Annotated in this window: 37 protein-coding genes and 1 tRNA gene; 13 read left to right on the top strand and 25 right to left on the bottom strand. The window is 40.8% G+C overall.

Annotated features, from left to right (window positions below; all coding sequences use genetic code 11):
• Nucleotides 1-195 precede the first annotated feature (195 nt).
• The 5 genes from BM291_RS11790 to BM291_RS11770 form a co-directional block, all read right to left on the bottom strand.
• Nucleotides 196-783: a T9SS type A sorting domain-containing protein gene (locus BM291_RS11790; protein ID WP_092897622.1), complete on the bottom strand. Its 588-nt coding sequence runs from the start codon at nucleotides 781-783 to the stop codon at nucleotides 196-198.
• Between the two features lie 374 nt (nucleotides 784-1,157).
• A complete protein-coding gene (locus BM291_RS11785) occupies nucleotides 1,158-1,673 on the bottom strand; it encodes an acyl-CoA thioesterase (RefSeq protein ID WP_092897620.1) in 516 nt (171 codons plus the stop codon).
• Between the two features lie 2 nt (nucleotides 1,674-1,675).
• Nucleotides 1,676-2,311 (bottom strand): bifunctional nicotinamidase/pyrazinamidase, encoded by a 636-nt coding sequence (gene pncA / locus BM291_RS11780; protein WP_092897618.1) that lies wholly within the window; start codon nucleotides 2,309-2,311, stop codon nucleotides 1,676-1,678.
• Nucleotides 2,289-3,785, bottom strand: coding sequence for a nicotinate phosphoribosyltransferase (locus tag BM291_RS11775; protein ID WP_092897616.1), 1,497 nt, complete (start codon nucleotides 3,783-3,785; stop codon nucleotides 2,289-2,291). Before BM291_RS11775 ends, pncA begins: the two co-directional genes overlap by 23 nt.
• A 56-nt stretch (nucleotides 3,786-3,841) precedes the next feature.
• The gene (locus BM291_RS11770; RefSeq protein WP_092897614.1) at nucleotides 3,842-4,654 is read right to left on the bottom strand and encodes a DMT family transporter; all 813 of its coding nucleotides are present in this window, start codon (nucleotides 4,652-4,654) and stop codon (nucleotides 3,842-3,844) included.
• 142 nt (nucleotides 4,655-4,796) lie between these two features.
• Here BM291_RS11770 and BM291_RS11765 point away from each other — a divergent pair, with 142 nt between their 5' ends.
• Nucleotides 4,797-5,246, top strand: coding sequence for a peroxiredoxin (locus BM291_RS11765; protein WP_092897612.1), 450 nt, complete (start codon nucleotides 4,797-4,799; stop codon nucleotides 5,244-5,246).
• 236 nt (nucleotides 5,247-5,482) lie between these two features.
• Here the strand turns inward: BM291_RS11765 and BM291_RS11760 are convergent, their stop codons facing one another.
• Nucleotides 5,483-6,133: an ABC transporter ATP-binding protein gene (locus BM291_RS11760; protein ID WP_092897610.1), complete on the bottom strand. Its 651-nt coding sequence runs from the start codon at nucleotides 6,131-6,133 to the stop codon at nucleotides 5,483-5,485.
• 230 nt (nucleotides 6,134-6,363) lie between these two features.
• Here BM291_RS11760 and sucC point away from each other — a divergent pair, with 230 nt between their 5' ends.
• The 4 genes from sucC (at nucleotide 6,364) to rhuM (ending at nucleotide 10,323) form a co-directional block, all read left to right on the top strand.
• A complete protein-coding gene (sucC, locus tag BM291_RS11755) occupies nucleotides 6,364-7,578 on the top strand; it encodes an ADP-forming succinate--CoA ligase subunit beta (protein WP_092897608.1) in 1,215 nt (404 codons plus the stop codon).
• Nucleotides 7,579-7,616: 38 nt separating this feature from the next.
• Nucleotides 7,617-7,690: transfer RNA gene (locus BM291_RS11750), tRNA-Arg, on the top strand.
• A 376-nt stretch (nucleotides 7,691-8,066) separates the two neighbouring features.
• Complete coding sequence (locus tag BM291_RS11745) at nucleotides 8,067-9,281, top strand: site-specific integrase (protein WP_092897606.1); 1,215 nt, start codon at nucleotides 8,067-8,069, stop codon at nucleotides 9,279-9,281.
• Nucleotides 9,282-9,351: 70 nt separating this feature from the next.
• Nucleotides 9,352-10,323 (top strand): virulence RhuM family protein/type II toxin-antitoxin system death-on-curing family toxin, encoded by a 972-nt coding sequence (gene rhuM / locus BM291_RS11740; protein ID WP_092897604.1) that lies wholly within the window; start codon nucleotides 9,352-9,354, stop codon nucleotides 10,321-10,323.
• 334 nt (nucleotides 10,324-10,657) lie between these two features.
• On the opposite strand, the gene BM291_RS22410 is transcribed toward rhuM, so the two are convergent.
• Complete coding sequence (locus BM291_RS22410) at nucleotides 10,658-10,780, bottom strand: hypothetical protein (RefSeq protein ID WP_262481218.1); 123 nt, start codon at nucleotides 10,778-10,780, stop codon at nucleotides 10,658-10,660.
• Between the two features lie 332 nt (nucleotides 10,781-11,112).
• Between BM291_RS22410 and BM291_RS11730 the strand changes: the two genes are divergently transcribed.
• The 4 genes from BM291_RS11730 to BM291_RS11715 are packed head-to-tail and all read left to right on the top strand — an operon-like array spanning nucleotide 11,113 to nucleotide 17,182.
• On the top strand, nucleotides 11,113-12,297 hold the full coding sequence (locus BM291_RS11730) for a TolC family protein (RefSeq protein WP_092897600.1): 1,185 nt from the start codon (nucleotides 11,113-11,115) through the stop codon (nucleotides 12,295-12,297).
• 19 nt (nucleotides 12,298-12,316) lie between these two features.
• Nucleotides 12,317-12,538 (top strand): hypothetical protein, encoded by a 222-nt coding sequence (locus BM291_RS11725; protein WP_092897598.1) that lies wholly within the window; start codon nucleotides 12,317-12,319, stop codon nucleotides 12,536-12,538.
• Nucleotides 12,539-12,577: 39 nt separating this feature from the next.
• Nucleotides 12,578-14,071, top strand: a complete 1,494-nt coding sequence (locus tag BM291_RS11720) for an efflux RND transporter periplasmic adaptor subunit (protein WP_245786849.1) — start codon at nucleotides 12,578-12,580, stop codon at nucleotides 14,069-14,071.
• Nucleotides 14,072-14,083: 12 nt separating this feature from the next.
• Nucleotides 14,084-17,182: an efflux RND transporter permease subunit gene (locus BM291_RS11715; RefSeq protein ID WP_092897594.1), complete on the top strand. Its 3,099-nt coding sequence runs from the start codon at nucleotides 14,084-14,086 to the stop codon at nucleotides 17,180-17,182.
• Between the two features lie 166 nt (nucleotides 17,183-17,348).
• Here BM291_RS11715 and mobC read toward each other — a convergent pair whose 3' ends face one another.
• Genes mobC through BM291_RS11700 form a run of 3 tightly spaced genes read right to left on the bottom strand, consistent with a single transcriptional unit; the run spans nucleotide 17,349 to nucleotide 21,015 of the window.
• Nucleotides 17,349-19,334 (bottom strand): conjugal transfer protein MobC, encoded by a 1,986-nt coding sequence (mobC, locus tag BM291_RS11710; RefSeq protein WP_092897933.1) that lies wholly within the window; start codon nucleotides 19,332-19,334, stop codon nucleotides 17,349-17,351.
• A gap of 26 nt (nucleotides 19,335-19,360) precedes the next feature.
• Nucleotides 19,361-20,644, bottom strand: a complete 1,284-nt coding sequence (locus BM291_RS11705) for a relaxase/mobilization nuclease domain-containing protein (RefSeq protein ID WP_092897592.1) — start codon at nucleotides 20,642-20,644, stop codon at nucleotides 19,361-19,363.
• Entirely contained in the window at nucleotides 20,629-21,015 is a 387-nt protein-coding gene (locus BM291_RS11700) for a plasmid mobilization protein (RefSeq protein WP_092897590.1), read from the bottom strand. The genes BM291_RS11705 and BM291_RS11700 overlap by 16 nt, the downstream gene beginning before the upstream one ends.
• Nucleotides 21,016-21,331: 316 nt before the next feature.
• On the opposite strand from BM291_RS11700, the gene BM291_RS11695 reads away from it, so the two are divergent.
• Both BM291_RS11695 and BM291_RS11690 read left to right on the top strand, forming a co-directional pair.
• On the top strand, nucleotides 21,332-21,613 hold the full coding sequence (locus tag BM291_RS11695; RefSeq protein ID WP_092897588.1) for a hypothetical protein: 282 nt from the start codon (nucleotides 21,332-21,334) through the stop codon (nucleotides 21,611-21,613).
• A 25-nt stretch (nucleotides 21,614-21,638) separates the two neighbouring features.
• Entirely contained in the window at nucleotides 21,639-21,899 is a 261-nt protein-coding gene (locus BM291_RS11690; protein WP_092897586.1) for a hypothetical protein, read from the top strand.
• Between the two features lie 258 nt (nucleotides 21,900-22,157).
• Here the strand turns inward: BM291_RS11690 and BM291_RS11685 are convergent, their stop codons facing one another.
• From BM291_RS11685 to BM291_RS11635, 12 genes are all read right to left on the bottom strand, one after another.
• Complete coding sequence (locus tag BM291_RS11685; RefSeq protein ID WP_217647313.1) at nucleotides 22,158-23,129, bottom strand: bifunctional metallophosphatase/5'-nucleotidase; 972 nt, start codon at nucleotides 23,127-23,129, stop codon at nucleotides 22,158-22,160.
• Entirely contained in the window at nucleotides 23,122-23,583 is a 462-nt protein-coding gene (locus BM291_RS22150; RefSeq protein ID WP_217647312.1) for a metallophosphoesterase, read from the bottom strand. The genes BM291_RS11685 and BM291_RS22150 overlap by 8 nt, the downstream gene beginning before the upstream one ends.
• Before the next feature lie 80 nt (nucleotides 23,584-23,663).
• A complete protein-coding gene (locus BM291_RS11680) occupies nucleotides 23,664-24,287 on the bottom strand; it encodes a TlpA family protein disulfide reductase (RefSeq protein ID WP_092897584.1) in 624 nt (207 codons plus the stop codon).
• A 37-nt stretch (nucleotides 24,288-24,324) separates the two neighbouring features.
• Nucleotides 24,325-24,750 carry a DsrE family protein gene (locus BM291_RS11675; RefSeq protein WP_092897582.1) on the bottom strand — a complete coding sequence of 142 codons (426 nt, stop codon included), beginning with the start codon at nucleotides 24,748-24,750 and terminating at the stop codon, nucleotides 24,325-24,327.
• A 35-nt stretch (nucleotides 24,751-24,785) separates the two neighbouring features.
• On the bottom strand, nucleotides 24,786-25,892 hold the full coding sequence (locus BM291_RS11670) for an efflux RND transporter periplasmic adaptor subunit (protein ID WP_092897580.1): 1,107 nt from the start codon (nucleotides 25,890-25,892) through the stop codon (nucleotides 24,786-24,788).
• Between the two features lie 15 nt (nucleotides 25,893-25,907).
• Complete coding sequence (locus BM291_RS11665) at nucleotides 25,908-29,087, bottom strand: efflux RND transporter permease subunit (RefSeq protein WP_092897578.1); 3,180 nt, start codon at nucleotides 29,085-29,087, stop codon at nucleotides 25,908-25,910.
• A 10-nt stretch (nucleotides 29,088-29,097) separates the two neighbouring features.
• On the bottom strand, nucleotides 29,098-30,474 hold the full coding sequence (locus tag BM291_RS11660) for a TolC family protein (protein ID WP_092897576.1): 1,377 nt from the start codon (nucleotides 30,472-30,474) through the stop codon (nucleotides 29,098-29,100).
• Nucleotides 30,475-30,576: 102 nt separating this feature from the next.
• Nucleotides 30,577-30,996 (bottom strand): hypothetical protein, encoded by a 420-nt coding sequence (locus BM291_RS11655; protein WP_092897574.1) that lies wholly within the window; start codon nucleotides 30,994-30,996, stop codon nucleotides 30,577-30,579.
• A gap of 426 nt (nucleotides 30,997-31,422) precedes the next feature.
• The gene (locus tag BM291_RS11650; RefSeq protein ID WP_139229086.1) at nucleotides 31,423-31,830 is read right to left on the bottom strand and encodes a hypothetical protein; all 408 of its coding nucleotides are present in this window, start codon (nucleotides 31,828-31,830) and stop codon (nucleotides 31,423-31,425) included.
• 17 nt (nucleotides 31,831-31,847) lie between these two features.
• Nucleotides 31,848-32,687 (bottom strand): RteC domain-containing protein, encoded by an 840-nt coding sequence (locus BM291_RS11645; protein ID WP_092897570.1) that lies wholly within the window; start codon nucleotides 32,685-32,687, stop codon nucleotides 31,848-31,850.
• Nucleotides 32,688-32,782: 95 nt separating this feature from the next.
• Nucleotides 32,783-33,631, bottom strand: a complete 849-nt coding sequence (locus BM291_RS11640; RefSeq protein ID WP_092897568.1) for an RteC domain-containing protein — start codon at nucleotides 33,629-33,631, stop codon at nucleotides 32,783-32,785.
• Nucleotides 33,632-33,654: 23 nt separating this feature from the next.
• Nucleotides 33,655-35,301 carry a terpene synthase family protein gene (locus tag BM291_RS11635; protein WP_139229085.1) on the bottom strand — a complete coding sequence of 549 codons (1,647 nt, stop codon included), beginning with the start codon at nucleotides 35,299-35,301 and terminating at the stop codon, nucleotides 33,655-33,657.
• Between the two features lie 202 nt (nucleotides 35,302-35,503).
• Between BM291_RS11635 and BM291_RS11630 the strand changes: the two genes are divergently transcribed.
• Entirely contained in the window at nucleotides 35,504-35,932 is a 429-nt protein-coding gene (locus tag BM291_RS11630) for a MauE/DoxX family redox-associated membrane protein (protein WP_092897564.1), read from the top strand.
• A 382-nt stretch (nucleotides 35,933-36,314) separates the two neighbouring features.
• The gene (locus tag BM291_RS11625; protein ID WP_092897562.1) at nucleotides 36,315-36,596 is read left to right on the top strand and encodes a DUF6520 family protein; all 282 of its coding nucleotides are present in this window, start codon (nucleotides 36,315-36,317) and stop codon (nucleotides 36,594-36,596) included.
• A gap of 38 nt (nucleotides 36,597-36,634) precedes the next feature.
• On the opposite strand, the gene BM291_RS11620 is transcribed toward BM291_RS11625, so the two are convergent.
• From BM291_RS11620 to BM291_RS11610, 3 genes are all read right to left on the bottom strand, one after another.
• The gene (locus BM291_RS11620; RefSeq protein ID WP_092897560.1) at nucleotides 36,635-37,960 is read right to left on the bottom strand and encodes a RagB/SusD family nutrient uptake outer membrane protein; all 1,326 of its coding nucleotides are present in this window, start codon (nucleotides 37,958-37,960) and stop codon (nucleotides 36,635-36,637) included.
• A gap of 96 nt (nucleotides 37,961-38,056) precedes the next feature.
• On the bottom strand, nucleotides 38,057-41,251 hold the full coding sequence (locus BM291_RS11615) for a SusC/RagA family TonB-linked outer membrane protein (RefSeq protein ID WP_175499691.1): 3,195 nt from the start codon (nucleotides 41,249-41,251) through the stop codon (nucleotides 38,057-38,059).
• A gap of 4 nt (nucleotides 41,252-41,255) precedes the next feature.
• On the bottom strand, nucleotides 41,256-41,639 hold the full coding sequence (locus BM291_RS11610) for a thioredoxin-like domain-containing protein (protein WP_245786857.1): 384 nt from the start codon (nucleotides 41,637-41,639) through the stop codon (nucleotides 41,256-41,258).
• Between the last annotated feature and the right edge of the window lie 182 nt (nucleotides 41,640-41,821).

Below are 41,821 nucleotides of genomic sequence, written 5' to 3'. Positions count from 1 at the left end.
TCTCTTTATGCCTTTTGTGGTAGCTTTTTTTAACCATAAAGAAACAAAGAGAACAAAGCTCAACTTGAGAATTGACCACCCATAAATAACACCAGCTCTATGTTTTTCTATGTGTCTATGTGGTTTAAAAATTTCTAACGAAAAAACCCCAAATCAATCGATCCAGGGTTCTAGCGCAAGAGGTTGGTTTAGAATTCAAATGTAAATCTTGCGAGTTCTTCCTTTTACGTCAGTTACTTCGAAATAGACATCCTCCGCATGGACTCCGTTCAGTCTATAATCTTTACGGAAACCTTCTGGTTGATCTACCATTTCCTCATGTACAATTCGGTCATCACTGACTTTTTTGATTTTAACTTCGACTCCAGCTTCCTCTAGGCCTATTACTAGTAAGTTGATAGTGAAATCATTTACTTTTTTGCCATAGGCCATCAAAGGATACACTATAGGAGCTGGATCAACTTTCTCCACGGTTTCTACGGTATAGGTCACTTGCTCATCTTCTGTTGTAATCATCACTTGATACTCCCCACATGGTAGGTCATTCAAATCATAAGGAACACGTAGATCCTCATTTGCTTTTACAGTACGTCTGTGTAGTCTTTTGCCAGACATATCATAAATGGCAATTTTTGCTTTGCCTACACCTTCTTTAAGGTGTACATCTATTTTTTTGTAAACAGCATGTACAGTTGATAATTCTTTCAAATCTTCTGGCCCATTGGCTGCAAAAGAACTGGTCGCTAAAAGTCCAGCTAGTGCGAATGTGAATAAGGTTTTCATAACATTGTTGGTTTAGAGTTATGCTTCACCCTGTTGCGAACCATGTACCAACTGTGCCATAAAGGCCTTTTCTAGCCATTTTGAAAGCTTAAATGCTTTTCAAAAATTAACACTTTCACAAAATATAATTTGGCTAAGCCTGCTTTGTTATCATAAGATGTGTTGTGAAAGTGATCGTTTTACCTGGAAATTGTATTGCGCCCGAACAGTTTATGACCTAACCGGTAAAAATACGGGTTACACTTTATTGCGAATGTTAGCAAAAATTAATTTTAAAAAAATTGTAAGTGCCTGAAATTAAATTGTTTAAAAAATAAAAACCTGTACGGTCGTGTACATGTCTTGTTCGCTGAGATACATAAATTTGATTTATGTCAAACCTTTTTCAACTCTAGGGAAAGTGCTTTCACCCGTTGTTTTATCTCAATACCAGCGATATCTAAGTTCATGGACGTCGCGGCAAGAAATTCATTGACTGCTCCAGTATGAATAGTAGACTTCCCTTCAGCTAGTGTCACATAGCGCATGGTTGTCCATAGAAGCGTTTTCAGTTGTGTCTCAGAATCATCAGTCATATAATACTCTAACACCACTGTATTATCGTTATGCCAGATGATCCGACTTTTGATACGTACCCACTCTCCTACCATGGCTGGTTTTACATAGGATATATTATGGTTATAGATCACCCAAGCAGCTTGGTATTTTTTGATGAAATCCATCATCTCCACTCCATATAACTTAGGAACCTGATCCTCCCGAGCATTGAAAAAGTAATCGAAGTACTTGGCATTGTTCAGGTGGCGCAGAGGATCACAATCCTGAAATCTGATCAAGACTCTGCTTTCTGTTTCCTTAGGGTAATGTTTCTCTGGGTTATATTCAAACATGATTAATCTAGTATAGCTGAACTTTCTATTAATATCACTCCTGCTTTTTTCATTTCTTCCAAGGCTTTATCTCCATCATCCTTAGCAAGATTTACTGCTTTGGTTGCATCGGAAATCAGGTATGTTTTGAAGCCCAAACTCACTGAATCCAATGCGGTGAACTTGACACAGTAATCCTGAGCAAGTCCGGTCACAAATACGTTCATTATTCCTTCGTTCTGCAAGAAATCTCCAAGCCCAGTATCTTCTCTTCGGGCATTATCGAAGAAACCTGAGTAGGAATCCACTTCAGGGTTTTTGCCTTTTTGGAAAATCGCTGTCCATCTGATGGGATTCAATTCCTCATGAAACTCCGCCCCTTCCGATCCCTGCACGCAGTGAACTGGCCAGAGAATTTGCGGCAAATCAGCTAACACAATCATTTCGCCTGGACTTTTCCCCTCATGATTTACGGCAAAACTCCCATGATCTGTTGGATGAAAATCCTGCGTGGCAACTATAAAATTGAATTTCTCCTGCAATGCATTGATCACAGGAATGATCTCATCACCATGCCTAACTGCCAAAGAGCCTTCGGGTAAAAAGTCATTTTGTACATCTACGATGAGAAGTGCACTATTTTTCAGATTCATTGCCATTGTCTACTTGTTTTGCTTTCATCACCAATTCCATCCTCAATTGATGCAGATTTTCCTCCAGACCAATTGGATACAAATGTGGATTCACCAATCTCTTGTGTGTCTTATCGAGCGATTCGAGCTGATTTTGCACTCTATCTCTGATCTGACTGATTGTAGGAAGCTTATATGTAAGCTTGCCTTTGGTGAAGATGGGTTTTAATAATATTTCCTCCTGATAGAATGCTGGCATCATACGCTTCCTCCTGGTAGGATCATTCGGATCTATAATCAATGCCGCCTGTGGATTCAGTTCTTGGTCTTCTAGATAAATCATATCAGCGACTGCTTTTCCTTTAGAGAAGAAACGCTTGACCGTATGTAATCCAGGTATGTTGATTTTTATGGATTGCTGTGAAAGTTTGATTTTAGGAACCCAAGTCCCCTTTTCATCACGGATAGCAGAGAGTTTGTATACTCCCCCAAGCGCTGGCTGGTCGAATGCAGTGACCAATTTCGTCCCTACACCCCACACATTGATTGAGGATTCTTGTCCTTTCAAGGAAGTAATAATATTCTCATCCAGATCATTGGAAGCGACAATTTTAGCATCAGGAAAACCAGCTTCATCGAGCATTTCTCGCGCTACATTGCTGAAATAAGCCAAGTCACCGGAGTCTATACGGATACCGACCATTTCTTTTCCTTTGCTTCGCAAAGCTTTCCCAACTTTGATGGCATTCTTGATTCCATTCACCGTGTCGTAAGTATCTACAAGGAAAATAGATTGATCGGGAAAGGCATCCGCATAGGCTTCAAAAGCTTCCATTTCTGTCTCAAAGGACATAATCCAGCTATGAGCATGCGTACCTGATACAGGAATTCCAAAAAGCTTCCCCGCCATCACATTACTTGTGGACGTGCATCCGCCTATATAAGCAGCTCTGGAAGCAGCTAGACCACCATCTATACCTTGAGCTCGGCGCAGTCCGAATTCCAACACAGGCTCACCCTGAGCGGCCAAGTTGATTCGTGCTGCCTTGGTAGCAATTAGACTTTGAAAGTTGATAATATTCAAAAGTGGGGTTTCCAATAATTGACATTGGATCAAGGGCCCTTTCACACGTATTAAAGGAGTATTAGGAAACACGACAGTTCCTTCTTCCACAGCATCAATATCACAGCTGAATTTCATTTTTCTGAGGTAATCCAGAAAACCAGTTTCAAACAAAACCTGATCATCCTTCCCTTTCATCGTAGCCAGATAACTCAAGTCTTCCTCACTGAACTTGAAGTTGTTGCAGTAATCAACTATGTAATCCAAGCCGGCAGCTACGGTGAATCCACCCTGAAATGGATGTTTTCGAAAGAAAAGGTTGAACACTGCTTCCTGCTCTGCTTTGCCAGACTTCCAGTACGCGTAAGCCATGGTGAGCTGATAAAAATCTGTCAGAAGCGCCAGAGAGCCTTGATATAGGTCTTTCGTGATTTTCATTTTTCGTTTTTAGCTTGATTCAAAAATAACCCTCATTCCCTTCATGTCCAATACATTTAAGAAACTTGCTTCACCCGCATATTCAGTAAAATTCCTAATAATACAAGCCCCATACCCACGTAAGCCAGTGCATTGAAAGTCTCCTCAAAGAAGAAGAAACCGAATATCAATGCATACACAATTCCAATATAGGTAAGGCTTGCCACCTTAGACACGTTGGCGTTTTGGTAAGCAATGGTCAAGAAATACTGCGCTGTCTGGGTGCAAATGCCTATGAAAAGTAAGATTGCCCAATCCCAGCCCACTGGATTGACCCAGCCAAACGCTGATACAATCAACGCAAATGGTAAAGTCACTAAGGGGAAATAGAAAATGATCACCAAGGGATGCTCGGTATTCTTCAACTTGCGGATGACATTATAGGCTAAGCCAGAAAATATCGCGGAAATAATCCCTACTACTGCCCAAAAGGTATCTACTCTCGCATCAACTCCTTGAATCACCAGAACTCCAGCAAAAGATATGGTAAAGAATAAGAACTGAATGGGCTTTACTTTTTCTTTCAGTAAGAAAATGCCAAATACTGTGGTGAATATTGGTGACAAATATTGTATGGTCACTGCACTGGCTAGCGGTATATTTTGTAGCGTATAGAAGAAGGAAATCAAACCTATTGAGCCAACTATTCCACGGATAATCAGCCATTTTTTATTATTACCAAAGACATTTATCTTTTGCTTTTTCAGCACTAAATAACTGAACACCAGCGAGAAAATAGATCTGAAGACAATGATTTCTATGGCGGGAATATGTGGAATGTACTTGACAGAGACATTCATCAGAGCGAAAAATATACCAGCCAATAGCATGGACTGGACACTGTTAATCTTCAAAATAGTAACTTTTCAGAGTGATGTTTTTCTAAGGAATTTAGCTTGTTAATAGTTCAAAATATTTCACAAAAACCAAATCCCTTACGAACCATTCTTCGCGACTTGGGTTTTACTGTCTATGGCATTGAAAAAAGGAGAAACTGCACCGGAATTTAATTTGAAATCTACGGGCGCTAAATCAATCGATTCCTCCAAGGATTTGAAAGGAAAAGCATTTGTACTTTATGTTTATCCGAAGGATTTCACAAAAGTGTGTACGGCGGAGGCTTGTGAATTCAGAGATCAATTTGAAGCTTTTCGAGATCTGGACATTCCTGTTCTAGGCATCAGCAAGGATGATATAGCGACACACGAGCGATTTAAAAAGGAGCACAAACTTCCTTTTGACTTGCTTTCTGATCCTACTGGCGAAGTTTGCAAATCTTACGATGCACTCATTCCCCTGATCAAAATGCCCAAGCGTATTACTTACCTCATTGATAAAGATCATAAGATTGAAGCTGCATTTTCTGATATGTTTGAGTCAAAAGGACATATCGAAGAGATGCTGAAGAATCTACAGAAGTAGAGAAAGTCTCCCGCAAGGGCACTCCCGATAGCTATCGGGAGGCGCAGTTTTTTTTCTCGCAGCGACGCGGCGGCGCAACGTTTAAAATCCTTTTATTTGTCACCCTGAGCGAAGTAAAACCCTGACTACTTCAGGGAGGTCTAAAGACTTAAGTTAAAATGGGAAAAATCTCCAATCTCTTTTCTCTCCAATCTTCCGTCCTCAATCTAAAATCTTGTGTCTAAAATCTAACGTCTTCAAAGAATCAACCCATCCTGCATTACAACTTTTCTATCAGCCATGGCAGCTAACTCTTCATTATGAGTTACGATCACGAAAGCTTGACCCAGTTCTTTGCGTAGCGTGAAAAACAATTCATGAAGTCCTTTGGCATTTTGAGTATCCAAGTTCCCACTGGGCTCATCTGCAAACACTACCGCCGGGCTATTTATTAAAGCTCTTGCCACAGCTACTCGTTGCTGCTCACCTCCTGAAAGTGTGGATGGCTTATGATCCAAACGATGGGAGATTCCTAGCAATTCTGCGAGTTCGCCTGATTTTTTGGTCAGTGAATCGGTAGATGCCTGACCTATCAGTCCAGGAATCATAATATTTTCTTGAGCTGTAAATTCCGGAAGCAGGTTATGAAATTGAAAAATAAAGCCAATCCGCTCATTTCTGAATTTCGCCAACTCCTCTCCTTTTAGATTGAGAAGTTTTTTTCCATCCATCTCCAACGTACCCTGATCCGGATGATCCAACGTCCCTAGAATATGGAGTAAAGTGCTTTTCCCAGCTCCAGAAGAACCGACTATGGAAACTATTTCAGAAGTTAAAATTTCTAGATCTACCCCTTTTAATACTTGAAGGCTTCCATAGGATTTATGGATTCCATTGGCTTTCAGCATGCTAACATTTTTAATCAGTTCAAAAATAGGACAAATGCCTTTCTCAGTAGGGAATTAACGGCTTTTTTTATCAAAAAAGGAAAAAGGCAGGTTGATTTATAGATGGCTAGACCTTAACTTCGCACAAAAATTTCCAAAGGATGAAATCGAGCATGACTGAAAAGTCACAGGGGTAAAACACCCAAGTATGCGAGATTCCATGTGACATTTGAGAAAAAAATCATACACACATGAATATTCACGAATATCAGGCTAAAGAAGTATTAAAAGGTTACGGAGTCCGTATTCAGGAAGGTATAGTCGCCGACACACCTGAAGCAGCTCATGCAGCAGCGGTTAAGTTGAACGAGCAAACTGGTACTAGCTGGTTTGTGATCAAAGCTCAGATTCACGCAGGTGGTCGTGGAAAAGGCAAAGTCAATGAGACTGGTTCTAACGGTGTGGTTCTAGCCAAGAAATTGGAAGACGTCGCTGAAAAGGCTAAAAACATCCTTGGTGGTACATTGGTAACTCACCAGACTGGCCCAGAAGGAAAAGTTGTAAATAAGGTTTTGGTAGCTGAGGATGTGTATTATCCAGGTGCTTCCGAGCCAAAAGAATATTACCTATCTATCCTTTTGGATAGAGCTACGGGTAGCAATGTAATCATGGCCTCTACTGAAGGTGGAATGGACATCGAGGAAGTTGCTGAGAACTCTCCTGAGAAAATCATGAAAGAGTGGATCGACCCTAAAGTTGGTCTTCAGCCTTTCCAAGCTAGAAAAGTAGCTTTTGCTCTTGGTCTATCTGGTAATGCTTTCAAAGAAATGGTGAAATTTATCACTGCTCTTTACAATGCATACGAAGGAACTGATTCTTCTCAGTTTGAAATCAACCCAGTATTGAAAACGTCTGATGATAAGATCTTGGCAGTAGATGCTAAAGTGAACATCGACGACAATGCACTTTACAGACAAAAAGGTTTGGCAGCATTGAGAGATGTGGCTGAAGAAGATCCATTAGAAGTAGAAGCTGGAGAATCAGGTTTGAACTATGTGAAACTTGACGGAAACGTAGGTTGCATGGTCAATGGCGCTGGTCTTGCGATGGCTACTATGGATATGATCAAATTGGTAGGTGGCGAACCTGCTAACTTCCTTGACGTGGGTGGAGGGGCAAATGCCACTACTGTAGAGGCTGGTTTCAGAATCATCCTTCAGGACCCTAATGTAAAAGCGATCTTGATCAACGTATTCGGTGGTATCGTAAGATGCGACAGAATTGCTAGCGGTGTAGTAGAAGCTTACAAAACTATCGGAGACATCAGAGTTCCTATCATCGTAAGATTACAAGGAACAAATGCTGCTGAAGGCGCTAAAATCATTGATGATTCAGGATTGAAAGTATTCTCTGCCATCACTTTGAAAGAAGCTGCTGACAAAGTACAGGCTGTACTCGAAGCATAATTAATAAGTGTATTGAGGAGCAATCCTCAATACATCATGCACTCGTAGTTCAACTGGATAGAATATCAGATTTCGGCTCTGAGGGTTGAGGGTTCGAATCCTTCCGAGTGCACAAAAGCCCTAGATTTCGGTCTAGGGCATACTATAATTAGATCCTTGAAATTGAAAAATTCAAGCGATAATCTTAGAAAAATTAATTTAGATATTGATTTAAAAGACTGATAACCAACATATTAACTATCAGATCGGTTAATATCAACAACTTCATAAAAAACCTGTAAAGAAATTCTTTACAGGTTTTTTTTATGATCAATACCCCCAAAATCTTTATAATTACCTGTAATTCCATTGCGTCAATCGTGTAGTTCACCTACACGAAAAAAAGACGCACTGGCGAGAACTTAGTCAATTGATTACCAACATGTTCAATAAGTGAACCTCTTGCGATTTAGAGCTTGTATTCCGACATTTATTTCACTAAACTAATCATGTTAGAAAAAAGCTTCGGATTGCTCTTCTTCTTGAAACAATCCAAAAAAAATCAAAATGGCGAAAGGTATATCTACCTTCGAATCACTGTCGATAGAATATCCAAAGAACTCTCTACTAAGAGATTATGGAAGACTTCACGATGGAATGCGGCTGCCGGGAGAGCTGAGGGCAATAATCAGGACAGCAAAACCCTCAACGTTTATCTTGAAACACTTTATTTTAAAGCATTACAGGCTAAAAAGCACCTGATCGATACAGATAGAGAAGTTTCTTCCGAAGCCATTAAAAACTTTTTATTAGGGATCGGCGAAAAGAAGAGGATGATTATTGAAATTTTTCATGATCATAATAGTCAAGTAAAATCCCTGATTGGCAAAGAATATACCCCCGCTACCTTGCAACGCTATCTTACTACTTTGGATCATACACTATGCTTTATCCGCTGGAAATACGATAAGGAAGATATGGATATACAGCTTTTGGATTACGATTTTATTTCCTCTTTCTCTTTCTGGTTAAAGACAGTCAAAAACTGTAATCATAACACTACAATGAAATATCTGACCAATTTCAAGAAGATCGTATTGATTTGCGTAAAAAATGGATGGTTAATCAGAAATCCATTTCTCCAATTTAAAATGGTAAAAAAAGAAGTAATCAGATCAATTCTGACAGAGGGAGAAATCCAAAAAATTTCTGAAAAAATCTTCGTAACAGACCGTCTGAATCATGTTCGTGATATTTTTCTATTCAGTTGTTATACTGGCCTCGCATACATTGATGTTAAAAATTTGGGAAAAAATCAGATAGTTATTGGAATTGATGGAGAACTCTGGATACATACTCATCGCCAAAAAACGAATTCTCCCACTCGATTACCACTTCTCCCTAAAGCACTTCAACTGATCAATAAGTACAAAACACATGAGATGTGTATTAGTGGGAAGCATGTACTACCTGTACTAAGTAACCAGAAAATGAATTCCTATTTAAAGGAAATAGCAGATGTCTGTGGCATCAATAAGCCCCTAACTTTTCATATTGCTCGCCATACTTTTGCTACGACCATTACATTAGGTAATGGAGTACCTATCGAAACAGTATCGAAAATGCTAGGGCACAAATCCATAACGCAAACCCAGCATTATGCAAAAATCCTGGATACAAAGATAAGTTTTGACATGCAGGCACTCAGGGAAAAATTACAATGAAATCGAGACTGACCTCTTTTATAGTTAGAAATCTGAAACTCGAAAATGAATCTTAAATTGAACAACAACAATGGAAAATCTAATCGAAATATATCAGGGAAGTGATGGACAGACTCAAATTGAGGTGAAATTTGAGGAGGAAACTGTTTGGCTATCTCAAGTTCAAATGGCCACTTTATTCAACCAAAGCAAACAAAATATCAGTTTGCACATCAATAACTGCTATAAAGAAGGTGAATTGGAACAAGAGGCAACTGTCAAGGATTCCTTGACAGTTCAGAATGAAGGCAAAAGAAAAGTTGAGCGTAAAATAAACTATTACAATTTAGACGTCATCATTTCTGTTGGTTATCGGGTCAAATCACAACATGGCACTCAATTCCGCCAATGGGCAACCCAACGACTCAAAGATTTCCTTGTTCAGGGCTATGCAATCAATGAAATTAGGCTTTCTCAAAAGCAACAAGAAGTCAGGACCCTGAAAGACGGAATCCGGATCCTAAGCCGTGCAATTGAACAAAAAGCACAAGATCAAAACTTGGACTGGCTTATTCACTTTGCAAAAGGGCTTGAGTTACTGGATGATTATGATCATGAGAACCTTGATAAAAAAGGATTAACTAAAAGACAGGCAAACTATCCTGAGTTAGCTCACTACCAAGAAGTGATCTTCGCTATGAGATCAGATTTTGAATCCGGAGTATTTGGGAAGGAAAAAGACGGAAGCTTTGAGAGCGCAGTTGCACAGATTAGCAAGGGTTTTGGTGAAGAGGATTTCTACCCAACACTTGAGGAAAAAGCCGCTACCCTTCTCTACCTGATCGTCAAAAATCACGGATTCGTTGATGGCAACAAACGGATAGCCGCAGCGTGTTTTCTTCTCTTTTTGCAGTCAAATGAGCTATTGCATAATGAGGAAGGTGTTTCGATAATCAGCAATGATGCACTAGCCTGCTTAACCTTGTTCATTGCTTCAAGTAAACCAGAGGAAATGGTGACCGTCAAGAAATTAGTGATCAGCGTATTGAATAGGAATAACTAATTTCTCAAGAGTTTAAAGATATCGAGTAGTAAAATGAGTATATACATTACTTTTCGGTAAAAAAATTCATCAGTAGACACTTCACTATTCATCAGGTAAAATCAAGAACTAGAAGCTTCAAAAAACGGTGGTCCCAAGTTTTTGAGACTATTTTTGTAATACTCCAGTATGGGTATAAGCTATTTAGCCGTACTTTCTATACGAGTCATTTTTTCATTTCTCCTCCATAGGAAAAGAAAACATTTGATTTGAAGTATAAATTAAATTCCTTTGCAAGCGGTGCGCACTTTCTCCAAGATAATAGCTCGATTTCTACTCAGCATGTTCTGCTTGTTCATGTTGCATCAATTGGCGCCCCATTCTCATCACCAGCATGAAGTAGAAGTTCTCTCAGATCATCATGCTCACGACCATGAAAAAACTGCGCATGAGCATCATTCAGACGAGAAAAGTCCATTAGACTTTCTTTCCATACTTTTTTCTAATCATGCCCATTCACAGCAGCTAGTTGATCATTCTCCTTCACAAGCACAGTCTATCGAAAATAACGTAGACAAAAGCAAAGTTCAGAGAACGATCCCAGAACTTTTTCGAGTACCAGTTATTGAGATTAGGCCAGCTTTAGAAAAGAATGTTCCTGAATCGTTAAGGATACCTAAGAACACCTACTTTGTTTCGATTGCCCTTCGAGGGCCCCCTTCATTAGGATAAATCAATCTTTGATGACTTATCAAAGTCAATGAAATAAGCTTTCATTGAGAACTATTGATTCATTCTAAATTCAACTTCATGTTAAAAAATAATGTACTCGCTTTTTGCGTGTGCTTATTTTCGTTTGTTGCTGTAGCTCAGTCTCCCAGTACAAAGGATGCTTTACAGCAAATCGAACAGAATAATGCCACCCTAAAGGCTTTTTCTTCCTTCTTGGAAAGTAGAAAGCTATCGCAAAAAGCATCAAATAACCTTCCAGATCCACAGGCCGGCGCATATTACCTACCCTTTGGAAATCATGCATCAGGAGATTATTCGGAGTTTCAAATTACCCAGTCCTTTGAATTCCCAACGGTATACAGCTCTCGAGGTAACCTCATTGAGATGCAAGAAGCACAGAGTGCCATGGAATACCAGTTGAAGCGGCAAGAGGTATTACTTCCTGCTGTCAACCTCTTAAATGAACTGATTTTCTTGGCCAAAAAGGAGAAGGTTGAGCAAGTCAGAGTATTGCAGTCGAAGAAGCTATTTGATCAGACTAATGAGCTCTTTGAGCTAGAGCAAGCCGGTATTCTGGAACTCAATAAGGCTAAAATCGCCTGGATTCAAGAACAGTTCAAGCTGGATATTTTGGATGCTGATCGAAAAAAGATCATGCTTCAAATTCAAAACCTGAATGGAGGAAATGAGCTGCAATTTGCTCAAAATGATTACTCGAGCTCTCTGACTATTGATGATTCAGAAAGTTTATGGCTAGAAAAAATGCAGGTAGACCCTGAATTGAAAGTCCTTTTGGAGCAAGAAAAAGTCGCTCAACAGCGAATCAAACTTTCTAAAAGTAAGTCACTTCCTAATCTAACTGCAGGATATAACTACCAAGGAGTTTCTGGGTCTAACTACTCAGGTATTTATGGAGGAGTTTCTATTCCCTTGTGGAGTAGCCGAAATACCGTCAAGGCCGCTGAGGCAAACTATGATTACCAAAAGTCTTTTACACAAGTCCAAACAGATGAGATGCATACTGCTTTTCTGGGTGAATATGAAGTGTATCAGGCGATGCTAAATAAATATCAGGAATACCAGTCCACTCTTCAGTCCTTGGACAGTGAAGCATTATTGCTTCAGGCATTTGAATTGGGTGAACTTTCTTATATGCAGTATTACCTCGAATTGCAATTTTATCAGCAGGCAATCGACTCCATGTTGGAAATGGAAAAACAATTAAATCAAACCAAAGCTGAGCTATTAAAACATCAATTATAACATACAAAACTAAGAAAATATGAAAATCTCAAATATTCTATTCGCACTTCTATTGATCGTTTCTGTCTCATGTGGCAACAAAAAAACAGATGACGATCACGGTCACGAACATGCCACTGAAGAAGAACACGGTCATGCACATGAAGAAGAGGATGCCGATCATCATCAGGAAGAATTCAAGGTAGAAAAAGATTCTGCGGTGCATACCCATGAAGATGGAGCTACTCACAGTGATCATTAATCTATTCAAAGGATATTGATTATGCGATATGTAATTCTAATGATTACACTCCTCCTTGCCTCATGTCAGGCAAAGGAAGAGGATGATCATGCTCATGATGCAAATGGCGGTCATGAAGTAGAAGCAGCGGAAATTCCTACTGTGGATGCTACGGTATGGACGGATAAAACAGAGTTGTTTGTTGAATATCCCGCTTTGGTGGTTGGAGCTACTAGTCGATTTGCTGCTCACTTTACCATCATGGACAAGCATCAACCTGTCCGTGAGGGCACATTGACGGTAAGTCTAATCAAAGGTGAAACTGGAATTCGTAATACTGCTGAAGCACCGGATTCTCCGGGTATTTTCAAGCCCTCTTTGCAGCCAAAGGAAGCAGGGGTTTATCAATTGGTATTTGAGCTAAAAACACCTACTGTAACAGATCGAGTTGTAATTAATCAGGTTACAGTTTATGCTACTTTGGAAGATGCGATAAAAGCATTAGGCACAGAGGAAGTTGATGACGGCTCCATTACTTTTCTGAAAGAGCAGGCATGGAAAATAGATTTTCAAACTGCAAAAGTTGTAGAAAAGGAAATCTATGAGACTATCCCTACTTCAGGAAGATGGAAAGTATCTCCTTCGGATTATCAGACGCTTATCGCGACAACCAGTGGGAAAGTGACTTTCAACAGCAATAATCTCAACGAAGGGATGAAAGTACAAAAAGGCCAATTACTGATGTCTGTAAGCAGTTCCGGATTGACTTCAAATAATCTTTCAGCAGAAATACGAAAAGCGAAAGCTGATTTTGATCAGGCAAGTCTAGAATATGAGCGTAAGAAACAGCTGTTTGAATCCAAGATAGTTCCCAAGTCCGAATTTGAGCTGGTGGAGCAGAAGTACCTGGTTGCCAAGTCAACCTATGAAACGCTCAGCGCTGGCTATACATCCAGTGGCAAGCAAATCGTTGCACCATTTGAGGGCTATGTGAAATCCATTGCCGTAAATAATGGCGCATATGTTTCTGAAGGCGCAAGTTTGGTGACCATTACCAGTCATAAAACCAGTCTCTTGGAAGTCCAAGTGAGCCCATCCTATGCAACTCAGCTACAGAATATTCATGATATCTACTATCAAACTAGACCTGACCATTGGTCAAGCCTGAAGACAACCCAAGGTAAAGTGTTATCCGTGGGTAAAGAAGTGGAACGTGATCAACCCTTGCTGTCGGTATTTGCAGAAATCAATGATGTGGTGGAAATGCCTGAAGGTAGCTTCACTGAGGTTCAAATAGCTTTTGGCTTGTCCAAATCGGCATCAGTTATTCCTGAATCCGCATTGCTGGAAGACTACGGGAATTATTCTGTGATCGTAGAACTGTCGGGAGAAAGCTTTGAAAGAAGAGCTGTACGGATAGGCAGAAGAAATGGGAAAGAAGTTGAAATTTTAGATGGAGTGAAGGTTGGTGAAGTGGTCGTTACACGTGGAGCATATCAGGTGAAGATGGCTTCTATGTCAGGACAGGCACCAGCGCATGGCCATGAACATTAATGTATCGAAGCTATGCTAAATAAAATCTTATCTATTTCACTTCACAATAGATTGTTAGTGCTTTTTGGTGCTGTTGTACTCAGTATAACAGGACTGTTTTTGGCACGAACGATGAATGTGGATGTGTTTCCTGATCTGACAGCACCGACTGTTACGATCTTGACAGAAGCACATGGGATGGAATCAGAAGAAGTAGAAAAACTGGTTACATACCAGTTGGAGACAGCAATGAACGGTTCTCCCAATGTCAGAAGAATTCGTTCTTCATCGGCTGCGGGAATATCGATTGTGTGGATAGAATTTGACTGGGGCACTGATATTTATCGTGCCCGGCAAATTGTGAGTGAGCGAATTCCTATGGTTCAGGAAAATTTACCTGATGGAGTAAGTACTCCCACGATGGCACCTATCTCATCTATCATGGGTGAAATCATGCTTTTGGGAGTAACCTCGGATAGTCTTTCTCCCATGGAATTACGCACCCTGGCAGATTGGACCATTCGCCCACGAATCAAATCCATAGGTGGAATTGCAAATGTGGTGGTGATCGGAGGTGACTTCAAGCAATACCAAGTTTTTGCCAATCCTGAAAAACTGAAATACTACGATGTCACGCTTGGAGAATTGTTGGAAAAAGTAACCGAGTCCAATATAAATGTTCCTGGAGGTGTATTGAATGAATTTGGAAATCAATACATCATCAAAGGAAGTGGCAGAGCGTATGCAGTGGAAGATTTGCAAGAGGCAGTATTGAAGCAGATAAATGGACAATCCATAAAAATAAAAGATGTAGCCACCGTGCAGATCGGAGCAGCAGACAAAATCGGAGATGGATCTCTGAATGCATCCCCAGCTGTGATTCTGACTGTTTCTAAGCAACCTGATGTCAACACTTTGGAACTTACTGAAAGTCTTGATCTGGCAATTGCAGATTTGCAAAATACGCTGCCAGCTGGTGTGGAAATTAAAAGTCACATCTTCAGGCAGTCTGATTTCATCGAGTCTTCTATTTCGAATTTGAACCAAACTTTACTTGAGGGAGCATTTTTCGTGGTGCTTGTCCTTTTCATCTTCTTGATGAATTGGCGAACTACGGTAATCTCTTTAGTTGCAATTCCAATTTCGTTGTTGGTATCCGTGATCGTTTTAAACCTTTTGGGATATACGATCAATACCATGAGTTTAGGAGGGATGGCCATTGCGATAGGTGCATTGGTGGATGATGCGATAATAGATGTTGAGAATGTATTCAAAAGATTGAGAGAGAACGTTCGGAAGCCTATTGAACAGCGTCAGTCAGTGCTAAAAGTAGTTCGGGATGCTTCGGTTGAGATCCGTAGTTCGATCATAATTGCCACGCTGATTATCATTGTTTCTTTTATTCCGCTTTTCTTTTTAAGTGGTATGGAAGGACGATTATTACAGCCTTTGGGAATTGCATTTATCACCTCAGTTTTGACTTCATTGATCGTAGCAGTGACGGTAACTCCCGTTCTTTGTTCCTATTTGTTGAAAAATGAAAAGGTACTTGAAAAACAAGCGGAAGGAACCAAAGTAGAACGATGGTTACAAAAGCACTATTCCGCAGTCTTACGCAGAGCCCTGGAAATTCCCAAATGGATCATAGGTCTGACTACTGCTGCATTTATAGTAAGCTTAATCCTTTTCTCACAGCTCGGACGAAGCTTTCTTCCTGAGTTCAATGAGGGATCGCTAGTGATCAGTGTAGTGGGTATTCCTGGAATGTCATTGGAAGAAAGTAACAAAACCGGTCTTTTGGTAGAGCAAATACTCTTAGACATGCCTGAGGTGAATGTGGTTACCAGAAGAACAGGACGGGCAGAGTTGGATGAGCATGCTCAGGGGGTAAACGCCGCTGAAATCGATGTTCCGTTTGTGCTTTCAGATAAAACCAAAGAAGAGTTTTTCGAAGAAGTGCGAACTAAACTGAGTTTGGTTCCTGGTGCAAGTATCACCCTTGGGCAACCAATTGCACACCGGATTGACCATATGCTTTCTGGTACACGCGCTAATATTGCCATCAAAGTCTTTGGCTCTGATCTACAGCGCTTGTTTGAGGTGGGGAAGAATATCGAAACGAGCATCAAGTCAATTGAGGGTATTGCCGATGTGGCAGTAGATCAGCAAGTAGAAGTTCCTCAACTCAGGATTACTCCGAATCGGCAATTACTGGCAGCAAACGGAATGACAGTGTCTGATTTGATGGAGCAGGTTGATATTGCTTTTGCAGGCGAAAAGGCAGGCGAGATTTATGAAGGTCAAAAGTACTTTGATCTGGTAGTAAGATTTAGACCTGAATCCAGAAATACTAAAGCTAGTATTGACAAAGCTTTGATTTCCTTGCCTAATGGAGGTCAAATCCCCTTAAATCAGCTTGCAAGTATAGCGTCTGTAAGTAGTCCAAATACCATAAGCCGAGAAAATGTTCAACGGAAAATTGTGGTTGCTGCCAATGTGCAAGGCAGGGACCTTCGATCTGTCGTCAATGAGATCCAACAAATCATTGGAGATCAAATTCAGCTTCCAGAAGGATATCGTGTCGAGTATGATGGGCAGTTTGAGAGTGAGGCCAAAGCTTCTCAGCTTCTATTAATCACTGCAGGTATGGCAGTCTTGGTTATTTTCCTTTTGTTGTATTACGAGTTTCAGGATATTAAACTTTCCTTGGTGGTGCTACTCAATTTGCCTTTAGCGCTGATTGGAGGAATCTTGATTGTGTATTTCACTTCCGGAGTTGTCAGTATTGCCGCTACTATTGGTTTTATCAGCTTGTTTGGTATTGCGACAAGAAATGGAATCCTACTTGTATCAAGGTATGAAGACCTGAGAAAGGAAGGGAAAGGTGGATCTGAACTGTTGCTTGAAGGTGCATTGGATCGTCTCAATCCAATTCTAATGACAGCCTTAACTACAGGGTTGGCACTCATTCCTTTGGCACTAAAAGGTAATGAAGCTGGAAATGAGATTCAAAGCCCAATGGCTATCGTTATTTTGGGAGGATTGCTTACTGCCACCTTACTTAATCTATTTGTGATTCCGTGTGTTTACGAACTGGTTCTGAAAAAGGAAAACAGGCAATTAGATAACTAGAATAAATGCCCCGTTGCTTTTGCTGCGGGGCATTTCTAGTATAGCACAATTGTAATTGAGTGTTGAAATGATCAATTCAACATAAGTAGTTTTTGCCTACTTTATTGCACCCTTCAATCACTGCACCGCTCCAGTTAGCCCATAAATAATAAGATTTGAAAACTTTTTAACCCTCCTTCCTAATCACCAAATGCATCTGCCCTGGATCATTCAATAGTCTACCCATCTCAGCCTGAATAATATCTCTGACATCCTGCTTGATCTGAAGGTAATTTCTCTGTACAATAGTACTATCCAGCTTTCGGATTTCAGGGATAGGCTGATAGTTTTCCTGTTCCTTTTTCAGCGTCTGATGATCGTTGATTATTTCAGCATGAAAGGCTTTTAACCTCAGTTTACACTCAGGTTTATCTGCCACCATCCCCACAAATTCACCTGATGAAAGTGAGGATATCGTGGAAGGTGGAACAGCTGATTCCAATTGCTTTGACTTACTAATAGAAGTATCGCCACTGTTAATCGACAGGCTCTGTCTGTCTTGCATGATCTTCCCAATTCGGTCGGACAATTGTCTGGCTGAATCTCCATTCACTTGTCCCGAAACGATGTTTCCAACTATACCCATAATCACATCTGCAAGCTCTCTCCCATAGTCTTTTCTAAGCTGACTAAGATCCTGAACTCCCAATGTCGTAGCAACTTTATTACTCCTTGCCGTGGCAATCAAACTGTCCATGCCGTTCAAATAGATGGTCGGAAACTCATCGAAAATCAAGCTACTTTTTAGCTTTCCTTTTTGGTTTACCAGCTTCACCAGTCGGTTTACATACAATGATAAAACTGCTCCATAGATCTGGATCTTCTGAGGATTGTTTCCCATACAGACTAGCTTTGGCTCTTCGGGATTATTGATATCCAGCGTGAAATCATTTCCTGAAAGCACATAATACAACTGCGCTGAGGACAGCCTAGCCATGGAGATTTTGGCCGATGCAATTTGTCCTTCCAACTGCTCCATCACATCATTTAGATAGGCATTCACGAATGGATTGATCAGCACATCAATATCCTTTTCGGTACGTAAAACCGTAAATAATTCATCGTAATCAGCCTGCATCAACTCAATCACATGAGGCAGTGTACAGAATTCTCCACCGTTGTATTTTCGCAAAAACCAGATGATGGCAGTCAGGAAATTGATCGGTGACTCCACAAAAAAGTCTCCCTGCTTTTTGATCCATTCCCTGTTCAAACCCATCAAAATAGTACGTGCTGATTCCGCTGCATCAGTAATATCCAGCATTGTTTCCGGTGCCAAAGGATTGCATCGATGACTTCGTGTAAGGTCATCAAAATTGATCACGTAGAACTCCGGGACTACCCGATATAGATGCTTGTTTTTAAGCCAGGTATTGTAAACTATGGAGGACAGATCATCGAATTTGAAGTCATACACAAACATGGAAAAGCCCTTTTTGATGTGCTGGGTGATCACATGACGGATCACAAAATAGCTCTTCCCCGATCCCGGTGTTCCCAATACCATCAATCCACGAAAAGGATTGATGATATTAATCCAGCTGTCTCTAACCTTTCCTTTCAGGCTATATTTTGCAGGTAAATTGACTGAGAATTCATTCTCAGTCAGTCGTTCTTCCTGAGGAAATGTTTCATTTTCTGAATTGAAAACATCACTACTGAGCTGGTCATGAATAATTCTCGAGAGCTTTGTTCCTCCCGAAAGTATAAGCAAAAAACCTAGGGAGGTGAGCGTCATGTAGGCAATCGAAATCCATTCTATATGAGCTTTCCAATGCATTACGATGTAACTGCCGAAGTAAAATCCCAGACCCAGCAGGCCATAGACCGAAGCCGTTTTGGCGTTCATACTTTCACTCTTCCTACCCTTGATTCCCAAAAGAGAGATGGCCAGCAAGGCAATCGCAATAAGCTTGGAAGTGTAAAAATTCTCAAACAGACCCGTATTAAAAATGTTCTCTAAAACTCCATCTGTCAGATCCGAAACCAGCCCCCAATCTTTAAATGTAGCATAGCAATAGTAATAAAAATGCAGTCCCAAAACCCCAACCCCCATTAGGCGAGTCATATCCAAAATCTTGCGTAATCCCTGTTCATTTTCTCCGGTTTGCATCCCCATCCCCTCTTAGTTTATCCCTATTATTTTACTTGTTTTCTTTTCTTACGCTTCTTCTTTCTCCATTCCAATGGCAGATAACTATACGTCTCCTCTGGAGTTATTACTGTGTCCAACATACCTCTTGAAGAGCTATTGGAACTTCTGGTTTCCTTATCAGTAACCGGTAGAATTAGTCTCTGATCTCTTAGGTTTTCCTGCGCTTGACTTGGTGATTTGATGTATGATTTGGGAGTGACCGTGTCATTTTTCTGATTATTTCCTATTCGATCCAACAGTCCATTCGCACTGTATTTCTTACCTAATGCACTTCCATTAAACACACATTTGGTTCGATGGTCCACAAAAGTGACCCCATACAATCGACCCTCTTGATTCTCCCGTTTGACCGTGACAATTCCCTGCTTCTCCATGCTTTTTATTACCTCATCCAAACTACCTTTAGGCATCTTCAAAACAGTTAGATCAATTGCTGATCGAATTGATTTGATATGTTTCTTGCGTTCCAAAGCATTAGTCTCAAACTTGGATTCAATCGCATTCAGTGTAGCTCGAAAGTGAAAACTGCTTGCCTTTATCGGTACTCCAATCTTATTTCCTTCACCATCTAATACCCGGTAAACCAGTCCTCTATTTTTAAAAATCCGTGATTCTTCAGTCCCACGGTCAGCCACTATTCGATAGCCTTTCAATACCGCATTTAGCTCAGGCAAGGAGGTGTAGCTATAGTTTTTTAACACATGTTGCAACACATTTCCAATGGCTCGTTTAGTCTCAGATTTACCATAGTCTAGTCTGGAAATTGAAACAGGCTTTGCTATAAAAAGCCCTTGCTTTTGGGACTCTGCTGGCACGAGATCAAACTGTTTTTCGATAGACTTTCGGGTTGGTTCAGACTTGAGTTTACCGATATTATGCAGAGCAATCCGCTTTCCATCCAACCCAATATTCGTCGTCACGATATGCAGATGTGGGTGGCCAGCATCGGTGTGTTTATACACCAGATAGGGTTGGTTTTCAAAGCCAATCCCGCGCATGTATTCTTTGGCTATATCTTGTAATTTCTTGGTTTCAAAGTCCTCTCCCGGAGCAAAGTTCAATGAAATATGGACTGTATTCACTGAAGTTCTGGAGTTTAATTCAGTCAGTTTAAGCATATATTTCAGACGAATATCTGCAGACTGGGACGCTTCCTCAACCGGATAGTTTTGAGTAAAAAGTAATTCAGCCACTCCTTGTTCTACCTTATTTTCATTGTAGTGGAATGGTCGTCTCAAAGAAGCGCTAGTCTTTATGATTGCAACCATTTCGCTGCCGTTTGATTGATAAATCGGTTCACCAAATCAAGTGAATTCAGGATTTCTTTCTGCAATTGCTGACCTTGAGCAAGATCGGAATCCCGCTCATTTTCACCCCTTGAATTCAACTTTTTTGCTATCTGATTGTAGTTACCGGCAAGACCGTGCAAGTCCCTTCTCATTGCAGTTAACTCAGCAAGTAGGTCCTGCATTCCGGTATCCCGATACCTGCCGATAACAGGCTTTTTCAGCAACAATTGTCTGGCATAATCACTCAGACTATTCTGAACAGTTTGTCCAAAATTCTCTTGAATACTCTCATATTCCTTAAAAGTCAATCTGACATGAAGCCATTTGTTTCTCTTGTTGTTTTCCTTCATCACGTTTCTTTTTTACAGTTCAACATCCTTACAGATTCCAACCCCACGACTTCGGAGTTAGGGGTTCAAGATCCGGTTGTGATACAACCGTACATCTTGCCGATTTCGGAGGACACAGGAAATCCCGTTAGCTTTTTAAGGTTTTTGAAGCTTTGGAAAAATCTCTGGCCATTTCATAACCCGAGTCGGTAGGTGATACAAGTATAAAAAGTGAAGGGATCATTTACCTATCCTGATCAATCTCTAAATAAGCTCATTTCATTGATAGACAGTAGATTTAGCAAATCAAAATTTCTAACTCAAAACCAATGAAGACATGGCTATCTCATCACTTGAAACTATTTACGATACTTTACTTGCCGTTCCAGGTATGCATGACACGGTAAAGATCGATCTGAAAATTCCCCGCAAAACCGTGTTGTTGCTGACTGAAGTAATCACCCGTGGAATGGAACAAAAATCTGAATCCGGAAAAAACCCTATTCACATCTCAAAAGAATCAGAAGAAGAACTGAATACCATTATCTCCGATAGCCTGGAAAAAGCGGGACTTACTACCCTAAACTCCAAACTAAAAGCCTTAACAAATCAAGGTTGACTTAAACTTTAAAACCAATCAGTGTATGAAACGGGAAGAGACGGATAAACTAAACAGGGATGAAAGAATAGACCCAGATGCAAATCCCCTAATCTCATTTGGCCGGGACGATGATTTTACCGAAGAACTTATCAAAGGCATCTGTGAAAAAAATGATTCAGAATTAAAGACACCTAAAGAAAAAGTCCTTCCATCAGGACACCTAAAAACTGCACAAAGTCAAGAAGGGAAAATAACAACCCGAAATCAGCGAACCTCCAGAAAAAAGAGAAAGGGTATCACTTGAATGGGTGCGCATTTAAATTGAAAAAAAAACTAGCATGCGGCTGAAATATAACAGATCGGAAAAGGACCTGGGAGGGAGTTTTCAGAATAATTGTAGTATTGTTTAACCGTAAAACCTGACTGACCGAGCTTAGCCTACGGCTCAAAAAATAATGGAAGATTAAATGAAACCAGGTTAGTTTCTTAATAAAAATATTTTCTGGCTTTTACTATTTCAAGTAATGATATTTTTAATTTTTCGGTCCATACTTCATTTTAATTAAACAAGACGAAAGCTCCCTATTTTATCTGGACTAAATTCTGTATTCTCAATTAAATAAGCTTTCATAGCCTCAACAGCGTTGTGACTATGTTTTTTTCGGTTCTTGCCATATTTCTTTGCGACACCTTGAGTAGTCACAAAGCTAACTTTATAGGTTTTAATCAAATCAAGGTGAGAACCTTTATAGTAAATTTCCTGAATGCGATGTCCTTTCGGATTTTCTATTCGCATATTTATTTGCAATCCTAAAACACGTTTTATATAGCCTCCCATTTGACCAAACGGTTTGCTACAGAAAGTACGTTCCAGATTTTCCTCCAGCATTTCTTTAATCTCTACACCAGTTAATTCCACCGTTGAAACGGGTGGATTCATAGGAGTGATATTATAAATATCATTTTCTGTAATATTCCCCACTGCTATTGGCGCACCATAACGCCATCCATTTGAAAATGCAATGTCTGTATTGGTAATGTAAGTAATGGCCTTTAGTAGAAAATTGTCCATTGTGGAATTAGTCGTGTTATAGCGATGCAAAACCTCATTGGTATGGCCTATAACTTTGTTGATAATCTCGTGATAGGGCTTTAAGGCTTTCTCAACTAAATTATCTACCTCAGGATTTATCGGCACCGAACTATCTACTTTTATAAGCTCGTAATTACAGCTTTTGATTTCATTTTCCTGAAAATCAATGGTGAAATTACCAATAAATGCTCCGTGACATCCACATTGCACAACACGAGCTCCATTGACTTCAACTGGGCTATAAATCCTGTTATGAGTATGGGCACTCAAACAAATGTCGATACCGTTTACTGCTTTCAATAATTCCACATCTTGAGGAAAACCGTTATGCGATAGTAGCACAATTATATGTGCTCCATCAGCTTTCAATTTTTTAATACATTTTGGAAGTTCGTCAATTCCTGAAGTAAACTTCAGACCCTTACTCATCTTCTCAGGCATCACTTTGTCCACTATCATAGCGCAGATACCGATCACCAATTTTTACACCCCCTTTTTCCAATAACTCAGTTGGTTGTAAAAAATTGGAACCATCTACTTTAAACACATTGCAACCCAGGATTGGGAAATTCAACTGCTTATTTATTTTTTGTAACTGTTCTGGTCCATAACCAAAATCCCAATGCCCTACCAGCGCATCGAGTTTTAGTGCATTTAAGATGGGGATGATAGCCTCGCCTTTCGAATCCACAAGGGGTTTAGTTCCATGTAGCGTATCGCCACCATCAAACAGTAACGTATTCGGATTATCTTTTCGGATATCCTCCACTAAACCTGCAATATGGGCATACCCCCCCACAGTCTCAACTACCTCACCCGTTTCATTATAAAACAATTCAGGATGAGGAGCGAGATACCCGTGCACGTCGTTTATAAATACTATATTCAGTTTCATAATTTTCAATTTTAAATGAAAATATAAATTTGATAATCTATTATAGCCAAAGTTGAACCGCCAACACAGCTGCGAAAACACTACTTTAAACTATTCAGGAATTTTTTAAATTCTGGATCGCTATAATCGGCCATTCCTTTGTGTGTCAATGCCAAGTTTCCTGCGGCATCAATAACATAGGTGGTTGGTATGGCCGACGATTCATACATCGCTGGCAAATTGTCTGCTGGAGCATAAATGGGCAGGTCGTATCCTTTGCGTTTATCAAAAGCTTTTGCTTTTTCAAAATTCTGGTCGAGCGATAACATTACAAAAGCGACTTCATCCCCCATTTCGTCGTGCAACTTATCTATGCTGGGCATTTCTGCAATACAGGGCGCGCACCACGTGGCCCACAAATTTATAAAGATGACTTTGCCCTTAAATTTATTTAGAGATACGGTCTTACCTGCCTTATCAATCAGGTTAAAGTTAAAATCAGCTTGAGTAAGATCTAGCTTAGCCGCTTCAACTCTATTTTCGACTTCAGAATTCCGCTCATTTGTAATTTCCTCCATGTCGGGATTCATTAAGCCTGTTGCGAGCAATCCCCGTTGGGCAAAACCAATTACCTCAGCATGTAGGCCTGTTGCGTAAAGTGTTATGCTCACAACAGCTAAAACCCCATACTGAATCCATATTTTCTTTGTCTTCTTATTTTCCATTTTGAATTGTTTTTATAATTGAATGAATTTTATTGGTTTAAAGGCTTAAACTTATATATCCTTGTTTCTGTAACTGAAAATTGTATAGAATTCCGTTTTCGACGACCTCGATTTCTTTGGGAACTTTTGTTTCATCGATCTTGAATTTATGAAGGGAAAAACCACACGCTATGATACGTACACCTGCTTTTTCAGCTTTTTCAATAAAATCACTGATCTTTTCAGGATCGGTAATATCACCTATTCCTATTCCGCAGATGATAATCTGAAAATCGCCAAAATTCTGTCCATCTTCTTTTTTAAGCGCTTCTGCCGTTAAAATTATGGGCTCTAATTGGGGTACTTTTTTGGTGAGCACTACATAATTGTGTTTACTTTTTTCAACTAGTTGCTGAGCTTCTAAAGTTGTTGTGCTAAAAAGAACAACTATAAGAAGAATTAAACTTAATAAATTAGTTTTCATTATGATTTATTTTAAAGGTTATCGGTTTCATTCAGCTATTTTAGATTATTTATATTCCCTTCTTTAATTTCCTCAGAAGGGTTTGTCAATACCAAATCACCCAATTGTACATTACCAAATATTTCTACTAGACTATCTAACCTGATCCCTTCTTTAATAGGCACTCTTTTGATCAGATCCTCCCTTAGTGTCATAATAAAAGTCCCTGACTGGGCATTGACGATGCTTCGGGGAGAAACCCAATAGGAAGAATCATTTCTGTGAAGGTTCAACCTCACCTGGGCATATTCGCCGCCACTTAGCACTCCCTTCGAATTTTCCACATCAAATTCCAAAGTAATCGATCTGTTTTGTTGACTCAAAATGCCTGAGGAACGTGACAGATATGCTTCAAAATCTTTCCCAGGAAGTGAACTAACCATAAAACTGGCTTTAAGATCATCAGATATAGCTGCTACATGCTTCTCAGGGATAGCTACAGTCAAGCGTAATTTATCCGCTTGGGCAATGGTAAATATGGATGCCTTGTAGCCAGGACCTACCAATGCACCCAGAGATAAATTCCTTTGCGTGATTATTCCCTCAAAAGGAGCAGTGATCTTCAAATACTTTTTTAATTGCGAGCTTTGCTCTGTACCTGCCTGTGATGATTCAAAGGCAGATTTTGCACTCATCATAAAGCTATTGGCCCGGTCAAGTTCTATTTGGGCGACTGCTCCCTTAGTTTTGGATGCTTCCGTCAGTCTCTCATACGCCTGTTTGGCAAACAGGTAATCACTTTCCTTTTCAGCCTGAACCGATTGATCTGATAAATATTGTTGATCCACCTCAGGAGCGACAAGTTCGGCCAGGAGCTGTCCTTTTTGTACAAAATCGCCTCGTTGCACATAGATTTTCTCAAGAAAGCCATTGATCTTAGCATGAAGTTCTACCTCCTCATAAGGTGCGAGTTCTCCCGGCAGGGAAAGTGGATAGTCCTGACTTGCATAAATGATCTTTTCCACATCCGGGAATACATTCTCTTCCTTGGCAGTTATTTTGACTTCATCTTTCTTATCATATTGGGAAGTACATGCAGAGATTGACCCTGCCAGTAAAATCACGAATACCAGATAGTTGCTGTTTTTTATTGCTGTTATCATATAGTTGCTTTTCTATTAGTTTGTATTCGCATTATGCCTTAAAAAAAACCGGTTCTCTTCATCATCAGGATCCATAGAAGGGCTATGCGAGGAAGAACCGGACATTACAGAAGCAAATAGGTGCGGCAACAGTATCAAAACAGTTACTGTAGAAGCTAATAGCCCGCCGATTACGGCCCTTCCCAGAGGAGCAATCTGCTCTGCTCCATCTCCTAAACCTATTGCCATGGGAAGCATACCAGCGAGCATAGCTGCAGCAGTCATCAATACCGGTCGGAGCCGGGAAGCGCCCGCAGATCTACCCGCTTGGATAGGTGTCAATCCTACTTGTTTTCTATAATATTCTGCTTGGTTGATTAACAATACGGCATTGGATACAGATACACCGATGGACATAATTATACCCATATAGGACTGTAAATTCAGCGTACTTCCGGTCAAATAAAGCATCACTAGACTTCCGGCGAAAACAGATGGAATTACCAAAAGGATAACAATGGGCACTCTAAATGATTGATAGTAAGTAGAGAGCATCAAAAATATTGCTATCACCGCAACTCCCAGACCTGCAATTAGGCTATTTAGGGTATCATCTAGGAGCTTCAAAGTCCCCTCTATCCAAATAGAAGTGCCTTTAGGGGGAGTTCCTGCGTCTTGAATTGCCTGCTTTACATCCACAGAGGCTGTTCCAAGATCCATCCCATAGACGTTAGCAATCAGAGTAACATATCTATGAGGTCCTTTACGGTTAACTTGGGCAGCAGTATAGGTTCGACGTATGGTAGCCACATCCTCTAGTACCGGTCTTGGACTTCCTTTTTTAAGAGGAATGGAACGCAACATTTCTATTGAGTTCATTATTTCTTCGGGGATTTGCACCTGGGATTGAAAGACAAGTCCAGATCGGGGATCTATCCAAAGATTCTTATCCGTATACCGGGAGGAGGAAGTTGCAGTAACCATACTACGTGTTACATCCTGCATGGTCATATCAAACAAAGCTAACTTCTCACGATCCACCTCAATCTGCAAAGTGGGATACGATAAGGGCTCAGCAATTCTAACATCTCTCAGATAGGGGATTTTCTTTAGGTTTGCCTCGATTTTACCTGCATGTTCAGCAGCAATCTTTAACTGGGCAGCTCCTACTTTTACTTCGATTGGGGTCATAGCTCCCTGGCCCATTATTTTTTCGGTAAGTTCCATGGGTTCAAAATTAATCATCGCATTAGGGTGTTTCTCTGATACTATAGCTCTGATCCGCTCTTTCAACTCCTCCATCGAACCACTATAATATTCTTGATCTACTGAGACTTGCAGCACTGCTTCGTGCGAAGCATTCGTAAATAAAAATATTGGATTAATGGGAGTGGCCGCAGGATGCATACCAACATAAGCTGATGTGATTGCGAGCCCGTTCTCAGGTAGTTCCCCTTTGATATCTACAATTACTTCCTTGACCAATGCCTCTGTTTTCTCAAGCCTGCTTCCTTGGGGAGCTTCTATCCGAATTTGAAAATCACTGCTGTTCGATACTGGCATGACGTCCTTCCCTATCACATTTAGGAGAATCACTACCATACCTCCAGCCACAATAAAATATACCAGAAATAACACAAGGGAATTACCGGACCACTTTCTCAATAGAAAAGTATAGCGGGTTTTGACCTTTGCAAAGAAGGTTTTTTGTCCTTTTCCAATGGTAGCGCTAGTTGGCTTATGGCCTTTCATCAACCAGTTGGCCAGGATGGGCACAAAAGTCTGGGAGGCTACAAAAGAAGCGATCATTGCAAAAGCTACTGCAACAGATAAAGGCAGAAACATATCCTTTGGAATACCTGTCATAATAAGTGCCGGAGTAAGTACAGCAAGAATACATAGCAGGATCAGGAGCTTAGGTATGGATATTTCCAGCAAGGCATCCAGAATTGCCCGCTGCTTTTGTTTGCCCAAATCTATATGCTGGTGAATATTTTCAATGGTGACCGTTGCTTCATCCACCAGTATACCTATAGAAAGAGCCAATCCACTCAGAGTCATTATGTTGATCGTATATCCAAATAAATAGAGGCCGCATACTGCGGATAAAATGGCTATAGGAATAGTCAGCACAACAATGAATGCTCCTCTTGAGTCTCCCAGAAAAAGAAGAATCATCAAGCCTGTAAACAGAGCTCCCAAAATTCCCTCATGGATCAGATTAGAAAGTGATCTTTCTATATACTTGGATTGATCAAATTCATAACGCATCTGTACATCCGCCGGTAACAATCCTTTAAGTGTGGGGATTGCGGATCTAAGATTTTCTACCGCATCGATGGTAGAAGCATCCGACTTTTTGATCACAGGAAGGTAAACAGACCGTTTTCCGTTGACAAGCGCAAATCCAACCGTCTGATCTGCGGCATCTTTTACATGTGCAACATCCCTGATAAATAAGGTACGACCCTCCACATTTTTGATTGGTATATTCAGAAATTCATCTGGATCTTTAGCTATAGAATTGATTGGAGCCATAAGATTTTCATCGCCGATTCGAATATTTCCTGCAGGCGAAGGGTGGCTGTTCTTTGTAATGGCCAACGTAATCTCTTCCGGGCTCAATCCGTTGGCCTGCATAGCCTGTGGGTCGATACTGACTACAATAGTTCTGACGTTTCCTCCAAAAGGTGCTGGCGCTGTGATTCCGGGAATTGTAGCAAACATGGGACGTATTTTGGTGACTACCATCGTCTGCAGTTCAGTAATAGATCGTTGGGGACTTTCGAAAACCAATTGGCCTATCGGGAGTGAATTGCCGTCAAACCGTACCACCATTGGAGGTACGGCCCCGGGAGGTAGAAATCCCATTGCTCTGGAAACCTGGGTGGATACCTCCCCTGCTGCCTGAGCCATATCTGTGCCTGGATAGAAGGTGAGTTTCATGAGACTAAGTCCCTGTACACTTTTAAAATCAATATTCTCTATGCCACTTACATAGAGTAAAACCTTTTGAAATTCATTGGCCATAAAACCATCCATATATGCTGGTGACAGGCCTCCATAAGGCATGGCTATATACAAGGCCGGAAGTTCTACCTCAGGAAATATGTCGACTTTTATGTTTTTTATAGCATTATATGAAAAGGCAGCAATAGCCAACACGACAACCATGATGGCGATGGGTCTTCTTAACGCAAAGCGAATTAGATTCATCTTATAAATTTTAGAGGTTGTGAAATAAAAAATCAAAGTCAGTAGTTATCTCAGCCTCTATTGCCAACTGAAGCCAATAGTCACGAACTGCTTTTATATGACCCGATTCTGCCTGCTCCAGATACATCCGGATTTGAAGTAATTCAGTCAGGGAGATCAATCCACTTCTGTATCGTGCCTTATACATTACGTATGCTTCCTCAGCCTGCCTGACAGCTTGCTGTGTCTTCACTAATTGTTTTCGTTGTTGAATTATTAGACCTCTCGCTGCACTCAGATCCTTTTCCATAGCCTGAAGCTGTTGCTTCTGTAGATAAACTAACCGCTCCGCATCCATTAACATGGCATCCGACTTCAACTTATTTGTCCTAAGACTGGTAAGATTCCAAGTTAGACCTGCCCCGACCAGCAGATTATTAGTTGAATTGGAAAATCCATCCTGCCATCTTCCGCTTACGTAGCCATCCGGTCTAATCCCAGTTCCTCGGAGGGCATATCCGCCCAGAAACCTAAGTGAAGGGAGCGCTGACTTTTTCAGGACGGAACTTTGAAGTTTAGAATAGTCGGATTGTAAGTGAAAATATTCCAGAAAAGGGTGGTCATTGTTTATCTCACTAAAGGATGTCGAACCCTTCAGGCTGGGATCTATAAACCTTCTGCCCGAGTTGGTAAAATTAATCTCCCGAATCCCATGCAGTTCTTCAAGCTTTTGAACAGACGCGTTTTGGATTCCCTGCCAATAATCCACATCTGCAAGTGCCTGGATATAGGTGGTATGCGCCAATAAGCTATCCGCGGTTGGCTTCAGTCCACTTCTAGCCAGTCCTGCGGCTATTTTATGAACTTCGCTAAGTCGATCTGCATTTTTTTCCGCCCAACTCAATTTGGAAGTGGCATAGAGAACCTGGACAAACCTTCCAGTGAGCTCCTTTTTCAGTTGGATCAGATAACCTTCCTTCTCAGCATAGTAGCGAGCCGTTTGGGTTTCAGCAGCTTTGTTTTCGGTCTGTTGCCTTCCAAAGGAAAACACCTCAAATTCGAGCGTAGCTGAACCAAATGTATTGGTAGAAGTAGAAGATCCTTCCGTTGGGGCTACTTTTCCGCTGACATTGAAAAATCCAGGCTGGGGGAAAAATGCACCATTACTTCCCTCAAATGTGCCAAATGTATTCTGGAGCTGAATATTTGCCTGTGGCAAGGCGTTACTTTTAATTGCTTTTTCATTGAATTCGGCGGCAGTTATGGAAGATTGTCTGGCATTGACTCCAGGGTAGTTTTTTTCTACCTCATGCCACAATTCACCAAGGGTAATTGATTTTTGTTGGCCCTGCACAGAATGCGCAGCCAAGGCCAGCCATAGCATAGCTGACAAAACTTGTTTTAGCATGTTAATTTAAATTCTTTGCCAGGGGAACCCCTAACGTCTACTTAGTCTATTGAACTGTGAAAGTGGGTGAATCCCGAAAAATTAATGGGACTAAGTAGTAGCCTAAATAATCAGTCTATTGTGCTGAATAAAAATTGGAAGTGAATATCTAATACGGGAACTGTCTCCATACAAGGGATGCAGTGGGCTTGAGGTAATTTGGTCTAAATCAAAAAGTAAGGGAATTACTGTAGCCAATGAGAAAGCAACAATAGCGTGTGATGGAAGCTTTAGCTCAGGATTTTGGATAACGAGGTCTTTTGCAGCTTTTTCTTGACCACAATCAGCGGACTCCGTGATCAAAAATGAATGATCGGTTCTCTTGAAATCTTCTTTTTTGGTACTTTGCTGAACTCCCAAAATATCTTTGACACTCGCTTTTACCCCACAGGATGACAGGATAATAAAAAGAACAGCAGCTAAACCGAAAACGGAACGCCATCCATAACCATTAGTCCTATCGCTGTTTTTAATTTTTATCACTATTAAATTAATGTATTCTTAGGGTGATATGTTGGTACTTGGATAAACTTAGACATCCTGACCTTACAAAGAGTAGAATACGAGACATGAATAAAAAAGTTCTGGGAACGCAAAAATATACAAGTATTAATCCAATTACAAGGGATAGGGGTACGCCATTTATATAGCAAGAATGGCATCCTCAAAGGTTTTACTCACATTAATAGCAATCCTTTAAATTTATTGATAATAATTAATTCCCTGTATCCTGCTCGGTAAATAAGTAATTGTAAAGCTGTGTTGAATCCTATTATTACCAATATAGTTCAGGTTCCTTAAAAAACTATCTCGATGTATTTTAAGATTGTTGCTCTGCCTTTACATTCCTTTAGACATCAATATTTTTTGTTTAACCGGTTAATAACCTTTCCGGTCTTCAAATCTGCTTTATACAAATCGATTCATGGACAACTGGAATGAATCGGTTGGTATGGGGCTGATCAGCTTTTCACCAAAGCCCTTTTCCGCCGGAACAAGGAAGTGGGCTTTGGGATCTGTCTTATGTTCTGTTTTTCTTTTAACATCTTCTTTATTTCTTGACAAAGCATTATCTCTAACAAACATCCACCAAAACATTAACAGGAATATTCCTCCCAGTATCATTGGAATGGTCAATAAATTGGCAATTCGTTCAATCGTAGAAACAACAAGTGCTTTGGAATAACTGGAATAATGCTGCAATCCTCCAAGCCCTCGTCGCTCGAAACGTCGCCTACCCACCCAATACCGAATCGCAAACCCTGAAAGCACCAGAGCCCCTCCTAAAACAGTCACTATTAAATCCTCTAAAATCATAACATCAGATTTTTTGTTTATTGATATCCCATATCGGTATCATCCATCCGTTTTACCAGACTGTCCTTGAGACTATCCAGAAAAATAGTTCTGTTCTTTTTCCTTCCCCGCATGCTCTGAAAGGTTCGGTAGAAGTTTCCCACCTGCACATTGAACAGTGATTCCATAAGGGTAATGATTGCCTTCACATCACTCTTCCCATGATTTACCGCTCCCCTAGAATGCAGCGCATACGCCAATTCGATCAGACCGGATTTTGAATCCGTCCACTCATGACTGGAAAGCTCACTTACTCCATCATCACTTCCTTTTTCCAGCCTGTAGATTGTTTTACGAATATGATCAGTCAGACTCTCATACCCCATGATCTTGGCCAGCTTGCTGCTGTTGATGGTGGAAAATGAAGGATCAAAGTCAAAGGAATAGTCCGGGATAAGCGAGACGGGCTTGGAATCCCTCAAAAACAGTTTTTCGTCCTGATCACTTTTTCCCAATTGGTAATAAATGTAAAGCTGATGGTTTCTGACAAAGAACTCCTGGATTTGATCCAACACATGGGGATAATAACTTTTGATCTGTTCCTTTTTCCCTATAGGCTTTTTTGCTTCTATGTAAGTTAGTTCTGAGTAGAAAATCAATTCCTTAAAGAGCAAAGGCTTGTATTCCTTAAAAAACTGGATCTCCTCGTGAGCATCACGGAATGTATAGCTTGCCATAAATTCCTTCAATCGGATCAAAATCGCATTGACCACCTGACAACATCTCTCAGCTTTTTGCAGTCCGTTGGAAGTCTCCTTCGACACCTCCTTCAGTGATTGTTCCATCTCCACAAAAAGCGCTTCTATAAATGCTTTCATATCCTCCTTGTTTATTACCAAAACACCTCCTGCCTCTCAACTCATTCAGCGCCTCATTTTTTTCAACTTCTCTGTTGTCCATTAAGAATGAATTATTATTCCTTTGCCTCAAAACTATCCATATAAGCCTCCAAATTGACTCTGCAATGATCAAGGAATACAGTTCGGTTTTTCTTTCTGGACTTGATTTCCAGGAAAGTCCTGTAATAACCCTGCAGTTCTTTACCGAACACTTCCGACATGAGAGTTGCCAATTCTACAACACTGGCATTTCCGTAATTAATAACATTGGATGTTTTTAGGGCATAAACCAATTCCACCAGATCCGTCTTTTTCCCTGTCCAATACAATGATGGATTTTTATCCTCCCCAACCGAATCTTGAGCATCATTTAGAATCAGTAATTGATCATGAATATAACCTGCCAGTGAAAGAGTGCCCATGATCCTGGCACAGTATAATGTATAGACAGTACAATATCTGGTATCCAGCGTATGCCAGAATAAATTGGGCTTATAGACAGGTGCCTGTGAACTCCTTAAGAAAAACACCCTATCCTGGTTCTCTTTTTTCATCAACAGGTAATTGTAAAGATTCTGGTTGTTTTGGAGAAACTCCTGTACACTGAGCAACTCCTTTTCGTAGAATTTTCTGATTTCATGTTCGGGTCCAGCTGGTTTAATAGACTCCATATTGAAAAGTTCAGAGAAATACACAGATTCTTTGAGAAATTTTGACATGTGATGTTTAAAGAATTCTATCTCTTCTTGCTCAGAAACAAAATCATACTTGTCCATAAAGAGCTTGATCTTATCCATTGCCTTGTCCACCAAATGAAAGGCAGACTCAAACTGAATAAGTTTGTTTTCTCCATCTAACTTCAGAATTGACAACTCCCTTTTTAAGTTGGAAAGTATCTGTATTGAAATTTCGATAATGTTCATAACAGGTTAGTTAAATTGCTCGCTCAGGGCATCTTATATCTAGACGAAATAGATAGGGACCAATGGACGGAACCTGCTACCTTATATTTAATCTGTTTGAGGTATTTGAGCATTCCATTGTTTTCAGGCCTGAATTCATCTCGCCAATTTCTATCCAGTTTCATAAATTCTTCGAGCACCGCAGTATGTTCGTCGAGAATTGATTGCTGAGCGGTAGTAAAATCCATCTTTTTATGATGCATCAAAAGCGTAATGATATTCATAAAGTCTCCCTGAGAAGCTTCTTTATTGTAAGAAATCAGGTCATTGGACAGATAGATCAGCCTTGCCCCCAATTGTCTTAGCTGTTCTGTTCCTAGCCAATCAGCTCCATCACTCTTGAACTTATCCACGGATTCAAAGGAGCAAAGTGCGAGGGCTAAATTTCCTCCAGAGAAATATGGACGGCTATTACGGTATTCTTCCAATGTAGGAGGATGACCTCTATCTTTATGTTCTGATTCGGCCTTGTTATATTTGAGATAAAGTAGAACCTCTGAAAATACCAAATCCATTAGATCTTTACTATAGGCAACCATTACCTTAAATTCCTTTGCCAGATCCATAAATGCATTTAGATAGACTAAAATCCTTGAGGGAATGTGCTCCAACTGTTTTTCATTGATAATAGCTTCAATTCCATCTAGCAGATAGCTCCAAAAGTTCACTTTTTGTCCTACCGGCAAACTATCAGTTATATCATCCAGATAGAACAGCCATAGGTATAGCTTCGAAATCCAAACCCCTCTCTCAAAATCAATTTCAGGATAAAGACTGGAAGATAAATAGCTAAGCTTTTGTTTTTTGTAATAATCTACTTCTTCATTATTCCTAAAAATCGAATGGAAGTTGATCGCCCATGACACCGACAGGTCTTCAATCTCTGCTGCATCGTTGTGAACATAGGCTGGAAAAGGATAATTAAGCAATTTTTCAAGTTGCTTATTTTCTCTACTAACCTTCCTAATTTTAGGAAACGACTTTATACGAGCAGCGGTGGCGTAACTAACTCCCAGCAAACTTGCTTTCTCCTTATTGGTTAGGTCATATTTGAAAGAAGGAAATTTCTCCTCTATTACTCGGATTTTATCCCGATAATTCATTTGAGTAAACGCATGCCACTCAAAATCAGCATTTCGCACTTTTGCTATCTGGGATTTAGAAAAATCCGTAAAATCTGGGATTTCCTTAAGCAATAGCTCCTCGTTGAGATAAGAAAGACTGATGTAAACGGAATCGCCAAGTGCTTTGAAATGATATTTGCTGGGAATCTGCGTCTGGTATGATTCGAAGTCCATAAAGACATCGCCAGGAAAGTATAGTCGGGACAATTTCCCTGTGTAGTACATCCCTATCAAACCTTCAACAAGAAACCTGGATTCATTTTCCACTGCACCTGCATCACGAATAATAATTTTTCTTTTAGCCTGTCGCAGGTCCAAAAATGGTACAAGCTTTTCAAAAGCTGCATCACCAACTTTACCTTCAAGACCAAAAAGGGTTTTTAGAACCTGTGGGTCCAATTCATACCTTTCCATAATGGTATATCCATAAGATGTAACAATACTTCCGATTCCTAAACTCCTTGCCGAAGTCCCACAAATATAATTGCCTTTACAGTTGATGATCAACCGTTGAATTTGCCTATTGCCTTTACTGAGTTAAAAAACAGTAGTACATTTTAAATTCACATTACCTAAAAACCAAGTAATCAGGGGCTTTATTTTTCAAAAATTTCAAAATTGTATAATTGATACACTTTTTAAGTTTACTACCCACCTTGTGAATTCCCTTTTTTTAAAAGCCTCAACTTTCCATTGAACATGAAACTGAATGGAAAACACAGAAAAATCAGCTATCCCAAGCATCCTGCTGATCCTCTTATGGACCTATACAGGATTGGACAAACTCATTAGCTGGGACGCCAGCAAAAAGGCGTTTCATAACCAAACCTTTCCGGCGGAATTGGCAGAGATTCTAGCATTTGCTGTACCTATCTCAGAGTTGCTGATTGCTTTACTCCTACTCTTTTCGGTCAGCAGATGGTGGGGATACCTCTCAAGTATCCTCCTCCTCACCGTCTTCACCACTTATGTGGGACTGATCTGGGTGGGAGCTTTCCCAAGGATTCCCTGCAACTGTGCTGGGATCCTGGAATCACTGGGATGGGCGGAGCATTTCTGGCTGAACAGTTTTATGATTGTGCTAAGCATCATAGGACTTTCAGGCACAAAAAAGCGGGATCCAAAGGTCCCGCTTTAAGGTGTTAATTTTCAATTAGGTGACAGCAACTAATCCCTTATACAAGTTAAACTAAAACTCAAATAATCAACATAAAAGACTACAAAAATTTTAGAATGTGACACAAATTCTAATTAATCAAAAAAACGGGGCAGGAAAAGGCATTATCCCACCCCAAAAAATTACACAAATAAGAATTAAATCAAACCCATTACTTACTTCGCCTGTCTCCGAGTCTGGAAGTGGAGACTCCAAACTACACTGGGCGATGTATAAAGGGACATGCCGAAAACCCTTAACAGAGTAGGCACTTTAACCACATCCCGAAGGAAATAAACTTGTTTCAGCTCGGGATCCCAAACGGTTTCCCTGTTTTTGATCTGTTAAAAAACAGGACATAACGATGAATAATTTAATTAAAAGATTACCCCTTTTTGCATTTGTTTTGGCAGCATTTGCAGCGTTTGCCTTCACCAGCCCGAAAAACGTCGGTGAATTTGGACAGTCTGGCGGAATTTGGTATGATGTCACCAATGAAACACCTGGGCCTACCTCTTATGAGTGCAACAATTCTCCAGACCAAACCTGTCTATATGACCAGGCATTCGGGATGGGACAGCCTCTATCAGGAAGTACCAATAAATTGTTTGTACTTCATGACGAGGATATTCCGCAAGCGGAATAAAGTAAATCAGGCCGGAAAACCTCCGGCCTTTTTTTGATCTATTTCATAAAAGCCAGTTCTCTCTGGGCAATTTTCAACTGAAAATTCTCAGGCTTTGATTCAAATAGAATCTCCTCCTCTTCCAGACTTCTTTTCAAAATATAGTACTGGTTATCCCAATAGCTGAATCTTTTTAAGTCAGCCCATCGCTGACCTCTGAACAGCAAAGACTTCCTTCTCTCAGAAAGAACAGTTTCCAACAATACTTCTTCTCCTAACAGTATTGGAATTTGGCCGGAATACCTCTTCTCGAGCAGGGAAACCAGATTTCCCAATCCCTCTTCCTCATTTCCCAACCGGACATTACTTTCAGCCAATATCAGATAAACCTCATCCAATCCTATTCCCGTAAAGACGGAATAATCTCCGGTATAGCTTCCTCGAAAGGATACCGTCCCGAAATCATTGGAAAAAGTATACAGTGGAAGCCTTAGATCTAGCGAGTCAAAACTTCCCATTAAATCGGCAGTAATAAAAGCTATGTTATCATTTGACACGGTTCCCTGGCTTGCCATATTTGTGAACAACACCGTCTCGGAATTGAATAGGTTAAAAGGATACGATGATGTACTGTCCAGCATTCCATAATCCATTAAAGTGAATGGTCCTGCCAATACCTGCTCGGCATATTCCCTAGCATTTTCGTACTTACCTAAGTACAGATTAATCCTTGCCAATAGTGCATACCCTGCATATTTGGAAGGCTGGGAAGCATACTCAGGTATTTCCGGAAGAAGTGAAAGAGAATTCTCTAAATCTCCCAGGATCATGGAAAATATTTCCCCGGCATTGGCATTCTCTTTGGTTGACCCAAGCTCAGCATCTGTCACCAAGGGAATAAAATAATCCGACTCATCAAAACCACTTTCCGGTATAGGAAGATGTAGAACAGCCAGTTCATAATAAGCATGCGCTCTCCAGAACAGGGCTTTGCCTTTCAATCTATTCAGATCGTCCACAGACCATTCGGGAGCCGTATTCACTTTATCCAGGATAATATTGGCATTGAAAATTTTTCGATACATCAGAAAATAATCCAGAGGGCTCTCATCGGGGAGGTAGGGATCATCTGACCACAAATAGGCATTTTGCTGCCAAGGCATAAACCGCTGCCAATTGGATGCTAAGGTATAATAATCATCCGCATACACAAATGGTAAAACTGGAGTCAAATTAATCTGGTCATAATTATCTATCAAAGCCTCATACTCTGAAACAGATTCGGGCACGAGGATATTTTTATTTGGCTTCTCATCAAGGAAACCGCTGCATGCGCTAAACAACATCAGCGCGAACAGATAGGTGTATGAAGTATTTTTTATCATAATATTGGAATAAGAAGGGGTGGTAGGATTTACCTACCAGTGTCTGATTGGTACATTTAACCTTATGAAGAAAGCCAGGCACGTTTACCCCTAAGATTAGAAATCGATTTTTAAGCCTAAGGCAAATGAAGAAAGTGGTTTAGCAGTTTGGAAATCAGGATCAAGCGAATCATCGGAAGCTTTCCACAGAATCCCAAGATTGTTGGCATAGCCATACAGTTCAGCACTGCGTAATGGAAGCCATGGCCGCTCCGTCTTTATAAAAGAATACCCAAGCCTTATATCCTGAAGTCTTATATGATCTCCTTTCTCCACCAGAATTGCAGAATTTGAGTAAAATAAATTTCTTGTACTGCTTGCTGAAGCTGGCATGGAAGGGATCTGGGTCTGCTGCTCATCCCCTGGATTTTTCCAGCGGCTTTCGTAATCACCATGACCTATCTGTCCACGTAGCAGTGAGGCATAATCAATTGATCTGCGACGGTAATAGTAGCCTAACCTATACGTGATGTTTACTGATAGACTGAATCCTTTCCATCCGACTGTATTCCTCAATGACCCAAAAACAGTGGGACGTGCCGGACCATGATAGACCAGTGTTTCCGGACTGGCTGTAGTGATAATGGGAATGTACTCTTCACTTACTTCCCCGTCCATTATCCCCTGTGGGTTGCCTGTATCTGGATTCAATCCGGCCCATTCATAGGAATAGACTGAAAAAAGAGGTTTCCCTTCCACAGGAAAGGGTATTGCGGAATTTACAGCGTTGATCAGGCTTGACCCCGTTTGATCTACATCTACCCTGGTCACTTTATCCTTAACTTGGCTTAGGAAAAAATCGGACTTCCAGGTCACGCTTCTATCAATCCATCTGGCTCCCAAAATGAGGTCTATACCATTCGTCCTGCTTTGGGCATAATTTCCCGTTACCCTGGATAGCCCGGTAGATATGGGCACCTCATACTGACCGATTAGATCCTCGCCTTTTTTAACATAATATTCAAAGGTACCCGTCCATCTTCCTGATTTGGATTCGAAATCCACCCCTGCATTGGTGATTCCTACCTTTTCCCATCGCAGCCCTGGATTTGGCGGATTCTGGACAGTGGCAGCTGGCATATTCGGTATATAGGCATAATTAGGTTGATTGTAGTAAGCAGCGGTAAGCAGTCCTGATAGGGATTTGTCCAGATTTCCGCTATAGCCATAACTCATCCTCAATTTCAAATATGAATCATTAAGAAATCCTGAGAACGGCTCCTCACTCAAAGTCCAGCCCAACCCGGCGGACCAAAGTGGAACTCCCCTGTCATTTGCATCAACTCCAAAAAAGTTGGACTGGTCTTTTCTGATGCTCACGGTTACATCGAATTTTTTTCTGAAGGTATAGCCTGCATTTCCATAAAAAGAAACAAACCTGTCGGTCAGTCCGCTATGACTCATCCCTGATTCAATGGTAGCGCTGGCAGCTGGGTTATAGAAATAGGGGAAACGCGTCAGGTAATCAACTACTGAACTTGTGCCGAGCGCATCATTGTAGCCATAATACCTCACCTCATCTGAAATAGAGGATAAATCACGGATTTCCGAACCTGCCAGCACAGCGAGTCGGTGCATATCCGACCATTCTTTGGTGTAGTTCACCACTCCTCTCAGCGTTTGGGAATACGAAGTAGCATTGGACAGGTCGAGGATATCACCTTGTGGAAGATAATGCTGAACCGTCCCCGACTCCGTCAGGTAAGAAAAACGGTTGAACAAATCCCTCACATAATAAGAAGACGCAGGGTTTCTGTTTCTGGTGTTGCTTCGGTTTGTCCAGTATTGATAAGAAAGTGTGGCACTAAGCCCTTCTAGAGGCAGTACTGTCAGGGCCGTTTGAAAGCGGCCGTCCAATACCCTAGCGTTCTCATCCAGCTTCCCCCGTTCATTGAGCGGCACATTCTTCCAATCCAGCAAGCCCAATCCTTGAACAGAACTGATGTATCTCGAGGATAAATTCCTGTATATGGGAAGAGGCTCTCCCTGCTCGTCTGCAAGACTGGCATAAGGGAAGCTTTGAGGGATATCGGTAGTTCCGGTATCATCCGACTGGGTCAGGTAAAGACCTACTGACCATTTCAGTTTATCCTTGGCAAAAGACCAGGAATTCTTTGCCTGAATGGTCCATCTTTCATCCTTGTTTCCAGTCACTCCCTGTAGGTTTCTGTCATACCCCACGCTGAAATAATAGGTATTGGAGGTTGATCCACCATTGAGGGAAAGTGCATATTGCTGACTGATTCTGGATCGATAGTAATAGTCTGCAAGATCCCGTCTTAAGTCCTGTCCTTTGTAACTTGATATCAGAGATTCTGCCGCTTCTGAGGACAGTAAACCATCCCTTTCTGCTATTAAGGCTTCTACCACCGGTGACAATGCATTTTTGTTTCGGCTGTTTTCCTGCGAGCGGTAATATTTGTTTGCAAACAGCTGTCTTTCTATTTCTACAAACTCCCCCATATTCATCTGTGGGACATAAAAGGGATCAGTTTTTTCAAACACATTCACCGAACTGTTAAAACTCACCCGCGGTGCTGAGGCCTGTGCCCCAGATTTAGTGGTGACCACTATAACCCCATTCCCTGCCCGCGCACCCCAAATAGAAGCTGCGGCAGCATCCTTTAGCACAGTGATCTGTTCGATGTCATTGGGATTGATGCTTTCCAGGGGACCGTCGTATGGAAAATTATCCACAACGATAAGGGGAGCAGTGTTTGCAAAAAGGGTTGATCTTCCCCTGATAGAAATCTGATCCCTGCCGGTATTCGGACCACGGTTGAACGATACGCCGGGAGAGACATCCTCCAGGCGGTCAATAAAATCCGAACTGACCTTCCTAAACACAAGCTTTTCGTCCAGAGAGACAAATGAACCTGTTACCCGTTCTGCAGGAAGGGACTGATACCCTGTGGACATGACCACCACTTCCTGTAATTCACTCTGATCATGCTCCAGCTCAATCCGCAGAAGCTCCCCGGAAGGAAAGGTGACCGGAAGTGATTTACTTTCCATCCCGAGAAAGGACACCTTGAGTAAATATTCTCCAGGAGCAGCTTTAACTTCAAAATACCCATTCTCATCTGTGATAGTCAGCTGAAGTGAATCCCCAAGGGTCACCAGTGCGCCACTCAGCGGCAGCATGTCATCCTGGCTAAAAACCTGCCCTCTGATGGATGAAGCCTGATTCTGGGCCTTACAAAGAGTGCCTATCAGGCACATAAATGTCAGTATCGTTACTAATCTTTTCATTTTCTTATGGGGTAAGGGTGGACAATTCTTCAGCAGTTTCATTTTTCATTTGCCTGATCAGCTCAATAAGTTTTTCAGGTTTATACTGCTGGCGGGTGATCAGCAGGAGGCGATTATCAGCGTCCACAAATAGCTTCTGAGGAAAAGAAGCTATTTTGTAATAATCCAATAGTCCTGTACCGGGCGTCTCATGTAAATTGATCATATCAGGATGTACATACCGACCTGAGCTCAGTCCTTTCTCCCAGTTATCCAAACTGTTATCAGCATTTACTGACACAAAGAGGATATCAGGATCATCCTTCAGTTGTTCGAATACTGGTTTGAGCGTCTGCTGATAATAGCGCATACAGAACTTGCAGCCGTTCACCCAGAAACTCATTACCACTGTTTTTCCCTCCAACTGCTCTAGGGGAAAGGGATTTCCGCTGCTGTCTGTCAGGGAGCCCTTATAAAAATCCGTCCCTTTTAAAGATTGACTTGTCCTAGAATAGGTTTACACAAAACGTAAACTATGAAAAGACAGCAAAAGAAGATAAGAACAGGTGGTTCTTTGAGTTGGGAAGAACG

This window comes from Algoriphagus aquimarinus (genome assembly GCF_900112005.1).
In the GTDB taxonomy this organism is placed as follows: Bacteria; Bacteroidota; Bacteroidia; order Cytophagales; family Cyclobacteriaceae; genus Algoriphagus; species Algoriphagus aquimarinus.
This window is presented reverse-complemented; position numbering and strand designations above follow the sequence as displayed.

Excerpts from the sequence above, each read along its gene's own strand:
- BM291_RS11695 (WP_092897588.1), top strand. The coding sequence starts at position 21,332 with ATGGCTATCTCATCACTTGAAACTATTTACGATACTTTACTTGCCGTT.
- BM291_RS11720 (WP_245786849.1), top strand. The coding sequence starts at position 12,578 with ATGATTACACTCCTCCTTGCCTCATGTCAGGCAAAGGAAGAGGATGAT.
- BM291_RS11770 (WP_092897614.1), bottom strand. The coding sequence starts at position 4,654 with ATGCTATTGGCTGGTATATTTTTCGCTCTGATGAATGTCTCTGTCAAG.
- BM291_RS11615 (WP_175499691.1), bottom strand. The coding sequence starts at position 41,251 with ATGAAAAGATTAGTAACGATACTGACATTTATGTGCCTGATAGGCACT.
- BM291_RS11660 (WP_092897576.1), bottom strand. The coding sequence starts at position 30,474 with ATGCTAAAACAAGTTTTGTCAGCTATGCTATGGCTGGCCTTGGCTGCG.
- BM291_RS11640 (WP_092897568.1), bottom strand. The coding sequence starts at position 33,631 with ATGAACATTATCGAAATTTCAATACAGATACTTTCCAACTTAAAAAGG.
- BM291_RS11620 (WP_092897560.1), bottom strand. The coding sequence starts at position 37,960 with ATGATAAAAAATACTTCATACACCTATCTGTTCGCGCTGATGTTGTTT.
- BM291_RS11725 (WP_092897598.1), top strand. The coding sequence starts at position 12,317 with ATGAAAATCTCAAATATTCTATTCGCACTTCTATTGATCGTTTCTGTC.
- BM291_RS11650 (WP_139229086.1), bottom strand. The coding sequence starts at position 31,830 with ATGATTTTAGAGGATTTAATAGTGACTGTTTTAGGAGGGGCTCTGGTG.
- BM291_RS11760 (WP_092897610.1), bottom strand. The coding sequence starts at position 6,133 with ATGCTGAAAGCCAATGGAATCCATAAATCCTATGGAAGCCTTCAAGTA.
- BM291_RS11630 (WP_092897564.1), top strand. The coding sequence starts at position 35,504 with ATGGAAAACACAGAAAAATCAGCTATCCCAAGCATCCTGCTGATCCTC.
- BM291_RS11690 (WP_092897586.1), top strand. The coding sequence starts at position 21,639 with ATGAAACGGGAAGAGACGGATAAACTAAACAGGGATGAAAGAATAGAC.
- BM291_RS11625 (WP_092897562.1), top strand. The coding sequence starts at position 36,315 with ATGAATAATTTAATTAAAAGATTACCCCTTTTTGCATTTGTTTTGGCA.
- BM291_RS11730 (WP_092897600.1), top strand. The coding sequence starts at position 11,113 with ATGTTAAAAAATAATGTACTCGCTTTTTGCGTGTGCTTATTTTCGTTT.
- BM291_RS11785 (WP_092897620.1), bottom strand. The coding sequence starts at position 1,673 with ATGTTTGAATATAACCCAGAGAAACATTACCCTAAGGAAACAGAAAGC.
- sucC (WP_092897608.1), top strand. The coding sequence starts at position 6,364 with ATGAATATTCACGAATATCAGGCTAAAGAAGTATTAAAAGGTTACGGA.
- BM291_RS11700 (WP_092897590.1), bottom strand. The coding sequence starts at position 21,015 with ATGAAGGAAAACAACAAGAGAAACAAATGGCTTCATGTCAGATTGACT.
- BM291_RS11675 (WP_092897582.1), bottom strand. The coding sequence starts at position 24,750 with ATGAAAACTAATTTATTAAGTTTAATTCTTCTTATAGTTGTTCTTTTT.
- BM291_RS11665 (WP_092897578.1), bottom strand. The coding sequence starts at position 29,087 with ATGAATCTAATTCGCTTTGCGTTAAGAAGACCCATCGCCATCATGGTT.
- mobC (WP_092897933.1), bottom strand. The coding sequence starts at position 19,334 with ATGCAAACCGGAGAAAATGAACAGGGATTACGCAAGATTTTGGATATG.
- BM291_RS11670 (WP_092897580.1), bottom strand. The coding sequence starts at position 25,892 with ATGATAACAGCAATAAAAAACAGCAACTATCTGGTATTCGTGATTTTA.
- BM291_RS11745 (WP_092897606.1), top strand. The coding sequence starts at position 8,067 with ATGTTAGAAAAAAGCTTCGGATTGCTCTTCTTCTTGAAACAATCCAAA.
- BM291_RS11680 (WP_092897584.1), bottom strand. The coding sequence starts at position 24,287 with ATGGAAAATAAGAAGACAAAGAAAATATGGATTCAGTATGGGGTTTTA.
- BM291_RS11765 (WP_092897612.1), top strand. The coding sequence starts at position 4,797 with ATGGCATTGAAAAAAGGAGAAACTGCACCGGAATTTAATTTGAAATCT.
- BM291_RS11715 (WP_092897594.1), top strand. The coding sequence starts at position 14,084 with ATGCTAAATAAAATCTTATCTATTTCACTTCACAATAGATTGTTAGTG.
- rhuM (WP_092897604.1), top strand. The coding sequence starts at position 9,352 with ATGGAAAATCTAATCGAAATATATCAGGGAAGTGATGGACAGACTCAA.
- BM291_RS22150 (WP_217647312.1), bottom strand. The coding sequence starts at position 23,583 with ATGAAACTGAATATAGTATTTATAAACGACGTGCACGGGTATCTCGCT.
- pncA (WP_092897618.1), bottom strand. The coding sequence starts at position 2,311 with ATGGCAATGAATCTGAAAAATAGTGCACTTCTCATCGTAGATGTACAA.
- BM291_RS22410 (WP_262481218.1), bottom strand. The coding sequence starts at position 10,780 with ATGGACTTTTCTCGTCTGAATGATGCTCATGCGCAGTTTTTTCATGGT.
- BM291_RS11645 (WP_092897570.1), bottom strand. The coding sequence starts at position 32,687 with ATGAAAGCATTTATAGAAGCGCTTTTTGTGGAGATGGAACAATCACTG.
- BM291_RS11775 (WP_092897616.1), bottom strand. The coding sequence starts at position 3,785 with ATGAAAATCACGAAAGACCTATATCAAGGCTCTCTGGCGCTTCTGACA.
- BM291_RS11790 (WP_092897622.1), bottom strand. The coding sequence starts at position 783 with ATGAAAACCTTATTCACATTCGCACTAGCTGGACTTTTAGCGACCAGT.
- BM291_RS11705 (WP_092897592.1), bottom strand. The coding sequence starts at position 20,644 with ATGGTTGCAATCATAAAGACTAGCGCTTCTTTGAGACGACCATTCCAC.
- BM291_RS11685 (WP_217647313.1), bottom strand. The coding sequence starts at position 23,129 with ATGCCTGAGAAGATGAGTAAGGGTCTGAAGTTTACTTCAGGAATTGAC.